At 63.7% G+C, this 57,433-nt stretch carries 47 protein-coding genes (1 of these 47 cut by a window edge); 26 read left to right on the top strand and 21 right to left on the bottom strand.

The window, feature by feature from the left end; translation table 11 throughout:
- Positions 1–1,274 carry the 5' portion of an arginine-ornithine antiporter gene (gene arcD, locus IAE36_RS17385; protein WP_201213670.1) on the bottom strand. 154 nt of this gene lie to the left of the window's left edge, so only the first 1,274 of its 1,428 coding nucleotides appear in the window; the start codon lies at positions 1,272–1,274; the stop codon falls past the left edge of the window.
- Between the two features lie 440 nt (positions 1,275–1,714).
- Here arcD (IAE36_RS17385) and arcD (IAE36_RS17380) point away from each other — a divergent pair, with 440 nt between their 5' ends.
- Positions 1,715–3,142, top strand: coding sequence for an arginine-ornithine antiporter (arcD, locus tag IAE36_RS17380; protein ID WP_201213668.1), 1,428 nt, complete (start codon positions 1,715–1,717; stop codon positions 3,140–3,142).
- Here arcD (IAE36_RS17380) and IAE36_RS17375 read toward each other — a convergent pair.
- From IAE36_RS17375 to gap, 6 genes are all read right to left on the bottom strand, one after another.
- Positions 3,122–3,535: a YbaN family protein gene (locus tag IAE36_RS17375; protein ID WP_201163263.1), complete on the bottom strand. Its 414-nt coding sequence runs from the start codon at positions 3,533–3,535 to the stop codon at positions 3,122–3,124. The genes arcD (IAE36_RS17380) and IAE36_RS17375 overlap by 21 nt on opposite strands.
- 52 nt (positions 3,536–3,587) lie before the next feature.
- Positions 3,588–4,181, bottom strand: coding sequence for a biliverdin-producing heme oxygenase (locus IAE36_RS17370; RefSeq protein ID WP_201213666.1), 594 nt, complete (start codon positions 4,179–4,181; stop codon positions 3,588–3,590).
- 137 nt (positions 4,182–4,318) lie between these two features.
- Positions 4,319–6,910: a TonB-dependent receptor gene (locus IAE36_RS17365; protein ID WP_201213664.1), complete on the bottom strand. Its 2,592-nt coding sequence runs from the start codon at positions 6,908–6,910 to the stop codon at positions 4,319–4,321.
- A 151-nt stretch (positions 6,911–7,061) separates the two neighbouring features.
- Entirely contained in the window at positions 7,062–8,024 is a 963-nt protein-coding gene (locus IAE36_RS17360; RefSeq protein WP_201213662.1) for a FecR family protein, read from the bottom strand.
- 86 nt (positions 8,025–8,110) lie between these two features.
- Positions 8,111–8,623, bottom strand: a complete 513-nt coding sequence (locus IAE36_RS17355; RefSeq protein ID WP_028631482.1) for an RNA polymerase sigma factor — start codon at positions 8,621–8,623, stop codon at positions 8,111–8,113.
- A gap of 113 nt (positions 8,624–8,736) precedes the next feature.
- Positions 8,737–9,738: a type I glyceraldehyde-3-phosphate dehydrogenase gene (gene gap, locus IAE36_RS17350; protein ID WP_201213660.1), complete on the bottom strand. Its 1,002-nt coding sequence runs from the start codon at positions 9,736–9,738 to the stop codon at positions 8,737–8,739.
- A gap of 263 nt (positions 9,739–10,001) precedes the next feature.
- Here gap and edd point away from each other — a divergent pair, with 263 nt between their 5' ends.
- From edd to IAE36_RS17295, 11 genes are all read left to right on the top strand, one after another.
- Positions 10,002–11,828 carry a phosphogluconate dehydratase gene (gene edd, locus IAE36_RS17345; RefSeq protein ID WP_028631480.1) on the top strand — a complete coding sequence of 609 codons (1,827 nt, stop codon included), beginning with the start codon at positions 10,002–10,004 and terminating at the stop codon, positions 11,826–11,828.
- Positions 11,825–12,784: a glucokinase gene (locus tag IAE36_RS17340; RefSeq protein ID WP_060483430.1), complete on the top strand. Its 960-nt coding sequence runs from the start codon at positions 11,825–11,827 to the stop codon at positions 12,782–12,784. Before edd ends, IAE36_RS17340 begins: the two co-directional genes overlap by 4 nt.
- A gap of 1 nt (position 12,785) precedes the next feature.
- Positions 12,786–13,511 carry a two-component system response regulator GltR gene (gene gltR / locus IAE36_RS17335; RefSeq protein WP_201213659.1) on the top strand — a complete coding sequence of 242 codons (726 nt, stop codon included), beginning with the start codon at positions 12,786–12,788 and terminating at the stop codon, positions 13,509–13,511.
- Positions 13,492–14,946 carry an ATP-binding protein gene (locus IAE36_RS17330; RefSeq protein ID WP_201213657.1) on the top strand — a complete coding sequence of 485 codons (1,455 nt, stop codon included), beginning with the start codon at positions 13,492–13,494 and terminating at the stop codon, positions 14,944–14,946. The genes gltR and IAE36_RS17330 overlap by 20 nt, the downstream gene beginning before the upstream one ends.
- A gap of 122 nt (positions 14,947–15,068) precedes the next feature.
- A complete protein-coding gene (locus tag IAE36_RS17325; RefSeq protein WP_201213655.1) occupies positions 15,069–16,319 on the top strand; it encodes a D-mannose isomerase in 1,251 nt (416 codons plus the stop codon).
- Between the two features lie 103 nt (positions 16,320–16,422).
- On the top strand, positions 16,423–17,709 hold the full coding sequence (locus IAE36_RS17320) for an ABC transporter substrate-binding protein (protein ID WP_201213653.1): 1,287 nt from the start codon (positions 16,423–16,425) through the stop codon (positions 17,707–17,709).
- Positions 17,710–17,834: 125 nt separating this feature from the next.
- Positions 17,835–18,743, top strand: a complete 909-nt coding sequence (locus IAE36_RS17315; RefSeq protein ID WP_201213651.1) for a carbohydrate ABC transporter permease — start codon at positions 17,835–17,837, stop codon at positions 18,741–18,743.
- Positions 18,736–19,581: a carbohydrate ABC transporter permease gene (locus IAE36_RS17310; RefSeq protein WP_201213649.1), complete on the top strand. Its 846-nt coding sequence runs from the start codon at positions 18,736–18,738 to the stop codon at positions 19,579–19,581. The genes IAE36_RS17315 and IAE36_RS17310 overlap by 8 nt, the downstream gene beginning before the upstream one ends.
- Before the next feature lie 3 nt (positions 19,582–19,584).
- Complete coding sequence (locus IAE36_RS17305) at positions 19,585–20,739, top strand: ABC transporter ATP-binding protein (RefSeq protein WP_201213647.1); 1,155 nt, start codon at positions 19,585–19,587, stop codon at positions 20,737–20,739.
- Positions 20,740–20,841: 102 nt separating this feature from the next.
- The gene (locus IAE36_RS17300) at positions 20,842–22,134 is read left to right on the top strand and encodes a carbohydrate porin (RefSeq protein ID WP_236403184.1); all 1,293 of its coding nucleotides are present in this window, start codon (positions 20,842–20,844) and stop codon (positions 22,132–22,134) included.
- Between the two features lie 116 nt (positions 22,135–22,250).
- A complete protein-coding gene (locus IAE36_RS17295; RefSeq protein ID WP_201213645.1) occupies positions 22,251–23,105 on the top strand; it encodes a D-hexose-6-phosphate mutarotase in 855 nt (284 codons plus the stop codon).
- On the opposite strand, the gene hexR is transcribed toward IAE36_RS17295, so the two are convergent.
- Positions 23,098–23,961: a DNA-binding transcriptional regulator HexR gene (hexR, locus tag IAE36_RS17290; RefSeq protein WP_169774905.1), complete on the bottom strand. Its 864-nt coding sequence runs from the start codon at positions 23,959–23,961 to the stop codon at positions 23,098–23,100. The two genes, IAE36_RS17295 and hexR, sit on opposite strands and share 8 nt — an antisense overlap.
- 210 nt (positions 23,962–24,171) lie before the next feature.
- Here hexR and zwf point away from each other — a divergent pair, with 210 nt between their 5' ends.
- The 3 genes from zwf to IAE36_RS17275 are packed head-to-tail and all read left to right on the top strand — an operon-like array spanning position 24,172 to position 27,051.
- Entirely contained in the window at positions 24,172–25,641 is a 1,470-nt protein-coding gene (gene zwf / locus IAE36_RS17285) for a glucose-6-phosphate dehydrogenase (protein WP_201163249.1), read from the top strand.
- Positions 25,613–26,353 (top strand): 6-phosphogluconolactonase, encoded by a 741-nt coding sequence (gene pgl / locus IAE36_RS17280; RefSeq protein ID WP_060483438.1) that lies wholly within the window; start codon positions 25,613–25,615, stop codon positions 26,351–26,353. The genes zwf and pgl overlap by 29 nt, the downstream gene beginning before the upstream one ends.
- Before the next feature lie 17 nt (positions 26,354–26,370).
- Positions 26,371–27,051: a bifunctional 4-hydroxy-2-oxoglutarate aldolase/2-dehydro-3-deoxy-phosphogluconate aldolase gene (locus tag IAE36_RS17275; RefSeq protein WP_060483439.1), complete on the top strand. Its 681-nt coding sequence runs from the start codon at positions 26,371–26,373 to the stop codon at positions 27,049–27,051.
- A gap of 153 nt (positions 27,052–27,204) precedes the next feature.
- On the opposite strand, the gene leuA is transcribed toward IAE36_RS17275, so the two are convergent.
- The 5 genes from leuA to IAE36_RS17250 all read right to left on the bottom strand — a co-directional run bounded on the left by leuA (position 27,205) and on the right by IAE36_RS17250 (position 33,193).
- On the bottom strand, positions 27,205–28,878 hold the full coding sequence (gene leuA, locus IAE36_RS17270) for a 2-isopropylmalate synthase (RefSeq protein WP_028631465.1): 1,674 nt from the start codon (positions 28,876–28,878) through the stop codon (positions 27,205–27,207).
- A gap of 340 nt (positions 28,879–29,218) precedes the next feature.
- The gene (locus IAE36_RS17265) at positions 29,219–30,046 is read right to left on the bottom strand and encodes a M23 family metallopeptidase (protein WP_201213643.1); all 828 of its coding nucleotides are present in this window, start codon (positions 30,044–30,046) and stop codon (positions 29,219–29,221) included.
- A 3-nt stretch (positions 30,047–30,049) separates the two neighbouring features.
- Complete coding sequence (gene xseA / locus IAE36_RS17260) at positions 30,050–31,429, bottom strand: exodeoxyribonuclease VII large subunit (protein WP_201213642.1); 1,380 nt, start codon at positions 31,427–31,429, stop codon at positions 30,050–30,052.
- Between the two features lie 79 nt (positions 31,430–31,508).
- A complete protein-coding gene (locus IAE36_RS17255) occupies positions 31,509–32,255 on the bottom strand; it encodes a transglutaminase-like domain-containing protein (protein WP_201213641.1) in 747 nt (248 codons plus the stop codon).
- 50 nt (positions 32,256–32,305) lie between these two features.
- Positions 32,306–33,193 (bottom strand): LysR family transcriptional regulator, encoded by an 888-nt coding sequence (locus tag IAE36_RS17250; RefSeq protein ID WP_201213640.1) that lies wholly within the window; start codon positions 33,191–33,193, stop codon positions 32,306–32,308.
- Positions 33,194–33,307: 114 nt separating this feature from the next.
- Between IAE36_RS17250 and IAE36_RS17245 the strand changes: the two genes are divergently transcribed.
- The 4 genes from IAE36_RS17245 (at position 33,308) to guaA (ending at position 37,993) form a co-directional block, all read left to right on the top strand.
- Positions 33,308–34,063 (top strand): sulfite exporter TauE/SafE family protein, encoded by a 756-nt coding sequence (locus IAE36_RS17245; RefSeq protein WP_201213688.1) that lies wholly within the window; start codon positions 33,308–33,310, stop codon positions 34,061–34,063.
- Positions 34,064–34,114: 51 nt separating this feature from the next.
- Entirely contained in the window at positions 34,115–34,669 is a 555-nt protein-coding gene (locus IAE36_RS17240; RefSeq protein ID WP_028631459.1) for a hypothetical protein, read from the top strand.
- Positions 34,670–34,819: 150 nt separating this feature from the next.
- A complete protein-coding gene (gene guaB / locus IAE36_RS17235; protein WP_028631458.1) occupies positions 34,820–36,289 on the top strand; it encodes an IMP dehydrogenase in 1,470 nt (489 codons plus the stop codon).
- A 126-nt stretch (positions 36,290–36,415) separates the two neighbouring features.
- Entirely contained in the window at positions 36,416–37,993 is a 1,578-nt protein-coding gene (guaA, locus tag IAE36_RS17230; RefSeq protein ID WP_028631457.1) for a glutamine-hydrolyzing GMP synthase, read from the top strand.
- A 157-nt stretch (positions 37,994–38,150) separates the two neighbouring features.
- On the opposite strand, the gene IAE36_RS17225 is transcribed toward guaA, so the two are convergent.
- Positions 38,151–38,615, bottom strand: a complete 465-nt coding sequence (locus IAE36_RS17225; RefSeq protein WP_201213687.1) for a MarR family winged helix-turn-helix transcriptional regulator — start codon at positions 38,613–38,615, stop codon at positions 38,151–38,153.
- Between the two features lie 130 nt (positions 38,616–38,745).
- On the opposite strand from IAE36_RS17225, the gene aceE reads away from it, so the two are divergent.
- A complete protein-coding gene (gene aceE, locus IAE36_RS17220) occupies positions 38,746–41,415 on the top strand; it encodes a pyruvate dehydrogenase (acetyl-transferring), homodimeric type (RefSeq protein ID WP_201213639.1) in 2,670 nt (889 codons plus the stop codon).
- 22 nt (positions 41,416–41,437) lie between these two features.
- Here aceE and IAE36_RS17215 read toward each other — a convergent pair whose 3' ends face one another.
- A complete protein-coding gene (locus IAE36_RS17215; RefSeq protein WP_201213638.1) occupies positions 41,438–42,385 on the bottom strand; it encodes a helix-turn-helix transcriptional regulator in 948 nt (315 codons plus the stop codon).
- Positions 42,386–42,560: 175 nt separating this feature from the next.
- Here IAE36_RS17215 and IAE36_RS17210 point away from each other — a divergent pair, with 175 nt between their 5' ends.
- Positions 42,561–42,995 (top strand): hypothetical protein, encoded by a 435-nt coding sequence (locus IAE36_RS17210; RefSeq protein WP_201213637.1) that lies wholly within the window; start codon positions 42,561–42,563, stop codon positions 42,993–42,995.
- Positions 42,996–43,074: 79 nt separating this feature from the next.
- Here the strand turns inward: IAE36_RS17210 and IAE36_RS17205 are convergent, their stop codons facing one another.
- Both IAE36_RS17205 and IAE36_RS17200 read right to left on the bottom strand, forming a co-directional pair.
- Positions 43,075–43,653, bottom strand: a complete 579-nt coding sequence (locus IAE36_RS17205; RefSeq protein WP_028634821.1) for a cytochrome b — start codon at positions 43,651–43,653, stop codon at positions 43,075–43,077.
- Positions 43,654–43,677: 24 nt separating this feature from the next.
- Positions 43,678–44,277, bottom strand: a complete 600-nt coding sequence (locus IAE36_RS17200) for a TetR/AcrR family transcriptional regulator (protein ID WP_033728168.1) — start codon at positions 44,275–44,277, stop codon at positions 43,678–43,680.
- A gap of 110 nt (positions 44,278–44,387) precedes the next feature.
- Between IAE36_RS17200 and IAE36_RS17195 the strand changes: the two genes are divergently transcribed.
- Complete coding sequence (locus IAE36_RS17195; protein ID WP_201213635.1) at positions 44,388–44,930, top strand: GNAT family N-acetyltransferase; 543 nt, start codon at positions 44,388–44,390, stop codon at positions 44,928–44,930.
- A 38-nt stretch (positions 44,931–44,968) separates the two neighbouring features.
- On the opposite strand, the gene IAE36_RS17190 is transcribed toward IAE36_RS17195, so the two are convergent.
- The 3 genes from IAE36_RS17190 to IAE36_RS17180 all read right to left on the bottom strand — a co-directional run bounded on the left by IAE36_RS17190 (position 44,969) and on the right by IAE36_RS17180 (position 48,987).
- Positions 44,969–47,416 (bottom strand): TonB-dependent siderophore receptor, encoded by a 2,448-nt coding sequence (locus tag IAE36_RS17190; protein WP_028634824.1) that lies wholly within the window; start codon positions 47,414–47,416, stop codon positions 44,969–44,971.
- Between the two features lie 90 nt (positions 47,417–47,506).
- Entirely contained in the window at positions 47,507–48,460 is a 954-nt protein-coding gene (locus IAE36_RS17185) for a FecR domain-containing protein (RefSeq protein WP_328822871.1), read from the bottom strand.
- Complete coding sequence (locus IAE36_RS17180; protein WP_201213633.1) at positions 48,457–48,987, bottom strand: sigma-70 family RNA polymerase sigma factor; 531 nt, start codon at positions 48,985–48,987, stop codon at positions 48,457–48,459. The genes IAE36_RS17185 and IAE36_RS17180 overlap by 4 nt, the downstream gene beginning before the upstream one ends.
- A gap of 206 nt (positions 48,988–49,193) precedes the next feature.
- Between IAE36_RS17180 and IAE36_RS17175 the strand changes: the two genes are divergently transcribed.
- Both IAE36_RS17175 and tadA read left to right on the top strand, forming a co-directional pair.
- Positions 49,194–50,576, top strand: a complete 1,383-nt coding sequence (locus IAE36_RS17175; RefSeq protein WP_201163232.1) for a multicopper oxidase family protein — start codon at positions 49,194–49,196, stop codon at positions 50,574–50,576.
- Complete coding sequence (gene tadA / locus IAE36_RS17170) at positions 50,576–51,055, top strand: tRNA adenosine(34) deaminase TadA (protein WP_201213631.1); 480 nt, start codon at positions 50,576–50,578, stop codon at positions 51,053–51,055. The genes IAE36_RS17175 and tadA overlap by 1 nt, the downstream gene beginning before the upstream one ends.
- 247 nt (positions 51,056–51,302) lie before the next feature.
- Here tadA and mltF read toward each other — a convergent pair whose 3' ends face one another.
- The gene (gene mltF / locus IAE36_RS17165) at positions 51,303–52,760 is read right to left on the bottom strand and encodes a membrane-bound lytic murein transglycosylase MltF (protein ID WP_201213629.1); all 1,458 of its coding nucleotides are present in this window, start codon (positions 52,758–52,760) and stop codon (positions 51,303–51,305) included.
- Positions 52,761–53,048: 288 nt separating this feature from the next.
- Here mltF and purL point away from each other — a divergent pair, with 288 nt between their 5' ends.
- Positions 53,049–56,948, top strand: a complete 3,900-nt coding sequence (purL, locus tag IAE36_RS17160; RefSeq protein ID WP_201213628.1) for a phosphoribosylformylglycinamidine synthase — start codon at positions 53,049–53,051, stop codon at positions 56,946–56,948.
- 3 nt (positions 56,949–56,951) lie between these two features.
- Complete coding sequence (locus IAE36_RS17155; RefSeq protein ID WP_028634831.1) at positions 56,952–57,263, top strand: NGG1p interacting factor 3 protein, NIF3; 312 nt, start codon at positions 56,952–56,954, stop codon at positions 57,261–57,263.
- Positions 57,264–57,433: the final 170 nt, after the last annotated feature.

Below are 57,433 nucleotides of genomic sequence, written 5' to 3'. Positions count from 1 at the left end.
AGGGCCGAAAGCAGCAGGTATTTCACCCCGCCGGCATACAGCAGCCAGATGGCGTAGAGCAGGGCGATGCCACCGATCAGCAGGTCTTTGCGGCGCTCGCGCAGGGCCTCTTGGTAGGTTTCCCCGCGCACGGCCAGCAATACGGCGTAGGCAGCCGACCACAGGTAGGGCACCAGGATCATCGAGGTGGCGAGGTAGATCAGGGACAGGTAGGTGCTGTTGGAGAACAGCGTGATCACCAGAAACACCTGCACCATGGCGTTGGTCAGCCACAGGGCGTTGGCGGGCACCTGGTTGGCATTCTCGCGGCGCAGGAACGCCGGCATGGTGTGGTCCTTGGCGGCAGCGAACATGATCTCGGCGCACAGCAGCACCCACGACAGCAGCGCCCCCAGCAGCGAGATGATCAGCCCGACGCTGATCAGCACTGCGCCCCAGTGGCCAACCACATGCTCCAGCACGGCCGCCATCGACGGGTTCTGCAGGCCGGCCAGCTCGGGTTGGGTCATGATGCCCAGCGACAGCACGTTGACCAGCACCAGGAACAGCAGCACGGTAATGAAGCCGATCACCGTGGCCTTGCCCACATCGGCGCGCCTGGCTGCGCGGGACGAGAAGATGCTGGCGCCCTCGATACCGATGAACACCCACACGGTCACCAGCATCATGTTGCGCACCTGGTTCATCACGCTGCCCAGCTCGGGCGTGCCAGCACCCCAGATGTCGGCGGTGAACACGTCCAGCTTGAATGCGAACAGGCAGATGAGCGCGAACAGCACCAGTGGGACGACCTTGGCCACGGTGGTGACCAGGTTGATGAAGGCGGCTTCCTTGATGCCGCGCAGCACCAGAAAATGCACCGCCCACAGCAGTACGGAGGCGCCGATGATGGCGGCAGGTGTGTTGCCTTCGCCGAAGAGCGGGAAGAAATACCCCAGGGTGCTGAACAGCAGCACGAAGTAGCCGACGTTGCCCAACCAGGCGCTGATCCAGTAGCCCCAGGCCGAGGAAAAGCCCATGTAGTCGCCAAACCCGGCCTTGGCGTAGGCGTACACCCCGCCGTCGAGGTCAGGCTTGCGGTTGGCCAGGGTCTGGAACACGAACGCCAGGGTCAGCATGCCCACGGCAGTGATGGCCCAGCCGATCAGGACGGCGCCAACGCCTGCGCTGGCGGCCATGTTCTGCGGCAGTGAAAAGATGCCGCCCCCAATCATGGAACCGACCACAAGTGCAACTAACGCACCGAGTTTGAGTTTTCCGGAAACATCAGGCATTTAACAACTCCTGCCAGGAGAAAGTTGACATCAGATTAAATCCGACGCCGTGGCCATGCCCTGATGTGGATCAGTGCACGGCAGTGTGAAGTCGCAAAAAAACTTCACGGGGCTCCTGGAGAGTGCCGACTGCTTCGGCTGCAGGCCTTGTGTGCTGGCACCTCCATGTCATTCCAGAGCAGTGGCTCTTGATGGCCTGCGAGGGTTGAAACTAGACGGTTTTGCCGTGAGCGCCAATTTTTTGCTGAAATTAAAAGTTTTAACGGTTTAGTGTGAAGGGGTTGGCAAACGCGAGGTTTTTACAAGCGCGTTGCATAGACAATTGGGTTATTAATGGGGGAGGTCGGCGGCGTGGGAGGCGCGCTACATGCGATGGGTTATATAAACAATAATGTGGTTACCTATGTGTGACAGTGCAGCGATAGGGTGTGGCTTGGAGCATGGGCGAAAACACGCAGAAACTTCCGCTGGGTGCGCTGATCGCGTTGGTGGTGGGCTCCATGATTGGGGGCGGCATCTTTTCATTGCCGCAGAACATGGCAGCGCGAGCCGGCGCCGGCGCGGTGCTGATCGGCTGGGCGATCACTGCGGTGGGTATGCTGGCGCTGGCATTCGTGTTCCAGACCCTGGCCAACCGCAAGCCTGAGCTCGACTCGGGGGTTTATGCCTATGCCAAGGCCGGGTTTGGCGAGTACATGGGCTTTTCGTCGGCCTGGGGGTACTGGATCAGTGCCTGGCTGGGCAATGTCGGCTACTTCGTGCTGTTGTTCAGCACCTTGGGCTTTTACTTCCCGGTGTTCGGCGAAGGCAATACGCCTGCTGCCATCGGCTGCGCGTCGATGCTGCTGTGGGCCGTGCATTTTCTGGTGATGCGCGGCATCAAGGAAGCCGCATTCATCAACCTGGTCACCACCGTGACCAAGGTGGTGCCGCTGGTGCTGTTCGTGGTGATCGCGGCCTGCGCGTTTCGCGCCGATATCTTTACCCGGGATATCTGGGGCCAGGGCAGCCCACAGCTGGGCAGTGTGCTGGAACAGGTGCGCAACATGATGCTGGTGACGGTATTTGTGTTTATCGGCATCGAAGGGGCCAGTGTCTATTCCGGGCGAGCCCAGCGCCGGGCGGACGTGGGCAAAGCCACGGTGGTCGGCTTTGTCGGTGTGCTGGCGTTGTTGGTGCTGGTCAACGTGCTGTCGCTGGGCATCATGGCCCAACCCGAGCTGGCCGGGCTGCAGAACCCCTCGCTGGCTGCGGTACTGGCGCATGTCGTCGGGCCGTGGGGTGCGTTGCTGATCAGCCTTGGCCTGGCGGTTTCACTGTTGGGTGCCTTGCTGTCGTGGGCGCTGTTGTGCGCCGAGATCCTCTATGCCACGGCTCGGGATCACACCATGCCGCGCTTTCTCGCCAGGGCGAACAACAACCAGGTGCCGGTCAATGCCTTGTGGCTGACCAACAGCATGATCCAGGGGTTCTTGCTGATTACGCTGGTGTCTGCTGGCACCTATACCAGCCTCATCTACCTGGCATCGTCGATGATTCTGGTGCCTTACCTGTGGTCGGCGGCCTACGCGGTGTTGCTGGCCATACGCGCAGAGACTTACGCAGGGCAACCCGCTGTGCGCCGCAAGGACCTGACGGTGGCGCTGGTGGCCTTGCTGTATGCCCTGTGGCTGCTGTACGCCGGTGGCCTGAAGTACCTGCTGTTGTCGGCGTTGCTGTATGCGCCAGGTGTCATCCTGTTTGCCAAGGCCAGACACGAACGGGGGCTGGCGCTGTTCAGCCCGTGGGAAAAGCTGATATTCGCAGCCGTGCTGGCAGGCGCAGGCTTGGCCGCGTTCGCGCTGTATTCAGGGCTGCTGAGCCTGTGACGGGGCTGGGCAGGTGTGTTCTGGCCGGGACCAGATCCATAGGTTGCCCAGGGTCATGCCGGCGATGGCCAGGAACACGGGCCAGTGATGCTCGAGAAACACCAGCATCAACCCTGCGCACAGCAACATGCTGACCGTGGCACTGACCTTGGCCCGCCGCTTGATCACCTTGCCGTTACGCCAGTTGTAGAGGATGGGGCCGAACAGGCGGTGGTTTTCCAGCCAGGCTGACAGGCGCGGCGAGCTGCGCGTCGCCGCCCAGGCCGACAACAGGATGAATTCGGTGGTCGGCAGGCCAGGAATGACGATGGCGACCAAGCCCACCCCAAGGCTTACGTAAGCCAGGATTCCATACAGCAGGCGGGCGAGTTTCGAGCGGGCAGGTTGGGTCATGGTCTCACTGCAAAAACGGTTCGGCCACCGGGCAGGTGCCAGGTACAGCGTATCAGACCAACTGGGCGTCCACCGCGTAGGCGTGTTTCAGCAGTTCGGTGAAACGCGCAAAGGCAGCCACTGCGCCGCGCTCTGCCGCCGCATCTTCCTCGGCCCTAAGGTCCAGGCCATCAAGAATGCGGGTGAACTGCTTCCAGCCCTCGGCCCGTCCGCCTAGCGGCTCGCCCAGGTGGCGGGCGCCGAACCTGTCGGAAAGGCCCAGCGCAGCGGCGCGCTTGATCAGAAACGCAGCCCCCAGTTTGGAGCCTTCGGAGACGAAGATCCAGCCCATCGCTTCACCCAGGCTGGGGGCCTGCAGTGGACCACGCAGGGCGGCGGGTGCTTGCGTGCCCAGGTCGGCCAGGTCCAGCAGTGCCTGCTGGGCGCGGCAGCGCTGGGCGAGGTCGGGGACAATGGCGACCAGGTTGGGGTCGTTGTACAAGGGCTGCAGTTCGGCCTGGAACAGGTACTGGGCAACGACGAAGCGGGCAAAGCTTTCGCGGGTGTCGAAGGGGGCGTGGGCCTTGACCAGGGCATCCAGCTCGGCGTGCGGGGCGTGAGTGACCTGGTTCAGGCGCTGGGAGCGCAGGGCTGGGCGGTCGGGCATGGGGCAATCCTTGGATGAGGGGTGTTTGAATACAAGACGAAGCAGTGGGGGCGGGTGCGTAAAAAAAGTGATGACCGGCTGGTGGGGCGCCGCGTGGGCGGCGCATCGCGAGCAACGCTCGCGCCACCGAGGGCCTGTCAGATATCCCAGACGACGTTGATGCCAAAGTTGCGGCCCGGCATGCTCAGGCGGTCGATGTTGGCGGGCTGGGTCACTGCTGCTTCACCCTGGCCGTCATAGCTGCGCACCGAGTCCCACTGCCAGTATTTTTTGTCGGTGAGGTTGTACAGGCCTGCGTTGATGGTGACGTCGTCGGTCACCTTGTAGTACCCGGTCAAATCCAGCACGCCGTAGCCGGGGGTGCGGAACTTCGATGCCGAGCCATCGGGGGCGTAGTAGGTGCTGTCGTCGACGCGGGTCTTGCGCTTGACCAGCGTCCAGCTCAGCAGGCCACCGTAGTGCTGTTGGTCATAGCCCAGGCCGAACACGCCCTTGAGCGGGTTGACAGTGTTCAGCGGCTGGCCGCTGTCATCGTTGCGGCCGTAGGTGTAGGCCAGTGAGCCCTGCGCATACAGGCCTGGCGCAGCGCCAAGCTGATCGAGGTTCAGGCGGCCCTTGACCTCGGCGCCCTTGATGGTGGCGTGCTTGATGTTGTTGGCCTGGAAGGTCTGCTCCAGGTTGCTGCTCTGCACGGCGTCTTCGTCGATGAAGTCGCGGTACTTGTTGTAGAACACCGCCACATCGAAGTGGCCAGCATCGAAATTGCCACGTAGCCCGGTTTCGAAGCTCTTGCTCTTTTCTGGTTCCAGGTTTGGGTTGCCCTCAACCCGGTAACCTTGGTCCAGGTTCTGGAAGCGCCCGTACATGGCCTTGGCGGTTGGCGTACGGAAGCCCTCGGCGTACTGGCCATAGGCGGTGTAGTGGTCGTCGAACGCGTAGGTCAGGCCGAACTTGGGCGAAACCCGGTGCCAGTTGCGGGCAGAATCGTCCTGGGAGGTAGGCGCCGTACCGGTGGCTTCCAACCCGCGCAGAAACCGTTCGGTGAAGCGCGGCTCCATGCGGGTGTAGTCGTAGCGGGCACCGGGCAGGAAGGTCCAGTTGTGCCAGCGGATTTCATCCTGCACGAACAGGCTGTAGGTGTTCACGGTCGGGTCCGGGAAATCGCTGACCAGCGCCTGGCCATCGCGGGCACTGTCCTGGCCGATACCACGGCAGGTGCCGCCGATGTTCACGCAGGTGCCAGTGCCGCTGCGCGACCCGGTGATCTTCTCGTGCTTGAGGGTCGTGCCGTAGGTCAGCAGGTGGTCGGTTTCGCCCAGGCTGAAGGCTTTGTCCAGCTGGGCGTCGAATACCCATTGGCGGTCCTTGTAGGTCGTCTGCCGGTCGCGCAGCACCTGCCGCCCGGAGGCCACGTACAACTCGTCGGTACGTTGGTCGGTCTTGGCGATCTGGTAGTTGAGGCTCCACTTGACCTGGTCGGCGAGCACGCTGTCGAGCGCGAACTGGTGGTTGATGCCAAAGCGCTCGCGGGTGATGGTGTCGTTGCCGGTGCGCATGCGGTAGGAATTCATGGCGCCAAAGCCGGGAATGAACGGGCCCCCCACTGCACTCAGAATGTTCTGGTCACGGTCGTCCTTGTAGCGCTCGTAGGTCAGGCCCAGCCGTGCGTCATCCGCCAGGTTCCAGCCTACCTTCGCCAGTACGTTGGTGGTGCGCGCGTCCATGGGGTTGGCTTCGGTGCGCGACAGGCCGGTGCCGCTATGGTTGCCGTAGCTCTCGGTTTCGTGGCCGTTGCGCTGGCTCAGGTGCAGCAGGGCGTCCACGTCACCCTGGCGCCCAGCGACGGTGGCGGAGGTCAGCCAGCTTTCGTCTGCCGAGCTGTAGCCGGCCTTCAGGCGCGCGCCGGCGGCCTGGCCGGGCTTGATGATGTCTTCCGGGTCCAGCGTGAAGTAGCTCACGGCACCGCCGATGGCATTGCTGCCGTACAGCACCGACGCAGGCCCACGCAGGATCTCCACGCGCTTGACGATTTCTGGGTCTACATAATTACGCTGGGTTTGCGCGTATGGGCCGTAGAAGAAGCTGTCCGGGATCGACACCCCGTCGATCTGGGTGAGAATGCGCTCACCATCGATGCCGCGGATGTTGAAACCGTTGAGGCCGCTGCGCTGCCCGGTGCCGGCCACCGAGACACCCGGTTCGTAGCGCACCAGGTCCTGGATGCTGTTGACGTTGTTGCGGTCCAGTTGCTCGCGGGTATGCACGCTGACCGTACTGGGCACCTGCGCCACGTCCTGGGCGCTGCGGGTAGCACTGACGGTCATCTGCTGCAGGGCGACCACGCTGCCACCGGCCTTGCTTTCAAGTACCACGTTACCGTTGCTGATCTTACGATAGGCGAGGCCCGTGCCCCGCAGCAGGCGGTCCAGTGCTGCTTCTGGTGTCAGGGAGCCTTGCACCCCTGGGGAGGCGACGCCGTCGGCCAGTTGGGCGTTGAAACCCACCTGCCAACCGGTGACCTGGCTGAACGTGTTGATCGCCGATACCAGGGGTTGCTGGTGGATGCTGAAGCGGTAGTCGCCCATGCGCGAGGTGCTGGCGCTGGCAGCTGGCTGGTCCGCCCAGGCCGGCAGGCTACAGGCCCCGCAGGCGAGCAGCGCCAGGGTCAGCAGAGACAGACGCCCCGAACGGTGAGGGCGGGTGGACGGGCAATGGGTACCTGTGGACATCGAAAGCGCTCCCTGACGCGCGGTCTGTAATAGGTGATGACTGCTCTTGTTTTGAACAAGAATCAGTTGCATTGGCTATGACGAGACGGACGAGCCCTTCAGAGTGCGTAAAAATAATTCGCGCACGGCGCCTGCTGCGTTTGAAAAGTGGTCAGTTCAGGATGACCAGCGCGGGGTATTCATGCAGCTGTGCGGAGGTGATATGTGCCAGCGCGCGAAGGGTTTCCAGCGGCTGGTCCAGGCGATAGTTGCCGGTGACCGCAACGTCTTCCAGGCGCGCGTTGCGGTTGATGATCCAGCCTGGGTAATAGCGGCGCACTTCGGCCAGTACCTGGCTGAGTGGGCAGTTCTCGAAGACCAGGCGGCCGTCGACCCAGGCCAGGTCCTTGCGCATGTCCAGGCGCTGGGGTGTACCAAAGCCCTGGGGGCCCACGCTGATGCTGTCGCCCGCGCGCAGGCGGATGCGCTGATCACGTTCGCCCTGCAGGTCGACATCGCCGCGCTGCACCCTGACCAGTGCCTCACCACCCAGGTAGCGCACGGCAAAATCGGTGTCGCGGGCCTGTGCGCGCAACGGCCCCGCCTGCACTTCGAGCGGCTGCGGCGCGCCCTCGGGTACCTGAAAGTACGCTTCGCCCTGCAGCAGGCGGGCAACTTCGCGCCCGCCCTTGCGGTCACTGGCAAAGGCTGAGTTGGTGTTCAGCAGCACCTTGGCCCCACCTTGCAGCTCCACACGCTGGCGTTCACCCACCACAGTGAGGTGATCGGCCTGCAGGCGCACGGGCAGGTTGCCGAACGTGAACAGCCCGGCCACCAGCAAGGCTGCCGTGGCCAGGGGTTTCCAGTGGCTGCGTACGCGGCCACGCCAACTGCGGCGCTGTTGCCGGTGCAGCCGGGTAGCGGCGTGGTGCACCGCTGCGCCGTTCCACAAGGCTTCTGCTGCAATGTAGGCCTCTGCGTTTTCCGGCGCGGCGCTTAGCCAGGCCTCGAACGCCTGGGTGTCGGCGGCGTCGGCGCACTGCAGGCGCACCAGCCAGTCCAGCGCCTCGTCCTGGGCACGTGCACGGGGGCTGGGCCCGGCAGGTGACGGGCGAGGGGCAGGGTGGTCTGTCACGGTGAGTCCTTGCGTGGTTGATTCCGGATGATCAGGGCTCCGGCACGGCGTGGCAAGTGGCTGGGTTTGCTACGGGCCCGCAACGCTCATTCGAGCCGCTCGGCCACACCCAAGCAGATCGCCATGATCAGTTTCAGTTCCTTTTGCACCGTACTGGACGACACCCCCAACTGCTCGGCAATTTCCAGGTAGGTGGCGCCGTGCAGGCGGTTGAGGATGAAGATGCGCTGCTGGCGCTGGCTCAGCTGGTTCAGGCTGACGCTCAGGTGCTTGAGCAACTGTTCGGCGTGGGCGGCGTCTTCGCTGCTGCTGGCCGGGGCGGCAACGTTGTGCAGCACGGCTTCTGGCACATCGTCCACCAGCATGCGTGCCTGCACCCGGCGAGCCCGCAGGTGGTCCAGTGCCAGGTTGCGGGCCGTCTGGAACACGAAAGGCTCGATGTGCTCGATGGGCCGCTCACCCAGCGCGCGGGCCACCCGCAGGTAGGTTTCCTGCAGCAGGTCTTCGGCGGTGCTGCGGTTACCGACCATGCGCTGCAAGGTGCGCAGCAGGGAGAGGCGCTGAACGAGAAAGACGGAGTTGAACCGGGACTGACTCACGGGGAAACCTGGCCGACGAAGGGTTAATGATAATGCTTATCATCACCTTCGAAGGTCAAGCGGGTAAATGTCATGGAAAGGTAAACGCCGTGCCCGCAGACACGGCGCGGCCTCTAGCGCGCCTGGCAAAGGGCCAGGCAGTTGTCCAGCATGCGGTTGGAGAAGCCCCACTCGTTGTCATACCAGGCCAGCACCTTGAGCATGCGCCCATTGGCCCGGGTGTGGTTGGCATCGAAGATGGAAGACAGCGGGTTGTGGTTGAAGTCGCAGGACACCAACGGCAGGGCGTTGTAGCCCAGTACCCTGGAATGTTGGCTGGCTTCGAGGAACAACTGGTTGACCTGCTCGGCAGTGGCTTCGCGCTTGAGGTTGACGGTGAGGTCCACCAGCGACACGTTGATCACCGGCACCCGCACGGCCATGCCGGTCAGCTTGCCTGCCAGTTCCGGCAGCACCAGGCCCACTGCCTCGGCAGCGCCGGTTTTGCTCGGGATCATCGACTGGGTGGCGGAGCGGGCGCGGTACGGGTCGCTGTGGTACATGTCCGTCAGCACCTGGTCGTTGGTATAGGCGTGGATGGTGGTCATCAGGCCCTGCTCGATACCGAACTCGCGGTGCAGCACCTGGGCGATCGGCGCCAGGCAGTTGGTGGTGCACGATGCGTTGGAAATGACCTGGTGCGAGGCGCGCAGCACGTCGTGGTTGACCCCGTACACCACGGTGGCATCCGCGCCTTTGGAGGGGGCCGACACAATCACTTTGCCAGCGCCTGCCGCCAGGTGTGCAGCGGCCTTGGCGCGGTCGGTGAACAGCCCGGTGCACTCGAAGACCACATCGATGGCTTCGGCCTTCCAGGGCAGTTCGGCGGGGTTGCGAATGGCGCTGACTGCAATGCGGTCACCGTTGACCGTAAGGCTTTCGTGGTCAGCCTCTACCGTGGCGTCGAAGGTGCCGTGCACGCTGTCGTACTTGAGCAGGTGGGCGTTCATGGTGCTGTCGCCCAGGTCGTTGATGGCGACCACCTGCAGGTCCTGGCGGTAGCCCTGGGTGTAGAGTGCGCGCAGGACGTTGCGCCCGATGCGGCCGAATCCGTTGATGGCGATGCGAAGGGTCATGGCGATACCTCTGGCAGTCCGAGTGAAACCTGTGGCACAAAGATGCTTCACTGAAACGGTTTTGTTGTTGGAATTACAAGATTATTCACTTGCAGATAGAAAACAAGCCTTTTTAGTGGCAGTATTTTGTTTAAACCTACAACGAGTGGTTTGGCCCTTGGCCTTGCCGATGCCGCGCGACGCTCTACCATGAGCCTAGGCTGCAATCGGCGGGGCGCCGGCGCCTGGTAAACCGCCCTTACAATTAGCCTGGAGTCCAGTACATGCATCCGCGCATCCTTGAGGTCACCCAACGGCTGGTCGAGCGTAGCCGCGCCACCCGCGAACGCTACCTGCAGCTGATTCGTGGCGCCGCCAGCGAGGGCCCGATGCGTGCCAGCCTGCAGTGCGCCAACTTCGCCCATGGGGTGGCCGGGTGCGGCACTGAAGACAAACAGACCCTGCGCCTGATGAACGCGGCCAACGTGGCCATCGTTTCGGCCTACAACGACATGCTCTCGGCCCACCAGCCGTACCTGCACTTCCCCGAGCAGATCAAGCAGGCCCTGCGCGAGGTGGGTTCGGTCGGCCAGTTTGCAGGTGGCGTGCCGGCCATGTGCGACGGCGTCACCCAGGGCGAGCCTGGCATGGAACTGGCCATCGCCAGCCGTGAAGTGATAGCCATGTCCACCGCCGTGGCCCTGTCGCACAACATGTTCGACGCGGCGCTCATGCTGGGTATCTGCGACAAGATCGTGCCGGGGCTGATGATGGGGGCCCTGCGCTTCGGCCACCTGCCCACCGTGTTCGTGCCGGGCGGGCCCATGGTGTCGGGCATTTCCAACAAGCAGAAGGCCGACGTGCGCCAGCGCTACGCCGAGGGCAAGGCCAGCCGTGAGGAACTGCTGGAGTCGGAGATGAAGTCCTATCACAGCCCCGGCACCTGCACCTTCTACGGCACCGCCAATACCAACCAGCTGGTGATGGAAGTGATGGGCCTGCACCTGCCGGGTGCGTCGTTCGTGAACCCCTATACGCCGCTGCGTGACGCGCTCACCGCCGAGGCGGCGCAGCAGGTCACCCGCATGACCAAGGCTAGCGGCAACTTCATGCCGCTGGGCGAAATCGTCGACGAGAAGGCCTTGGTCAACGCCATCGTGGCCCTGCATGCCACCGGGGGCTCCACCAACCATACCCTGCATATTCCCGCCATCGCCCAGGCCGCCGGTATTCAGCTTACCTGGCAGGACATGGCCGACTTGTCCGACGTGGTGCCGACGCTGTCCCACGTCTACCCCAACGGCAAGGCCGACATCAACCACTTCCAGGCCGCTGGTGGCATGGCATTCCTGATCCGCGAACTGCTCGATGCCGGCTTGCTGCACGAAGACGTCAACACGGTGGCTGGCCATGGCTTGCGCCGCTACACCCAGGAACCCTTCCTCGACAACGGCAAGCTGGTATGGCGCGAAGGCCCGCAGCAGAGCCTGGACGAAAGCATCCTGCGCCCGGTCGCCCGGCCATTCTCGGCCGAAGGCGGCCTGCGGGTGATGGAGGGCAACCTGGGCCGCGGGGTGATGAAAGTGTCCGCCGTGGCCCCTGAACACCGCGTGGTCGAGGCGCCAGCGCGAATCTTCCACGATCAGCAATCGCTGGCCGATGCCTTCAAGGCCGGCGAGCTGGAGTGCGATTTCGTTGCCGTGGTGCGCTTCCAGGGCCCACGCTGCAACGGCATGCCCGAGCTGCACAAGCTCACGCCGTTCCTGGGCGTGCTGCAGGACCGCGGCTACAAGGTGGCACTGGTGACCGACGGGCGCATGTCGGGTGCTTCAGGCAAGATCCCGGCCGCCATCCATGTATGCCCTGAGGCTTATGACGGTGGGCCGCTGGCACGGGTGCGCGAGGGTGATAGGGTGCGTGTCGATGGCGCTGAAGGTACGCTACAGGTCATGGTGCCGGCCGATGTGCTGGCCAGCCGCGACCTGCCGCCGGCCCCCCAAGGCAACGACCTGGGGTGCGGGCGTGAGCTGTTCGGCTTCATGCGCATGGCGTTCAGCCCGGCAGAGCAGGGCGCCAGCGCCTTTACCTCTGCCCTGGAGAACCTGAAATGAAGGACCTGCTGGTCGGCGACATCGGCGGCACCAATGCCCGTTTTGCGTTGTGGCGTGACAACCAGTTGCACGAGGTGCGGGTCTTCGCCACCGAGGACTACACCAGCCCGGAGCAGGCCATCGAAACCTACCTGGAAGGCCTGGGTATTCCACGTGGCGGCCTGGCCGCGGCCTGCCTGGCGGTGGCCGGCCCGGTCAATGGCGACGAATTTCGTTTCACCAACAACCACTGGCGCCTGAGCCGCAGCGCGTTCTGCCAACGGCTGCAGGTTGGCCAGCTGCTGCTGATCAACGACTTCACCGCCATGGCCCTGGGCATGACCCGGCTGCGCGACGGCGAGTTTCGCGAGGTGTGCGCGGGCCAGGCAGACCCGTCCCGGCCAGCGCTGGTGATCGGCCCTGGCACGGGCCTGGGCGTGGGTTCGCTGCTGCGCCTGGGCGAGCGGCGCTGGCATGCCTTGCCGGGGGAGGGCGGCCATGTCGACCTGCCGGTGGGCAACGCCCGGGAAGCGGCGATTCACCAGCATATCCACGGGCAGATTGGCCATGTCAGCGCCGAAACCGTGCTTAGTGGTGGTGGCCTGGTGCGCCTGTACCAGGCCATGTGCGCGCTGGATGGCGACACGCCCAAACATCAGACCCCCGCGCACATTACCGATGCCGCATTGGGCGGCGAGCCGCGGGCACGGGCGGTGGTCGAGCAGTTCTGCCGCTTTCTGGGCCGCGTGGCCGGCAACAACGTGCTCACCCTGGGCGCCCGTGGCGGTGTGTATATCGTCGGCGGCGTGGTGCCGCGCTTTGCCGAGCTGTTCCTGCACAGCGGGTTTGCGGCCAGCTTCGCTGACAAGGGCTGCATGAGCGGGTACTTCCCCGGCATTCCGGTGTGGCTGGTGACGGCGGAGTTTTCCGGGTTGCTGGGGGCCGGGGTGAACCTGCAGCAGGCGCTGGACCACTGACATGAGCGCTGCCGGCAAATCCATCCTGATGGTGGACGACGATCAGGAAATCCGTGAACTGCTGCAAACCTACCTCAGCCGCTCGGGCTTCCAGGTCAATGCCCAGGCCGACGGTGCAGGGTTTCGCCACGCCCTGGAAACCACCTCCTGCGACCTGGTCATCCTGGATGTGATGCTGCCCGATGAAGATGGCTTCAGCCTGTGCCGCTGGGTGCGTCAGCACCCGCGCCACGCCCGCGTGCCGATCATCATGCTCACGGCCAGCTCCGACGAAACCGACCGGGTCATCGGCCTGGAACTGGGCGCCGACGATTACCTGGGCAAACCCTTCAGCCCACGTGAACTGCAAGCGCGCATCAAAGCCCTGCTGCGCCGTGCAGAGTTCGGCCAGGCTGCGCCGGGCACCGCCGTGCTGGCGTTCGACGAGTGGCGCCTGGACACCGTCAGCCATCGCCTGTTCCACCGTGACGGTGAAGAGGTGATCTTGTCTGGCGCCGACTTTGCCCTGCTCAAGCTGTTTCTCGACCACCCGCAGCAGATCCTCGACCGCGACACCATCGGCAACGCCACACGGGGCCGCGAGCCCATGCCGCTGGACCGCATCGTCGACATGGCGGTCAGCCGCCTGCGCCAGCGACTGCGCGATACCGACAAACCTCCCCGGCTGATCCGCACGGTGCGCGGTAGCGGCTACCTGCTGGCGGCGCATGTCTGCAATGCGCCCTGAGCGGCGCTGGCGCCTGCTGCCGCGCTCGCTGCTGGGGCGTATGCTGCTGCTGACCTTGCTGGTGGTACTGCTGGCCCAAGGCTTGTCGAGCATCATCTGGGTGGCGCAATTGCGCGCCAGCCAACTGCAAGGCCTGCGTGCCAGTGCCAGCAGCCTGGCCCACTCCATGAGCGCCAGTGTCAGTTACTTCCGCTCGTTGCCGGTGGCCTACCGGCCAATGGTGCTCGACCAGTTGCGCAGCATGGGGGGCACGCGCTTCTTCGTGTCGCTCAACGCCCGCCCGCTGGACATGCCGGTGCTGCCGGTTACGCCGCGCAAGCAGGCGGTGATCGATGTGTTCCAGCAAGTGCTGCACGAACGGCTGGGTTCGCAGATGGAAGTGTCAGTCGAATTCGTCGGGCCGGACGACCTGCGTATTTTCAATAGTGGGCTCAAGCTGGACGAACTGCCGCGTTCCTGGGCCCATTATTCCCTGACCCTGGAGCCGCTCAAGCCGCCCGTGCTGGTCACGCAGATCCGCCTGGGCGAAGGGGAGTGGCTGTACATCGCCTCGTTGCTGCCAGAGCCCTACACCAGCCTTGAGGTGCAGCGCCTGCCGCGCCAGCAGCTCGGCTTCATCGTCCTGACCACGGCGTTGCTGTTGCTGTTCATTGGTTTGCTGGTGCATTGGCAAAGCTGGCCACTCAAGCGCCTGGCCCGTGCGGCGCGTGAGCTGTCGCTGGGGGCGGACGTGCCGCCGGTGGCCGAGGCGGGCGGCATCGAAGTGATCGAAGTCAGCCGGGCATTCAACAGCATGCGCGAGCGCATCAGCCGCTACCTGACCGAACGCAGCCAGCTATTCAGTGCCATTTCCCACGACCTGCGCACCCCCATCACCCGTCTGCGGCTGCGGGTGGAGCTGCTGGAGGACGAGCACCTGCAAGCCAAGTTCAGCCAAGACCTGGACGAACTGGAGCTGCTGGTGAAGGGCGCATTGCAGTGCGTAAAAGACACCGACATCCATGAAAACATCGAGCCGGTGGACCTGAACCAGGTGCTGGAGATTCTCGCCGAGCCCTATCTGCGCGATGGGCGCATCACCCTGGAAGGCAGGGCACTGGCGCCCTACCCAGGCAAGCCGCTGGCGCTGCGCCGCTGTATCGGCAACCTGATCGACAATGCCATCAAGTACGGCGAGCGGGCGCGGCTGCGCATCATCGACGGTGCGGCCGGCTTCGTGCTGCAGGTCGATGACCAAGGCCCTGGCGTGCCGCAGCAGCAGTTGGAGGAAGTGTTCGAGCCCCATGTGCGGCTTGCCGGGCACCAGCAGGGGTACGGGCTGGGCCTGGGTATCGCGCGCAACATCGCCCATAGCCATGGGGGCGAGGTAAGCCTGCTGAACCTGCGAGAGGGTGGCCTGCGCGTAACCTTGTACCTGCCCCGGGGCATGGACTGACCCCCGCGCCGCCGTTGGCGTCGGCATGTCACTGACTGGTGACAAACCTGCCCCCGTTCGTGACACCCCGCCCAGCCCCGCTGGCTAGAATCGCCCCACGACTGGCAAGGATCGAGCTGGCCATGAATAACCACAACACTGCTTCGAACAGCTGGCTGGACGCCCCGGCGCATACTGCCTGGCGCCTGGCCGAAGGCCAACGGCTGCTGGCCTTCGCCAAGGCGGCAAGGCTGCCCGGTGGCTTCGGCAACCTGCAGGCCAGCGGCCAACTGGCGCCGGGTGCCTGCGCAGAAACGCTGACCACCGCGCGTATGACCCACTGTTTTGCCCTGGCCCATTTGCAGGGTATCCCGGGTTGTCTGGCCTATGCCGAACATGGCGTGGCCGCATTGCGCGGCCCGCTGTGGGATGAGCATTACCGCGGCTGGTTCGCCCATGCAGAAGGGCGTGAAGACAGTGGCAAGGACGCTTACCTGCACGCCTTCGTTGCCCTGGCTGCCAGCTCGGCAGTGGTAGCCGGCGTTGCCGGTGCGCAGGCGCTGCTCACATCCGCCATACAGGTCATCGAGCAGCATTTCTGGAATGAAGAAGAGGGCGCCCTTCAGGAAACCTTTTCCCGCGCCTGGCAACTGCCCGAGTCGTACCGAGGGGCCAACAGCAACATGCACGGCACCGAGGCGTTCCTGGCCCTGGCCGACGTCACCGGCAACAGCCTGTGGTTGCAGCGGGCCCTACGCATCGCCGAACGCATCATCCACACCCATGCGGCCGCCAGTGGCTACCGGGTGATCGAACACTTCGACGCCTTCTGGCAGCCGGCCAAGGACTACAACCAGGACCACCCGGCCGACCACTTCCGCCCCTATGGCACCACCCCCGGGCACTCCCTGGAGTGGGCGCGGCTGCTGCTGCACCTGGAGGCCAGCCTGCAGCGCTTTGGCCTGCCGGCGCCGGGTTGGCTGCTGGACAGCGCCCAGGCGCTGTTCGAGGCGGCCTGCCAGCAGGCCTGGCAGGCCGATGGCAGCCCAGGGTTTGCCTACACCCTGGACTGGGCTGGCCAGCCGCTGGTACGGGCCCGCCTGCACTGGGTGCACGCCGAAGCCTGCGCCTGTGCGGCTGCCTTGCTGCAGCGCACCGCAGACCCGCGCTACGAGCTGTGGTACCGCCGCTGCTGGGACTTCATCGCCGAGCATTTCATCGACCTGCAAGGCGGCAGCTGGCACCACGAACTCGACCCGAACAACTGCCCGGCCGGCACCCTCTGGCCTGGCAAGCCCGACCTCTACCACGCCTACCAGGCCTTGCTGCTGCCAGGGCTGCCGCTTGCCCCGAGCCTGGCCACCGCGTTGGCCGGCAATGTAACCAAACGATGACAATCGCGCATCGCTTCGTTACCTGGCGGGGCGCGCACGCTGTTTAGACTCCATGCAACGCAAGCGACCGACTTGCACGGCATAACAACAATAAGGTGTTTCAATGACTTCCTACCTTCGTCTCGCTGCCGCTATCTCGCTGGCCTCGCTAACCCCTCTCGCTGCCCAGGCTGCCGACGCCAAAGGCACTGTCGAAGTGGTGCACTGGTGGACGTCCGGGGGTGAAAAAGCCGCCGTCGATGTGCTCAAGGCCCAGGTCGAAAAAGACGGTTTCACCTGGAAGGATGGCGCCGTTGCCGGTGGCGGTGGTGCCACCGCCATGACCGTGCTGAAAAGCCGTGCCGTAGCGGGCAACCCGCCGGGCGTGGCCCAGATCAAGGGGCCGGACATCCAGGATTGGGCCGCCACCGGGCTGCTGGACAGCGACGTGCTCAAGGACGTTGCCAAGCAAGAGAACTGGGATTCGCTGCTCGACAAAAAAGTCGCCGACACGGTCAAGTACGACGGTGACTACGTGGCCGTGCCGGTGAACATCCACCGCATCAACTGGCTGTGGATCAACCCCGAAGCCTTCAAGAAAGCCGGCATCGACAAGGCGCCCGCTACCCTCGACGAATTCTACGCAGCCGCCGACAAGCTCAAGGCCGCCGGCATCATCCCGCTCGCCCACGGCGGCCAGCCTTGGCAGGACAGCACGGTGTTCGAGACCGTGGTGCTGTCGGTAATGGGGCCGGATGGCTACAAGAAGGCCTTCGTCGACCTGGACAACGCAACCCTCACCGGGCCTGAAATGATCAAGGCGTTGGCCGAACTCAAGAAGCTTGCCACCTACATGGACCCGGACGGCAAAGGCCAGGACTGGAACCTGGAGGCCGCCAAGGTCATCAACGGCAAGGCCGGCATGCAGATCATGGGCGACTGGGCCAAGAGCGAGTGGACCCTGGCGAAGAAAACCGCCGGCAAGGATTACCAGTGCATACCCTTCCCGGGTACCGACAAGGCCTTCCTCTACAACATCGATTCGCTGGTGGTGTTCAAGCAGAAGGACGCCGGCACCGCCGCAGGCCAGCAGGACATCGCGCGCAAGGTCATGGGTGAGGACTTCCAGAAGGTGTTCAGCACCAACAAGGGGTCCATCCCGGTGCGCAACGACATGCTCGCCGACATGGGCAAGTACGGTTTCGATGCTTGCGCCCAGACATCGGCCAAGGACTTCCTGGCCGACGCCAAAAATGGCGGCCTGCAGCCAAGCATGGCGCACAACATGGCCACCACGCTGGCCGTGCAGGGGGCCTTCTTCGATGTGGTGACCAACTACATCAACGACCCCAAGGCCGACCCGGCCGATGCGGCGAAGAAGCTGGCGGCGGCGATCAAAGCGGCCAAGTAACGCCCTAAGGGCCGTATCGCCGGCCAGCCGGCGCCTGCAGGCATGCCTGTGTGGCGCGGGCTGGCTGGCGGCAGGGCCGGGACTGACTTGTACAAGGGGCTGCCCAGGCCCCGGGTAATCACACCATGACTACAGCAACCGCGAAACTGCGGGCATCCCCCCTGGACGCCTTGCAGCGCTGGCTACCTAAACTGGTACTGGCGCCCAGCATGTTCATCGTGCTGGTAGGGTTCTACGGCTACATCCTCTGGACCTTCGTGCTGTCCTTCACCACCTCGACCTTCTTGCCCACTTACAAGTGGGCGGGGCTGGCCCAGTATGCGCGGCTGTTCGACAACGACCGCTGGTGGGTGGCGAGCAAGAACCTGCTGGTGTTCGGTGGCCTGTTCATCGCCATCAGCATGGCCATCGGCGTGTTGCTGGCGGTGCTGCTGGACCAGCGCATCCGCCGCGAAGGCTTCATCCGCACCATTTACCTGTACCCCATGGCACTGTCGATGATCGTCACCGGTACGGCCTGGAAGTGGCTGCTGAACCCGGGCATGGGCCTGGACAAGCTGCTGCGCGACTGGGGCTGGGAAGGGTTTCGCCTGGACTGGCTGATCGACCCTGACCGGGTGGTGTACTGCCTGGTGATTGCTGCGGTGTGGCAGGCCTCCGGGTTCATCATGGCGATGTTCCTGGCGGGTTTGCGCGGCGTCGACCCGTCTATCATCCGTGCGGCGCAGATCGACGGTGCCAGCCTGCCGCGCATTTACTGGAAGGTGGTGCTGCCCAGCCTGCGCCCCGTGTTCTTCAGCGCCGTGATGATCCTGTCGCACATTGCCATCAAGAGCTTCGACCTGGTGGCGGCGATGACCGCAGGCGGCCCGGGCTATTCGTCCGACCTGCCGGCCATGTTCATGTACTCGTTCACCTTCAGCCGTGGGCAGATGGGCATGGGCTCGGCCAGTGCCATTCTGATGCTGGGCGCCGTGCTGGCCATCCTGGTGCCCTACCTGTATTCCGAACTGCGGAGCAAACGCCATGCATAGCGCTGTCGACAAACCGGCCTTGAGCCCGGCGCGGCTGGCCATCCATACCGTGCTGCTGGTGGCGGTACTGCTGTACCTGGTGCCGCTGGTGGTGATGCTGCTGACCAGCTTCAAAACCCCCGAAGACATCGGTACCGGCAACCTGCTGAGCTGGCCGACGGCGATCACCACTGTGGGGTGGGTCAAGGCCTGGGGCACGGTGAGTGGCTACTTCTGGAACTCGATATTGATCACCGTGCCGGCGGTGGCCATTTCCACTGCCATCGGTGCGCTGAACGGCTACGTGCTGTCGATGTGGCGGTTCCGCGGCTCGCAGCTGTTCTTTGGGCTGTTGCTGTTCGGCTGCTTCCTGCCGTTCCAGACCGTACTGCTGCCGGCCTCGTTTACCTTGGGCAAGCTGGGCCTGGCCAGCACCACCACCGGGCTGGTGCTGGTGCACGTGGTCTACGGCCTGGCGTTTACCACACTGTTCTTCCGCAACTTCTACGTGAGCATCCCTGATGCACTGGTGAAGGCCGCACGGCTGGACGGGGCCGGGTTCTTCACCATCTTCCGGCGCATCATCCTGCCCATGTCCACGCCCATCATCATGGTCTGCCTGATCTGGCAGTTCACCCAGATCTGGAACGACTTCCTATTTGGCGTGGTGTTTTCCAGCGGCGACTCGCAACCGATCACCGTGGCCCTGAACAACCTGGTCAACACCAGCACCGGGGCCAAGGAATACAACGTCGACATGGCCGCGGCAATGATCGCCGGGCTGCCGACGCTGCTGGTCTATGTGGTGGCAGGCAAATATTTCGTGCGCGGGCTCACGGCCGGCGCAGTCAAGGGGTAAGTCATGGCAACGCTCGAACTTCGCAATGTGAACAAGACCTACGGCAGCGGCCTGCCTGACACCCTCAAGGACATTCAGCTGGCCATCAAGGACGGGGAGTTTCTGATTCTGGTAGGGCCTTCGGGCTGCGGTAAATCCACGCTGATGAACTGCATCGCTGGCCTTGAGCAGATCACTGGCGGCGCCATTCTGATCGACCAGCAGGACGTCAGCGGCATGAGCCCCAAGGACCGCGACATCGCCATGGTGTTCCAGTCCTATGCGCTGTACCCCACCATGAGCGTGCGGGAAAACATCGAGTTCGGCCTGAAGATCCGCAAGATGCCCCAGGCGGCCATCGACGAAGAGGTGGCGCGGGTGGCCAAGCTGCTGCAGATCGAGCACCTGCTGGCGCGCAAGCCCGCGCAGCTGTCGGGCGGCCAGCAGCAGCGGGTGGCCATGGGCCGTGCGTTGGCGCGCAGGCCGAAGATCTACCTGTTCGATGAGCCGCTGTCCAACCTCGATGCCAAGCTGCGCGTAGAGATGCGCACCGAAATGAAACTGATGCACCAGCGCCTGAAGACCACCACCGTGTATGTCACCCACGACCAGATCGAGGCCATGACCCTGGGTGACAAGGTGGCGGTGATGAAGGACGGCATCATCCAGCAGTTCGGCACCCCGCAGCAGATCTACAACGACCCGGCCAACCAGTTCGTCGCCAGCTTCATCGGCTCGCCGCCCATGAACTTCGTGCCCGTGCGGGTGACGGCGCAGGGCGGCTGCCTGGTGGCCGTGCTGGACAGTGGCCAGGCGCGTTGCGAATTGCCGTTGCCCGGCGCTGCTGCCGAGCTGGAAGGGCGCGAGATCATATTGGGTATCCGCCCCGAGCAGATCGCCTTGGGCGGTGCGCAGGGCAATGGCCTGCCCGGCATCCGCGCCGAGGTGCAGGTTACCGAACCCACCGGCCCCGACCTGCTGGTGTTCGTCACCCTCAACCAGACCAAGGTGTGTTGCCGACTGGCGCCGGATGTGGCGTGCCGGGTGGGTGACACGCTTGCCCTGCAATTCGACCCGGCACGGGTGCTGCTGTTCGACGCTGCAAGCGGCGAACGGCTGCGCCTGGCCAGCACCACCGCAAGCGTAATGGACAACGCGGCTGCCAGTACGGGCCGTTGACTCGTCAACACCATCAAATAAGAAAAAAGAGGACGTAAAGGGATGGAACAGCGCAAACGCACCACCGCCTGGGGCTCACTGGCCCTGTTGGCACCGCTGGCAATGGCCTGCAGCACTGCCGCTCAAGCTGCCGAGGCCTTTTCCAGTGAATCCAAATGGATGACCGGGGACTGGGGTGGCACCCGTACCGAGCTGCTCGACAAGGGCTACGACTTCACCGTCGACTACGTGGGGGAGGTGGCCGGTAACCTGCGCGGCGGCTACAACCACGACAAGACGGCGCGCTACAGCGATCAGTTTGCCCTGGGCGCGCACCTGGACCTGCAAAAGATTCTTGGCTGGCACGATGCCGAGTTCAAGCTGGCGATCACCGAGCGTAGCGGCCGCAACCTGTCCAACGACCGCATCAGCGACCCGCGCGCCGGGCAGTTCAGCTCGGTGCAGGAAGTATGGGGCCGTGGCCAGACCTGGCGCCTGACCCAGATGTGGGTCAAGCAGAAGTACTTCGATGGCGCACTTGACGTGAAATTCGGCCGGTTTGGCGAGGGCGAGGACTTCAACAGCTTCCCGTGCGACTTCCAGAACCTGTCATTCTGCGGCTCGCAGGTGGGTAACTGGGTGGGCGGCATCTGGTACAACTGGCCGGTGAGCCAGTGGGCGCTGCGGGTCAAGTACAACATCACGCCGGAGTTCTTCGTGCAGGTGGGCGCGTACGAGCAGAACCCCTCCAACCTGGAAACCGGCAATGGCTTCAAGCTCAGCGGCAGCGGCACCAAGGGGGCGATCCTGCCGGTGGAAATGGTCTGGTCGCCCAAGGTCAACGGCCTGCCGGGCGAGTACCGCCTGGGTTACTACTACAGCACTGCCGACGCCCAGGACGTTTACAAGGACGTGAACGGCAATGCCCAGGGCATCAGTGGGTCGGGCTTCAAGTCCCATTCCAGCAAGCATGGCTGGTGGGTGGTGGCGCAGCAGCAAGTCACGGCCCAGGCCGGGGACGTCAACCGTGGCCTCAGCCTGTTCGCCAACTTCACCGTGCATGACAAGGCCACCAACGTGGTGGACAACTACCAGCAGGTGGGCATGGTGTACAAAGGCGCGTTCGATGCACGCCCCAAAGACGACATCGGCTTTGGTATCGCGCGTATCCATGTCAACGACGATGTGCGCAAGCGCGCGCAGCAGCTCAACGCGCAAAGCGGCATCGACGATTACGACAACCCGGGCTTCGTGCCACTGCAGCGCACCGAGTACAACGCCGAGCTGTACTACGGTTTCCACGTGACCAACTGGCTGACCGTGCGCCCCAACCTGCAGTACATCAAGAGCCCGGGCGGGGTGGACGAAGTGGATAACGCGCTGGTCGCAGGCCTGAAGATTCAGTCGTCATTCTGAAGCCATTTGTTGTAAATTTACGCCAATCCCTTTTTGGCGCCCGCTACCCACTGCCCAGCAGTGGGTAGCGGGGCAGGCCGAGACAGCGCTACCTCAAACAACAAGAGCCCTGAACCATGCCGGAACATCCGCTTCATCGCTTCTTTGCCTCGCAGCGGCCGCGGCCGACGTTCGAGTGGGAGCGTTACCAGCAGCGTGATGTGCTGGTCATCGATCACCCCCGCTGCCAGGCGGTGTTCAGCCGCCAAGGCGCGCAACTGCTGCACTTCCAACCGGCAGGCGAACGGCCCTGGCTGTGGTGCGCCGAGCAATGGCCACAGGTGGGTGCCATCCGCGGCGGTGTGCCGGTGTGCTGGCCGTGGTATGGCCGCCACCCTAGCGAGGATCTGTGGCCAGCCCATGGCTGGGCGCGTTTGCTGGACTGGAAGCTGATGGACAGCCAGGAGGACGAGCAAGGGGTCAGCCTCAGGTGGCGGCTGGAACTGTGCGATTGGCAGGTGGACCTGCACGCCCGGCTGGGCAGCCGCATGGAGCTAAGCCTGAGCACCGAGCACCAGGACAGCGAGCCTTGCCAGCTGAGCCATGCGCTGCTGGCGTATTGGCGTATCAGTGACGTGTCCGAGATAGCGCTGTCCGGGCTGGAAGACATCGAAGGGTATGACCGGCTCAGCCGTCAGGCCTGCCGCCAGGGTGGCGCCTTGAAGCTCAAGGGCGGCTGCCAGCGGGTGTACCCGGGCATACCCCGGGTGCAATTGCAGGACCCGGCCTGGCAGCGCGAGCTGTGCATCGACACCGGTGACAGCGATGACACGGTGGTCTGGCACCCGGGCAGCCGGCCTTTACTGGGTGTGACGGGCCGCGAGTGCCAGCGCTTCGTGTGCGTCGAAGCGGCCAGCGGCAGTGACGAAGGCCTGAGCCTGGCACCGGGGCAGCGCGCGCACCTGAGCCTGCAGGCGCACCGGCTCAGTTGAGCTCGTCGTCCTCGATGGGGTAGCGGCTGGCGTTGAGGCTTTCCTTGATCTTGCGCAGGTGCGGCTGGAAGTCCACACCACGGCGCAGGGTCATGCCGGTGGCCAGTACGTCGAGTACGGTCAGCTGGATGATGCGCGAGGTCATGGGCATGTAGATGTCGGTGTCCTCGGGCAGCGGAATGTGCAGGCTGAGGCTGCAGGCATTGGCCAGCGGCGAACCGGCAGCAGTCAGGCCCAGTACCGAGGCGCCGTTTTCCCGCGCCAGGCGCGCCACCTCGACCAGTTCGCGGGTACGCCCGGTGTAGGAAATGATCACGAACAGGTCGCCGGTATGCGCCACCGAGGCCAGCATGCGTTGCATCAGCACGTCGGCGTGGGCCGACACGGCCAGGTTGAAGCGGAAGAACTTGTGCTGGGCGTCCAGCGCCACCGGGGCAGAGGCGCCCAGGCCGAAGAAATGGATCTGCCGGGCCTGGATCATCATGTCCACGGCGCGGCTGACTTGCTGCGGGTCGAGCTGCTGGCAGGCGCTGTCGAGCGAAGCGATGGCGCTGGCGAAGATCTTCTGAGTATAGGCCGCCGGGTCATCGTCGGCCTCCACCGCCCGGCTGACATAGGCGGCGCCGCTGGCCAGGCTCTGCGCCAGCTGGAGCTTGAGTTCGGGGTAGCCGCTGACGCCGAACGAACGGCAGAAGCGGTTGACGGTAGGCTCGCTGACCTTGGCCGCCTGGGCCAGTGCAGCGATGCTGAAACGGGTGGCTTGTTGCGGGTTGAGCAGAATGACTTCGGCGACTTTGCGTTCGGCCTTGTTCAGCTCGTCGAGGCGTCCCTGGATCTGTTCCAGGAGGTTTCTCACGCGGTCCATGGGGTGTCCTTGGGTCGGGAAGACAGGCGGCTGTGGGAGCAGCAGGCCTTTTGCACGGTCGTCTATCGTACTGGCGGTGCGGGTTGCGCACCACTTGTCTGTCGTACTTCTGTCTAATGTTGTGGTTTTTACTACATTAGCCCTTGAAAACCGTATGTGAAAGCGGTATTCCTAGTCCAACTTTAGGAAAGAACCAACATCATGGCTGCAATCAGTGTCGAACCTTGCACCTTTGCCCTGTTTGGCGCCTTGGGCGACCTGGCGCTGCGCAAGCTGTTTCCTGCGCTGTACCAACTCGACCGGGCCAACCTGCTGCACCCCCAGACGCGCCTGCTGGCGCTGGCCCGTGAGGCGGGCAGCGCCCAGGACCACCTGAACACCATCGAAGCGCACCTGCGCCAGCACGTGGCGCAAGCGGACCTGGAGCCGGTGGCACTCGCTCGCTTCCTGGCCCGGCTGCATTACCAGCACCTGGATTTTCTTCAGCCCGAGGGTTACCAGGCCCTGGCCGAGCAGGTGCCGGGCGAGCAGCCGTTGATTGCCTACTTTGCCACTGCCGCCGCGGTGTACGGGGCGATCTGCGAAAACCTGGACAACGCAGGCCTCAGTGCGCGCACCCGGGTGGTGCTTGAAAAGCCCATTGGGCACGACCTTGAGTCGTCGCGCCGGGTCAACGACGCCGTGGCGCGGTTCTTCCCGGAAAACCGCGTGTACCGCATCGACCACTACCTGGGCAAGGAAACGGTGCAGAACCTGATTGCCCTGCGCTTTGCCAACAGCCTGTTCGAAACCCAGTGGAACCAGAACTCCATCTCCCACGTGGAAATCACCGTGGCCGAGAAGGTCGGCATCGAAGGCCGCTGGGGGTACTTCGACAAGGCCGGGCAGCTGCGCGACATGATCCAGAACCACCTGCTGCAACTGCTGTGCCTGATCGCCATGGACCCGCCCAGCGAGCTGTCTGCAGACGCCATCCGCGACGAGAAGGTAAAGGTGCTAAAGGCACTGGCCCCGATCACCGGCGATGGGCTGAGCACCCGTGTGGTGCGCGGCCAGTACATTGCCGGCTACAGCGATGGCAAGCCGGTACCCGGTTACCTTGAAGAAGACAACGCCAACGCCCAGAGCGACACCGAAACGTTCGTGGCCTTGCGCGCCGACATCCGCAACTGGCGCTGGTCGGGTGTGCCGTTCTACCTGCGTACCGGCAAGCGCATGCCGCAAAAACTGTCGCAGATCGTCATCCACTTCAAGGAGACGCCCCACTATATCTTTGCCCCGGAACAACGTTTGCAGGTGGGGAACAAGCTGATCATTCGCCTGCAGCCTGACGAAGGTATTTCGTTGCGGGTCATGACCAAGGAGCAGGGGCTGGACAAGGGCATGCAATTGCGCAGCGGCCCGTTGCAGCTGAATTTTTCCGATGCCTGGCGCAGTGCGCGGATTCCGGATGCCTACGAGCGCTTGTTGCTCGAAGTGATGCGTGGCAACCAGAACCTGTTCGTGCGCAAGGATGAGATCGAGCACGCCTGGCAGTGGTGCGACCAGCTGATCGCCGGCTGGCGTAACGCCGGTGACGCCCCCAAGCCTTATGCGGCCGGCAGTTGGGGGCCGATGAGCTCGATTGCATTGATCACACGCGATGGGAGGGCCTGGTATGGCGACATCTGAGGCAATATCTGAACTGCAACTGCCCGCGAGCGCTACAGCGCACGCCCTGGCAGATGCCCGTACCCTGGCTGCCACCCTGGCCGAAGACGTGGCTGCACGCCTGCGCGCCGCCATTGCTGCCAATGGGCATGCCTGCGTGGTGCTGTCGGGTGGGCGCAGCCCGGTGGCTTTCCTGGAACAACTGGCCGGCCAGCCTCTGGACTGGAACAACGTCACGGTCAGCCTGGCCGATGAGCGCTGGGTGCCGGTCGAACATGCGGACAGCAACGCCGGGCTACTGGCCCGGCATCTGTTCAAGGGGGCTGCTGCCAAGGCCCGCTTCCTCGGCCTGTACCAGCAGGCGCCCAACCTCGAGGCGGCCGCCGAGCTGGCCGACCAGGCATTGGCCGAGCTGCCGCCGATCGACGTGTTGGTGCTGGGCATGGGGGATGACGGGCACACCGCCTCGCTATTTCCCGGCAGCCCCAACCTGGCTCTTGGCCTGGACACAACCCACCCGCGTCGCTGTTTGCCAATGCTCGCGCCGGTGGTACCGCACCAGCGGCTGTCCATGACCCGCTCGCTGCTGGCGGGCGCCGCTTTCACTGCGCTGTCCGTGCAAGGGCAGGGCAAACTCGCTACCCTGCGCGCCGCGCTGGCTGGCAACGACCTCGCGCAAATGCCGATTCGCGCCTTTCTACATGCCCCCCTGGACATCTACTGGTGCCCATGAGCCAAGGATCCACAGTCATGACCACCCTTGAACGCCCACAGCCCCTGCTTTCCATGGCCGGGAAAGCCGACCGGGTCGATGCCATCTGCGAAGCGGCGCGCATCCTGCCGGTGATTACCATTGCCCGTGAGCAAGACATCCTGCCACTGGCTGACGCACTGGCAGCAGGTGGCATCCGTACCCTGGAAGTAACGCTACGCTCGCAGCACGGGCTGAAGGCCATTCAGGTGTTGCGTGAGCAGCGCCCAGAGCTGTGCGTGGGCGCAGGTACCGTGCTCGATCGTAAAATGTTTGCCGCGGTCGAGGCTGCCGGTGCCCAGTTCGTGGTGACCCCCGGCATTACCCAGGACATCCTGCTGGCGGGTGTGGAGAGCGAGATACCGCTGCTGCCGGGTATCAGCACACCGTCCGAGATCATGATGGGTTATGCGCTGGGCTATCGCCGCTTCAAGCTGTTCCCGGCAGAGATCAGTGGCGGGGTTGCCGCGATCAAGGCGTTCGGCGGGCCGTTCGGCGATATCCGTTTCTGCCCAACGGGCGGCGTGAACCCGGCCAATGTGCGCAATTACATGGCGCTGCCGAATGTGATGTGCGTGGGGGGCACCTGGATGCTGGACAGCAGCTGGGTCAAGAACGGCGACTGGGCGCGGATCCAGGCCTGCAGCGCTGAGGCGATGGCCCTGGTTGAAGGCAACTGAATTTGTTGTGTGCTTTACGGCTTTTAGGGCGCTTGGTCGGCGCCCTTTTTTTTGGCCTGGGGAAGGTGCGCCGCAGGCGGCGCATCGCAAGCTTTGCTCGCTCCTGCCGGTAAGTGGGGCATCCGGTGGAGCGAGGTGGCTCGCGATGGCTGATCAGGCCGCCTTGGCTTGCTGCTGGCTCAGCGAGCGGTTCAGCGCGCTGAACAGGGCTTTGAAGCTGGCTGTGGTGATGTTTTCATCGATGCCCACACCGTGCACCGGGCGACCACCTGCCACACGCAGCTCGATGTACGCCGCGGCCTTGGCATTGGTGCCCGCGCCAATGGCGTGCTCGTTGTAGTCCATGATTTCCACGGCCACTGGCAGGCCTGCCACCAGGGCTTCCAGGGCGCCATTGCCCTTGCCGCGCCAGTGCAGGGTGGTTTCGCCTTCGCCGGCAACTTCCACTTCCACGGCGCTGTGGCCGTTTTCTTCCTGCAGGCGGTGGCTGACCAAGGCATAAGGCGCGTTGGCCTGGAGGTATTCCTTGTGCAGCAGGCTGTAGATCTGCTGGGCGGTCATTTCCAGGCCCAGACGGTCGGTTTCACCCTGTACCACCTGGCTGAACTCGATTTGCATGCGGCGCGGCAGGCTGATGCCGTATTCCTGTTCGAGCAGGTAGGTGATGCCACCTTTGCCCGACTGGCTGTTCACACGGATGACGGCCTCGTAGCTGCGGCCGATATCGGCCGGGTCGATCGGCAGGTAAGGCACCTCCCACAATGCGCCTTCCTGCTGTTTGGCCAGGCCCTTGCGGATAGCATCCTGGTGCGAGCCGGAGAAGGCGGTGTGTACCAGGTCACCCACATACGGATGGCGCGGGTGAACCGGCAGCTGGTTGCACTCTTCCACGACCTTGCGCACGCCGTCGATGTCGGAGAAGTCCAGCAACGGGTCGATACCCTGGGTGTAGAGGTTGAGGGCCAGGGTGACCAGGTCGACGTTGCCGGTACGCTCGCCGTTGCCGAACAGGCAGCCCTCGGCACGGTCGGCGCCGGCCATCAGCCCCAGTTCGGTGGCGGCGATGCCGGTGCCACGGTCGTTGTGGCAGTGCAGGCTGATGATCACGCTGTCGCGGCGGTTGATGTTGCGGCAGAACCACTCGATCTGGTCGGCGTAGATGTTCGGCGTGGCAACTTCCACGGTGGCCGGCAGGTTGAGGATGAGCTTGTGCTCAGGGGTGGGGTTCCACACCTCGATCACCGCATCGCACACTTCCTTGGCGAATTCCATCTCGGTCGCGCTGAAGGTTTCGGGCGAGTACTGGAAGGTCCAGTGGGTTTCCGGCTGCTGGGCAGCATATTTGACGAACAGTTTGGCCGCGTTCACCGCGATGTCCTTCACGCCCTGCTTGTCCTGGTTGAAGACGATGCGGCGGAAGGCCGGGCAGGTGGCGTTGTACAGGTGAACGATGGCCTTCTTGGCACCGCGCAGCGACTCGAAGGTACGGGCGATGAGGTCTTCACGGGCCTGGGTGAGCACCTGAATGGTGGTGTCATCCGGGATGTGGCCGTCTTCGATCAACGTACGCACGAAGTCGAAATCAGTCTGCGAGGCGGACGGGAACGAGGCTTCGATTTCCTTCACGCCGACTTGCACCAAGGTCTTCCAGAAACGCAGCTTCTTCTCCGCGTCCATCGGCTCGATCAGCGACTGGTTGCCATCACGCAGGTCCGAGCTGCACCAGATGGGCGCGGCAGTGATGGTTTTCGACGGCCAGGTACGGTCAGGCAGGTCGATGGTCGGGAACGCGCGGTATTTCTTCGAAGGGTCTTTGAGCATGGTCATGGAAGCAATCCTTTTGTGTGCGGCCGAGGTCGGGCCTGCCGGGCAATAACGAGGTAAGGGGCGAGGCGACGCGATTCAGCCTGGTAGTCGAGCGCTGACCAGGCAAAGGCTGCGATGTTGTCGGAGCAGAATGAGGGTGCTGAAGGTTTTCATGCCCTCAACCCTAACCAGTGGGGTGGGGGATGGCAAGCGCTTGAAAAAAATTGAGAGGAATGCTTAAAAAAAGCCATTTTGCGAGATTTTATGGCACTAATCCGGCTCAGGATTTTGTATTTTTGCTGGGTATTTTTCGATGGCGCAAATCGAGGGAAGTATGGGCATGCTCGCCGCGCCGTCGATCTCAGGGCTGAAACGCGCCGATGAAAATGGCCGGGTCCACCCGCGCATCGTTCAGGCTGACATTCCAGTGCATGTGCGGCCCGGTCGCACGCCCGGTCGAGCCCACGCGCCCCACCACGTCCCCGCGCCGCAACGGCTGGCCAACCTTCACATCGATCTTGGACATATGGCAGAACATGCTGATGAAGCCCTGCCCATGGTCGACGAACACAGTGCGGCCGTTGAAGAAATAGTCCCCCACCAAGATCACCTTGCCGTTGGCGGGTGTCTTGATGGGCGTGCCGGCTGGTACGGCGAAGTCCAGGCCAGCATGCGGGTTGCGCTCTTCGCCATTGAAGAAGCGGCGCACGCCGAACTTGCTCGACAGCGGCCCATTCACCGGCTTGTCGAGGATCAGGTTGCTGGGCAGGCCAGGGCTGAAGCTGCGGTAGGCCTTGATCTGTTCGGCCAGCTCGCGGTCGATCCGCTTGAGGTCGGCCGGGTTAGGGTTTACCTGGCGGGTGTTCTTGAGGGTGATGCGCTGCTCGGGGTACTGCTTGGTGCCGACGGTGAACGGCAGGTTGCGGCTGCCTTGCTGCAGCACAGCGCTGCCGGGCTTCTGGGTAAGCGGTATGCCCACGATCGCCAGCCAGTTGCCCTGCTCCTTCACCACCAGTACCGGTTTGCCGTCGAAGCGCGCACTGGGGGCGCTGGCGGCCGGGCCGAGGTCGACCACGGCAACGCCACCGGGCACCGGCTTGTCGAGGGTGCGGGTGATGTAGCTGGCCTGGGCGCCGGTCGCCAGCAGCGTGAGGGTAAGGGCAAACAGGGGGGCGAGCAGACGTGGCATGTGTCAGTCCAGTAAAGAGAGGGTGACCGGGGTTAGGTGGTTGTCTTCGACGCGTACGTGCAGCTCGCCTTCGTTGAGACGGGCCGTCAGGCGCTGGCCGTTGTGGGTCTGCTCGGCGCTGCGCACGGCCTGGCCGCGTTCGTCCAGCAGGATGCTGTAGCCGCGTGCCAGGGTGGCCAGCGGGCTGACCACCTGCAGGGTCTGCAGTTGTGCCTGAAAACGCTGCCGGCGGTCTTTGAGCACGTCGCGCATGGCACGTGGCAGGCGCTCGGCCAGGCTGTCCAGGCGCTGGCCGAGCAACTTCAGTGCACGCCCGGGGTGCTGCGCGGCCAGCCGGGTTTCCAGGCGCACCATGCGTTCGCGGCGCTGGTTGAGGGTGTGCGTGAATGCACGGCGCAGGCGCATGTCCAGGTCGTCCAGGCGCTGGGCCTGTTGGCGCAGGCGCTCGCCTGGGTGGCGCAGGCGCCGGGCCAGCGACTCGACGCGCAGGCGGTCATGGGCCAGGCGGTTCTGCATGCGCAACAGCAGGCGCCGTTGCAGGCCATCGAGGCGATGTTGCAGGCCGCTGCTGTCAGGGGCCAGCAATTCGGCGGCAGCCGAGGGGGTCGGGGCGCGTACATCGGCGACAAAGTCACTGATCGAGACGTCCGTTTCGTGGCCTACGGCGCTCACGACAGGGGTGCGGCAGGCGGCCACGGCCCGCGCTACGGCTTCTTCGTTGAAGCACCACAGGTCTTCCAGCGAGCCGCCGCCGCGGGCCAGGATCAACGCATCGAAGCCCTGGCTGTCGGCCAGGCGCAGGGCCCGCACGATCTGCGCGATGGCATCGCGGCCCTGCACGGCAGTGGGGATCAGGTTCAGTTCCACCTGGGGTGCACGCCGGGCGAACACGCTGATGATGTCGCGGATCACCGCACCGGTGGGGGAGGTCACGATGCCGATGCGCTGCGGGTGGGCCGGCAGGGGTTGCTTGCGCTCGGTGCTGAACAGCCCCTCGGCGCCGAGTTTTTCTTTCAGTGCCTCGAAGGCCAGGCGCAACGCGCCGTCACCGGCCGGCTCGACCGTGTCGAGAATGAGCTGGTAGTCACCGCGCCCCTCGAACAACGAAACCTTGCCGCGCACGCGCACTGCCAGGCCATCGCGCAATGCCTGTCGCACCCGCGTGGCGTTTTGCCGGAACAGCGCACAGCGCACCTGGGCGCCGCTGTCCTTGAGGGTAAAGTACATGTGCCCGGAGGCAGGGCGGGCAAGGTTGGAGATTTCACCCTCCACCCACACGCTGCGGAATACGTCTTCCAGCAGCACCCGGGCGCGGCCGTTGAGTTGGCTAACGGTGAGCACTTCCCGGTCAAGGCCGAGGCGTTCGAAAGGGTCTCTGATCATGGGCGGCACTATAAAGGATAGCGGGGCAGGGTGTCGTGCCTGTGTCGTAGTTGCCAGTTGCCGAGTGCTTGCAAGCGGGTCATTGACCGGCGTGGTCGCAGGGCCGCTCACCCTTTGCGCCTGCGCGAATCCGTTGCACGTTAGCGTTCAGCTGCCGGTGGAAAAAGTGCCGGTACAACCAACCTTTGACCCCGCTGAGGTTGGTGTTGTGCTCGCGATAGAACGCATCGGGCGAAGCATATAGCCCCAGTTCGCGGGCAATGCCCTCGCGTTGTATGTAGGTGTCGCGCCCGGTCCATTGAACAGGTGGCTCGGCCAGGGACGGAGTGGCCACCGCATACCCCACGAAAGCATGCCGGCAATCGCTAAACCGGGCCTGCACGGCCTGCAGGTACTGTTGGTCGAGAATCACTCCCTCCAGTACCACCCAGCTGCCATCCAGCAAAACTTCGACCCAGGTGTGCAGGATTTCCTGGGGCGCCAGCCAGTAGACAAATGCTGTCAGCGCCCCTTTTTGCAGGCGCTTGTCGATGGTGAAGCCGCGTAGCCTGCAAGGGATGCCCAGGGCACGCAGCAAGGCCATCAGCAGGGTCGATTTGGTATTGCAGTGACCCAGCCCCTCTTCGAGGGTTACTGACGCAGGTGTGCTGTCGGCACCGGCGTTGTAGCCGAACAGAATCTCGTCGCGGCAAAACTCGTAGACTGCCTGGGCGCCACGCTGCGGCGGCAGCTGTCGCCAGCCGCGGGTTTCAATCAGGCGGCTGATTGCCGGCGCGTCGAAGTCGAGTATCGGCGTGGGCTGCAGATAATGCTGTTGCATGCTCATTGCAAAACCTCCGTGTTTTGCCTAGCGTGGACCCTGTAGCTACTTCAAGGTCAAGCGCCGCCGCCCAGGTGATCCTTGAATTGCCTCACCAGTGCCCCGGCATCCCGACGGTAGGCAACCGCCACCGTACTGACGCAACCGTGGTCGTTCACAGGGATGAACCGCAGTGCAGCGGGGGCGATGTCTTGCATGCACCGCGGCAGCAACGCCACCCCGAACCCGGCCTGAATCAGTTGCAACTGGGTGGTCTTGCGCGAAACCACCTGGGCCGGCCGTGGGAAGAACCCGGCGGCCATGCACAGTTCTGCCGACAGGTAGCTCAACCCGCCGCGCTGGTGATGGGGGATGGAGATGAACGGTTGCTCACGCAGCTCGTTCAGGCCAATGCTTTTTCGGTTGGCCAGGGCGTGGTGGCCCGCCACCGCCAATAACAGCGGCTCATCGAACAGTGGCTCGATGCATACCCCTTCGTGTTGGCGCAGTACCGGCAGCCGCAGCATTCCGATATCCAGGCGCCCGTGGGCCAGCTCTTCTAGCTGGCCTTCAGAGGACAGCTGGGCGATTTCCATGCACACCTCTGGGTTTTCCTGCAGGTAGCCACTTAGGCGTTGCAACAGCAGCCCGGTCAGCGGCACGGTGCTGGAATGGCTGAGCCGCAGGCTGCCACGCAGGCCCTGGCCGACCGCGCGGGCCAGGTCACCCGCTTTTTCCAGGTCTTGCAGCACGTTGCGCGCACGCGGTAGGAACGCCGCGCCAGCGGCCGTCAGGTGAGGCAGGCGGGCGGTGCGCTCGAACAACGGCGTGCCCAGTTGCTGCTCCAGTTCCTTCACCTGGCGGCTGAGGGCTGACTGGGCAATGTACAGGCGTTCGGCAGCGGCGCTGAAGCTGCCGCTTTCGGCGATTTCGACGAAGTAGCGTAATTGGCGGGTAGAGATCATGGGCTATGCCGTTTCGAGATGGCGGGTGGCGATATTGGATATTAGCCGGCATGCCTGTGGTCTGGTTAAGGTAGGTTGAAATGACTAGAAGGTGTGGCCCGGATGCTCGCTGACCTGCTCGCCCAACTGCCGTTCAGCCCGCTCGGCTGGCTGCCCATCCTGCTGGGAGTGGCTGCGGCCTATGTGGTATTCGGCATTGCCGGTTTTGGTACCGCGCTGGTGGCCGGGCCCATTCTGATCAACTTCATGCCGCTGTCCCGGATCATCCCGCTGCTGGTGTTGCTGGACTTCGTGGCAGCCCTGGGCAACCTGCTGCCCTCGCGCCGCGATGTAGTGCGTGGCGAGTTGCTGCGGCTGCTGCCGTTCATGGCCATTGGTTGTACCTTGGGCGTGGTGTTCCTGCTGAAGCTCAAGTCGGACGTGCTGTTGCTGTTGATGGGGCTGTTCGTGACGGGGTATGCGCTGTACGGGTTGGCGGTAAAGGTGCGGCCGGCCACCCTGGCGGGCTGGTGGGCGGCGCCGATGGGTACGGTGGGCGGTTTGTTCGGGGCGCTGTTCGGCAGTGGCGGGTTTCTCTACGCCCTCTACCTGAGCGCGCGGCTGGAGGCCAAGGAGCAGGTGCGTGCCACTCAGAGCGCCTTGATCAGTTGCAGCACGGTGGTACGGCTGTCGCTGTTCATGCTCGCCGGGGTGTATGCCGACAAGGGGTTGCTGATGCTTGCCCTGTGCTTGCTGCCAGTGATGTTCGTTGGTCTGTGGTGCGGGCGCAGGCTCGCCTGTCGCTTGTCGCGCGAAGCGTTCGTTCGGCTGGTCACCTGGCTGGTACTGGCCAGCGGCCTGGCGCTCATCGGCCGGTACCTGAGCACCTGAGCAGGGGGTAGAATAGCCCGACCCTTGCAGCTTCCCAGGCCTGTACCGTTCATGAATACCCAGAGCATCATCGTTCCCCGGCTGTCTACCGTCCCCGTGCACGAGGCACGTGCCCGTGCCATCCTGCGCTGGTTGGTGCGGGAAAAGGTCGTCGAGGAGCAACTGACCACCTGCGGGGTTGCCGGCAACCGCATGGGCCATGCCCTGGCCGAAGGGGCACGCAAGGTGGCCCTTCACCCCGAAAAGCTGCCATTTGGCACGGCGGTGAACGGCCTTGAAGTGATGCTCAAGCGCTGCATCTACACCCCCACCGAGGGGTTTCTTGAAGAAGCCGGTTGCCCCGAATGCCGGCGCGAGGTGGGCGAGCCGCTGTTCGAAAGCCTCGAAGAGTGGATGCCTGGGGTCAGCGACAACTTCACCTGCCCGCTGTGTGGGTTCGAAGATGACATCAATGGCTTCATCTTCCTGCAACCCTGCGCCTTCTCGAACCTGGGCTTCATGTTCAATAACTGGGGCGAGGCCGGCTTCACCCAGGCGTTCCTCGACAACTTCGCCGACTGGCTCGACCAGCCGGTGGCAGTGGTGCAGGTGAACGCCAAGGCGTAAGCCAGTGCCAGTCGGTCAAGGCCTAGGTCCTGTGGCACACACCGTTCTGTAGCCTGCCGCCTGTAACTTGAAGCTTGATTTACATTGAGCGGCGCGCCGTGCATCAGTATAATGGCGCGCTTCCATTTTTCCCGCCCGGGAGCCCCCGCGATGCTGCGTATCAGCCAAGAAGCCCTGACCTTCGACGACATTCTCCTTGTACCTGGCTACTCTGAGGTACTGCCCAATGAAGTCAGTCTCAAGACCCGTTTGACCCGTGGCATCGAGCTGAACATTCCGCTGGTCTCCGCCGCTATGGACACCGTCACCGAAGCGCGCCTGGCCATTGCCATGGCCCAGGAAGGCGGCATCGGCATCATTCACAAGAACATGACCATCGAACAGCAGGCCGGCGAAGTGCGCAAGGTCAAGAAGTTCGAGGCTGGCGTGGTGAAGGACCCGATCACCATCGAAGCCGACGCCACCGTGCGCGACCTGTTCGACCTCACCCGCCTGAACAACATCTCCGGTGTTCCGGTGCTGGAGAACGGTGATCTGGTCGGTATCGTCACCTCCCGCGACGTGCGTTTCGAAACCCGCCTGGACGCCAAGGTCCGCGACGTGATGACGCCCAAAGAGCGGCTGGTCACCGTGCGCGAAGGCGCCAACAAGAACGAAGTGCGCGAGCTGCTGCACAAGCACCGCCTTGAAAAGGTGCTGATTGTCGACGACAAGTTCAGCCTCAAGGGCATGATGACCGTCAAGGACATCGAAAAAGCCAAGGCCTACCCGCTGGCCAGCAAGGACGACCAGGGTCGCCTGCGTGTCGGCGCCGCAGTCGGCACTGGCAAGGACACCGGTGAGCGCGTAGCCGCCCTGGTCGCCGCCGGCGTGGACGTGGTGGTGGTGGACACCGCCCACGGTCATTCCAAGGGCGTGATCGACCGCGTTCGCTGGGTCAAGGAAACCTACCCGCACGTGCAGGTAATCGGCGGCAACATCGCCACTGGCGCTGCTGCCAAGGCCCTGGCCGAAGCGGGCGCCGATGCGGTCAAGGTCGGTATCGGCCCAGGCTCCATCTGCACCACCCGTATCGTTGCCGGTGTCGGCGTGCCGCAGATCAGCGCCATCGCCAACGTTGCCGCTGCGCTGGAAGGCACAGGCGTGCCGCTGATCGCCGACGGTGGTATCCGCTTCTCCGGTGACCTGTCCAAGGCCATCGTTGCTGGTGCGTCCTGCGTGATGATGGGTTCGATGTTTGCCGGTACCGAAGAGGCTCCAGGCGAAGTCGAGCTGTTCCAGGGCCGTTCCTACAAGGCTTACCGCGGCATGGGCTCGCTGGGTGCCATGGCGCAGGCGCAAGGCTCGTCCGACCGCTACTTCCAGGACTCCTCGGCCGGTGCCGAGAAGCTGGTACCGGAAGGCATCGAAGGCCGTGTGCCGTACAAAGGCGCGCTGGCCGCGATCATCCACCAGCTGATGGGCGGCCTGCGTTCGTCCATGGGCTATACCGGCAGCGCGACCATCGAAGAGATGCGCACCAAGCCGGAGTTCGTGCGCATCACCGGTGCCGGCATGGCCGAGTCCCACGTGCACGACGTACAGATCACCAAGGAAGCCCCCAACTACCGCGTCGGCTGATTGCCGCCAGCGGTAAGCCTCGCGCTTCAAGCTCCAAGCGGTGGCTGCGTTCAGCAGCCGCCGCGTGTTCCCCGATCAACTTGCAGCTTGCAGCTTCAAGCTCGCAGCTGAATCAGAGATTCCCCCATGGCCCTCGATATTCACGCCCACCGTATCCTGATCCTCGATTTCGGCTCCCAGTACACCCAGCTGATCGCCCGCCGCGTGCGCGAGATCGGTGTGTACTGCGAACTGCACCCGTTCGACATGGACGATGAAGCGATCCGCGAATTCAACCCGCGCGGCATCATCCTCGCCGGTGGCCCCGAGTCGGTTCACGAAGCCAACAGCCCCCGTGCGCCGCAGGCAGTGTTCGACCTGAACGTACCCGTGCTGGGCATCTGCTACGGCATGCAGACCATGGCCGAACAGATGGGCGGCAAGGTTGCAGGCTCCGAGCTGCGTGAGTTCGGTTACGCCCGTGTCGACGTGGTAGGCAAAAGCCGCCTGCTCGACGGCATCGAAGACCATATCGACGCTGACGGCGTGCTGGGCCTGGACGTGTGGATGAGCCACGGCGACAAGGTCACCCAGATGCCGGCTGACTTCCACGTGCTGGCCAGCACCCCCAGCTGCCCGATCGCCGGCATGTTCGACGACAACCGTGGTTACTACGGCGTGCAGTTCCACCCGGAAGTGACCCACACCAAGCAGGGCGGTCGCATTCTGTCCCGCTTCGTGCAGGACATCTGCGGTTGCGAAGCCCTGTGGACCCCGTCCAACATCGTTGAAGACGCCATTGCCCAGGTGCGTGAGCAGGTGGGTTCGGCCAACGTCCTGCTGGGCCTGTCCGGCGGCGTTGACAGCTCGGTGGTTGCGGCGCTGCTGCACCGCGCCATCGGCGACCAGCTGACCTGCGTGTTCGTCGACAACGGCCTGCTGCGCCTGCACGAAGGCGACCAGGTGATGGCCATGTTCAAGGAGAACATGGGCGTCAAGGTGATCCGCGCCGACGCCGAAAAGCAGTTCCTCGACAACCTGGCCGGCGAAGCCGACCCTGAGAAGAAGCGCAAGATCATCGGCCGCACCTTCATCGACATCTTCGATGCCGAAGCCAGCAAGCTGCCGAATATCCAGTTCCTGGCCCAAGGCACCATCTACCCCGACGTGATCGAGTCGGCTGGCGCCAAGAGCGGCAAGGCCCACGTGATCAAGTCGCACCACAACGTGGGTGGCCTGCCGGAAGAGATGAACCTCAAGCTGGTCGAGCCACTGCGTGAGCTGTTCAAGGACGAAGTGCGCAAGATCGGCCTGGAACTGGGCCTGCCGTACGACATGGTCTACCGCCACCCATTCCCAGGCCCGGGCCTGGGCGTGCGCATCCTCGGCGAAGTGAAGAAGGAATACGCCGACATCCTGCGCCGTGCGGACCATATCTTCATCGAAGAGCTGCGCAAGGCTGACTGGTACCACAAAACCAGCCAGGCCTTCGTGGTGTTCCAGCCGGTGAAGTCGGTGGGCGTGGTAGGCGATGGCCGTCGTTACGCCTGGGTCGTCGCGCTGCGCGCCGTCGAAACCGTAGACTTCATGACCGCCCGTTGGGCACACCTGCCGTACGAACTGCTGGAAACCGTCAGCGGCCGTATCATCAACGAAATCGAAGGTATTTCGCGGGTGACCTACGACGTGTCGAGCAAGCCGCCTGCGACGATTGAGTGGGAATGATCCTGCGTCCGGCACTGCCCGGCACGATCTAGCAAAAAATGCCCTGAAGCCCGCGTAATTGCGGGCTTTTGTTTTTTTGGGGCTGACTCAGCAAAACAGCAACAGGAAGGTCGCCAAGTGAAGTGGGCACTGCAAGTGTGAGCGAGGCGCTGTCGCGCTACCGCTTGGCCTGACCGGGTGTTGGCGACAGGCGAGCGTTACGGCTCGCCTGCTCCAATGCACTGGCGAAGACGCGCTGTTGTTCCTCGTCGAATGCCACCAGAAACAGCTCTTCGACGGAGTGCTTGTACACCGCCCACATCCGTTTGCGCAGGTCCCGGCCGCTGTCTGTGATACGGGCAATTGCACCGCGTCCGTCCTCGGCCGCTTTCTCCCGGGCCACGTAGCCTTCCTTCTCCAGGCGGTCGACCAGGCGGGTCAGGTTGTAGCGTTCGATGGCCATGACGTCGGCCAGTTCGTGCATGCGCCTCGCGCCCGCTTGGCCGCTTTCGATTCCCCACAAGGCGTCGTACCACGCGTAGGGCGGCAGCCCCTGTTCGGCCAGGCGCCGCTCGATTTCCCGGATGAGGCAGCGGTGCGCACGGATGAAGCTGTACCAGAGGTCTGGCGTCGGGATGGTCATGGGTTCTTCCAGGTCAGGGCTGTTCATTGCAGTTGCAATCATACAGACATTGACGATAGATTTAATTGCAAGTGCAACTAATGGTTGGTTGAACAACGACCAGCTGATGCCACATCAAGGAGAGTGACCAATGGCGCAGGGCTATCCGCTTCGCGATGAAGACCCTCAAGAAACCCGCGAATGGATCGATTCGATTGCATCGGTCGTCGAGGTCGAGGGGCGCCCACGCGCGCACTTCCTGATCGACCAGCTGCTCGACTTCGACGTTTCCGTGCACGGCGACTTCCACGGGCGGGTGACCACCCCGTATGTCAACAGCATCCCCCCCGAGCGCGAGCTGCCTTACCCGGGTGACCTGGATGTCGAGAAACGCCTGAACGCCTACATCCGCTGGAACGCGCTAACCATGGTGCTGCGCGCCGGCAAGCATTCCGGCGTTGGTGGCCATATCGCCACCTATGCCTCGGCGGCGGTGCTGTATGACGTGGGGTTCGATCACTTCTTCCGTGGCCGCAGCGACACCTTTGCGGGCGATATGGTCTACATCCAGGGCCACTCGGCACCCGGCATCTATGGCCGCGCCTATACCGAAGGGCGCCTGAGTGAAGAACAACTGGACAACTTCCGCCGCGAAACCGACCGTGATGGTGTGTCTTCCTACCCGCACCCGCGCCTGATGCCGGACTTCTGGCAGTTCCCGACGGTATCCATGGGCCTGGGCCCGATCACTGCGGCGTACCAGGCGCGCTTCATGCGCTACCTCGAAAGCCGTGGGCTGAAGGAACATCAGGGCCGCAAGGTCTGGGCGTTCCTCGGCGATGGCGAGATGGACCAGCCCGAGTCGCTGGCCGCCATCTCGCTGGCCGGCCGCGAGAAGCTCGACAACATCATCTTCGTGGTCAACTGCAACCTGCAACGCCTGGATGGCCCGGTGCGCGGCAACGGCAAAGTGATCCAGGAGTTCGAGAGCCTGTACCGCGCTGCTGGCTGGAACGTCATCAAGGTGATCTGGGGCAGTGGCTGGGACGCACTGCTGGCCAAGGACAAAACCGGCTTGCTGCGCCAGCGCATGATGGAATGCGTGGATGGCGAGTATCAGACCTACAAGTCGCAGAACGGCGCCTACGTACGTGAGCACTTCTTTGGCAAGTACCCTGAGCTGCTGGAGCTGGTCAGCGACCTGAGCGATGAGCAGATCTGGAAGCTGTCGCGCGGTGGCCACGACCCGGTCAAGGTCTACAACGCCTATGCCTCGGCCACCCGTCACAAAGGCAGGCCCACGGTGATCCTGGCCAAAACGGTCAAAGGGTTCGGTATGGGGGAGGCGGGTGAAGGGCAGAACATCAACCACCAGTTGAAGAAGATGGGCGCCGATGCGGTTAAGGCATTCAGCCACCGCTTTGGCCTGGAACTGACTGACGACCAACTGGGTGAGCTGCCTTACCTGCGCCCAGCGGATGACAGCGTAGAGGCCCGCTACCTCAAAGGCCGCCGCGACAGCCTGGGTGGCCAGGTGCCGGCGCGTCACGCTCAGGTGGAGCCGCTGCAAATCCCGCCGTTGTCCACGCTCGACGCTCAGCTCAAGGGCACGGGCGAGCGCTCCATTTCCACCACCATGGCCTTTGTGCGTATCCTCAGCACCTTGTTGAAGGACCCCAACATCGGCAAGCTTGTGGTGCCCATCGTGCCGGACGAGTCACGTACCTTCGGCATGGAAAACCTGTTCCGCCAGATCGGCATCCACTCCCATGTGGGCCAGCTCTACACCCCACAGGATGCTGGCACGCTGTCGTACTACAAAGAGAGCGTAGACGGCCAGATCATGCAGGAGGGCCTTAACGAGTCGGGCGCCACGTCCTCGTGGATTGCCGCCAGTACCTCTTATGCCAACCACGGCGTCATGACGCTGCCGTTCTACATTTTCTACTCGATGTTCGGCTTCCAGCGTGTTGGCGACCTGCTGTGGGCCGCAGGCGATGCGCGCGCCCGTGGTTTCCTGCTGGGCGCTACGTCGGGGCGCACCACGCTGATGGGCGAAGGCTTGCAGCACGACGACGGCCACAGCCATGTGATGTCGGCTACCGTGCCTTGCTGCGTGTCGTACGACCCCACCTACGCCTACGAGCTGGCAGTGATCGTGCACGACGGCATGCGCCGCATGTACGTCGAGCAGGAAGACATCTACTACTACATCACCGTACTCAACGAGAACTACCCGCACCCCGACCTGCCGCAGGGTAGCGAGGCGGGTATCCTCAAGGGCCTGTACCGGCTGCCCATCGAGCACGCCAGCAACGAAAAGCGCCATGTCCAGCTGATGGGCAGCGGCTCGATCCTGCCCGAGGTCATCGCGGCGGCCGATATTCTGGCACGTGATTACGGGGTCAGCAGCGAGATCTGGAGCGCGACCAGCCTCACCGAGGTCCGGCGCGATGCCCAGCAGGCCGAGCGCTGGAACCTGTTGCACCCGCTGGATGAGCCCAAAGTGCCTTACCTGACCGAAGTGCTGGAAGGCCACCCTGGCCCGGTGGTGGTGGCTACGGATTACATGAAGATCCATGCCGATCAAATCCGGCCGTGGGTGGGCAACCGTCGTTTCGTGGCGCTGGGCACCGACGGCTTCGGTCAGTCCGACACCCGCGAGGCGTTACGTCGGCATTTTGAGGTGGACCGGCAGTTTGTGGTGCTGGCAGCGCTGAAGGCGTTGGCGGACGACGGCGTGCTTGGCCGCGATGTGGTAGCCAAGGCGCTGGCGGACATGGAAATCGACGTGGACAAGGTCGACCCCATTACCGTGTGAAGCTGTCGCGGCGAGCAAGGCCTTATTCGGAACCCGGGGTGTGCCCGAAATAGGCCTTGTACGCATGGCAGAAATTGGCCGGGTTGGCATAGCCGACATGGTAGGCAATCTGCGAGATCTGCCACTTGCGCTCCAGCACGAGCAGCCGTGCGAGCTCCAGGCGCTGCCGCCGTACATGCTGCAGGATGGAATACCCGAACTGCTGGTTGAACGTACGGCGCAGGGTGGTTTCGCTCACGTTCAACTGGCGGGCAAGCTGGGCGACGGTTGGCGGGGCAGTAGGGCTGCTGTCGAGCAAACGGCGTGTTTCCAGTGCCAGGTCACTGCGGCTGCGATCTTCGTGCAGCGTGGGTTTTGGGGCCAGGCCAGACAGATGGCTGGCCAACTCCACAACGATCCCCAGGCTGAGGCTTTCATAGTGCAAGCGCCTCAAGCTGCCGTGGTAGGGCGAGCGGTAGAGCTGTTGGAACAGACGGCTCAAGGAAGGGCTTTGGGGCAGTTGGTTGAACTGCATGCCGTCGCCCATCAGCGCCAGCAGCGGCTTGAACTGCTCATCGTCCTGGGCCAGCTCGCGCAGCGCATCGCCGGCAATACGCACACCCGCCATGCGCGCATGGCTGTGAGCCGGCAACTGGTCTTGAGCTTCCAGGCTTTCGCTCAAGCCCAGCACATGCAAACGGCCGGCATCGTACTGGTTCAGGGTGCCATCTACCTTGTGCTGCCATACCCCGTCGAACACCTGCACGATGCACAGGCTTTCGGGTAGCACCTTGTCGATGCGCAGCGGTTCTGCAAAATGCAGATGGCAATCGAAGTACTGCAAACCCTCCCGCACCGTCTGCGCCCGATAGTGCCCTGTGGCGCTGCCCATTACCTGCGCTGCACGCGTATCCAGCACGCCAGCCTGGGCCAGCGAGCCGGGGCTGTCGAAACTGAAGGTGGTGTCCAGGTAAGGTGTCAGCGATTGCATGGGGGCAGTGGTTCTCGTTAAGGGTTGCGTAGAGCAGAAATGGGGCCGCGCGCGCATTTTCGGCAATGGCCGTTGTGATCAGCCGGCTGATTGTTGTGAGGGTCGGGCAGGTGACTTGGCAGCGTGCATATTGAGGCTTTCAATACGCGTTTGTTGCACATCAGGAAACAAAATCATGACCGGCTATCTTAAATGGCCAGCTTTGCTGGCTGCTTGCTTCAGCTTGTGGTTCAGCCAGGCTCAGGCCGAGGAACGCCCTGAAGTGGCAAAGCATGTTGTCGCTTACCTGGGCACTGAAGGTGCCAAGGTATGGACGCTGCGTATTGGCGACCGCGCCGCCAACGAGGCGCTGGTGCAGGTAGAAGGCATCGACCACGACTGGGATATGCGCATTCAGAAAATGCACGTTGAAAAGACCAGCAAGGACACGCGCTACTGGACCACCGTTGACGGCAAGAAATTCGTCGCGCTGATCGTGCAGGGCACATGGGGCGGCGAGCTGTACCTGCCCGGCGAAGCGCATCCGCGCCCGGTGGGCTATTCGGAAGGCCTGTCACAGCAGGGTAATGCCGAAGCCTTCCTCACCGATTACCTGGCTGCCAAGAAATAAGTAATCTTTGCAGGGGTAATGCCTGCTTCGAAAGCCTGCATCCTGCTCGCGAAGAGGCAACCCCTGTACCGCTTGTGGCTCAGTGACCCGGCAGCATACGCACCAGTACATCGTCACGCCGTACCCGATGGTGGAACACCGCCGCCACTATGTGCAGCCCGACCACCCCCCACGCCACCCATTTGCCGATGAAGTGGTGAATATCGTCGATGGGAACTTCGAACGCTTCATAGCTCACCCCATACGTGGCACTGATCCACGCAAACGCGGCTGTCTCGTTGAAGCCTGTCACGCTGAACACGCCGTAGTCCGTAGGCGCCCCTGTGCCCAGGTAGCCGGTCAGCGGCATGACGATCAGCAACCCGTAGAGCCCCCAATGGGCTACCTGCGCCAGCCGGTGCTCGAGCTTCGAGCCAGGGGGGCTGTGTGGCTGTACCTGCAGCAGGCGCCACAGCAGCCGCGGCAGCACCAGGAAACCTACCAGCAAACCCAGCGCCCAATGCACGTTCAGCACGGGCCAGGACTCTGGCGAGGTGTCGTCCATGAACCAGATGACGTAATAAACCACGATGTAGGCGGCGATGAACGCGGCGGCGGTGGTCCAGTGAAAGAACTTGGCGAGGGCGCCAAAACGGGTGGCGGTGTTGCGCCATTGCATTGTGTTTCTCCTGGCAGGGTGGCGTCAGCGGGTAAGCAGGTTGCCCAACAGGCGATCCAGGCTGTCGAGGGCCTCGCCCAGGCGTGTTTCGATTTCGGCGTCCGGCTCGGCGATCCAGAATGACGCTTCGGTGACCGCGCCATAGATCATCCGCGCAGTCACCCCGGTGTGCAGTGGCGCCACGCTGCCCTCGGCGACCAGCCCGTCCAGCGCCTGCTGCAAAGCGGCAACGCCGACCGAGCGCGCAGCGGGGGGCACATCGCCAAACACCGCGCGAGCATCTTGCAGGATGATCCGGCGTATTTCCGGCTCCAGCGCCAGCTCCAGGTACGTGCGGCAGCGGCGGCGGAAACCCTCCCAGGGCGTAGGGGCCGCGTCGGAGACAGCTTGCAGGCGTTCGCCCACTTCCGCCTCGATTTGCTCGATGACCGCGATCAGCAGCCCCTCTTTGTTGCCGAAATGGTGGTACAGCGCCCCACGGGTCAGGCACACCTGCGCCGTGAAGTCGTCCATTGAGGTATTGGCGAAACCTTGGCTGGCAAACACCTGCCGCGCGATCGCCACCAGCTTGGCACGGGTTTCCTCGATCATGCTGGAGCGGGTGCGCCGTTGTGGCTGGGTCATGGGCTTTCCTGAACAAATCGCATACGCCGCGTACGTTAATTTGCATACGCGGCGCATGTCAATATAATCGTCAGCTCACCCAGTGCGCCGTTGAGCGCCAGGAGACGCAGATGGAAGTCATTGCAACCGAGCGGCTGATCTTGAGGCCATTCGCCAAGGAAGATGCGGCTGATCTTTTCGAGTATCTGCATCAACCCGTCTCCAGCTGCTTCTTGTCGCTCGCCCTCGCGAACCTGCAGGCGGCCGAGTGCGAAGCGCTGGACCGGGCATCCGGCAGCAAGTACCTGGCGGTATGCTTGCGTACCTCCGGCAAGCTGATTGGCGATCTGTTCGCTGAAGCCGAGGACGATACGTTCTCGGTGGGCTGGAACTTCAACCCAGCCTTCGGCGGCCAAGGCTATGCCTATGAGGCCGCTGCCCAGTTGTTCGCCCACCTGTTCGAGCAGCGTGCGGCGCGCCGGCTGTACGCCTATGTGGAAGACACCAACAGGTCATCCGAGCGTCTGTGCGAGAAGCTCGGCATGCGCCGCGAAGGCGTCTTCAAAGAGTTCGTGACGTTCATGAACGACCAGAACGGGCTGCCGATCTACGAAAACACCCAGCAGTACGCCTTGCTGCACCACGAATGGGCAGCGGCGCGCACAGGGCGTTAAGGGCCTGTAGCGCGCTTTGCATGGGCGCGCTGCAACCGTTAGAAGCGCCCGCTGAGCGTCACCATGTAACGTCGGGGTTCGCCGTAGAAGTTGGCGTAATCCGAGTAGCCCACCGTGGAGTAGTAGCGTTTGTCGAACAGGTTCTCCACGTTGACAGCGACATCCCAGTGCTTGTCGATTTTATAGTTGGCGAACGCGTTCCACAGCGTGTAACCGGCCTGGCTGAAACTGTAGTCTTGGCCTTGGCTCAGGTTGCCGTCGCTGCCGCGCACCAATGCAGTGCCCTCGACGTAAGTCGCGCTCTGGGTGGTTACGCCACCGCCCAGCTTGAGCGCCGACCACTGCCCGGGTAGCTGGTAGGTAGCAAACAGCTTGGCCAGGTGCCTGGGCGTCAGCGAGGTGTAGCTCAGCGCGCTGCTGCTTTTTTCCAGGTGGTTGTAGGTGTAGCCGAACGTCGCTTGCAGGCGCTCCAGCACCTGGCCACTGATTTCGAAATCAATGCCTTTGCTGGTGACCTCGCCTTCACGCACATAGCAGCAACTGGCCCCGGTATTGGGGTCGCTGGCGGCGCCGCTGTTCGGGTCGCGTACCGCTTCGCCTTCGCGCTTGATGGCGTACAGCGCCACGTAGGTGTTGACCTGGCCGTCCCACAGGGCGCCTTTAAGGCCCAGTTCATGACTGCGGCCGGTGATCGGGTCCAGCGCTCCGCTGCCTGGCAATGGGCCGGCCAGGCGATCGGCCTGGGACTTGTAGATTTCACTGATGCTGCCATAGGCGGTCCACTCGGGCGTGAGCGCATAGGTGAGGCCGGTGTAGGGCACCAGCACATTACGGTCTTCGTAGCGGGTGGGGATGAATTCGTTCGATTCTCGGGTGGTGTACGCGTAGGTATCAAGGTAGTGGGTGAGGCTGGCGCCGATGAATACGTGCAGCGGTTCAGCCAGTTGCACGCGCAGGTTGGTATAGAAGCCGTCACTGCGCCGGTGCAGTTTGTTGCTGCCGTCATAGAACCCTTGGCCCTTGAGGCTCGGATAATCGTGCGGGTTGAAGCTGAAGATGTTGGCAACACTGACAGGGTCAGACGACCACAAGGGCGTACGGCTTTCGTAGTCATGCCACATCCAGCCAGCGACCAGGCTGTGTTCCAGGCCCAATGCGCTGAACGTGCCGCGCAGGGACACGTCCACCGACCGTTCATGCGCCTTGGCGTTCTGGCCGCCCCAGGTGGCCGCACTGCCCGACCCGGTCGACGGCTCTATGGCGCCGTTGAAGTTGTAGTAGTCCCGCAGCGAGCGGGTACGGCTGTAGAGCGTATCCAGGTTCAGGCTCCAGTCTTCGCCCAGTTGTTGCTTCAGGTTGGCGAAGTAGGTGTCGTTGCGTTGCAGCAGGTAATCGTGAGCGCCTGCCAGGAACGTGCTGCGTGGCAGTTTCAGGTCGGCACCGGTGCTGTAGCGGGGCAGGCCATAGGCCTGGTCGCTGTCGCGATAACGGCTGTGGGTCAGGCCCAGCAGCAGGTTGGTGCTGTCGGTCAGGTCTGCCTCCAGCACGCCGTAGAACAGGTCGTGGTTGGCGCCGGCATCGTCCATGAACGACTGCTTGTTCTGGCTGACGACCACGGCCCGACCCCGCAGTTTGCCGTCAAAAGCCAAAGGGCCGCCGGCATCCAGTTCACTGCGGTAGTCATCCCAACGGCCAGCCGAAGTGGTGAAGTTGACCTGGGGGGTGAAGGTCGGGCGTTTGCGCACGAAGTTGACGGTGCCGCCCGGCTCGCCGGCACCGGCGAACAGGCCGTCTGCCCCGCGCAGCACTTCAAGGTGGTCAAAGATGGCGGTGTCGGCATTCTTCCACACGCCATCGACCATGGAGGCGCCGCCATCAATGCGGAAGTTGGTCACCTCGAAACCTCGTGACAGGTAGCGGGTGGAGGTCAGGCTGCCCTCATAGAGGCTGATGCCCGTGGTCTGCGCCATTGCCTGGGTCACGGTGGTGAGCTTCTGGTCCTCCAGACGCTGGTGGCTGATCACGCTGACGGTTTGCGGGGTGTCCTTGATCGCCTGGGGCGCTTTGCCCACCGAAACCGAGCCGGTGGTATACGAGCCGGAGCCTTCGGTAACGTCCCCCAGGCCGTCGGCGTTGACGGTGCTGGGCGCCAGTTCCAGGGCGTCGCCCTGTTGGGCGCTGACCAGGCTGTAGCGGCCGTCACGCTCGCGGATAGCTTGCAGGCCGGTGCCACGCAGCAGCTGCGCCAGGGCCTGGTCCAACGAGTACTGCCCGCTGAGGCCTGGGGTGCGCTTGCCGGCGGCAAGGCGCGTGTCGAACGACAGCACCACGCCGGCCTGGGCGGCAAGCTGCGTCAGCGCTGCATCCAGTTCACCCTGTGCTACTTGGTACTGCTGCAGCGGCGCAGCCAGTATGCTGGCAGGGCCGGCGAGCAACAGAGCAAGCAGCAGGTGAGTGCGCGAACGGGGCAGAGGCTTGGGCGTCATGGTGTTCTCTCAAGGGATCCGGGCCAGCCCGTGCTGGCATCACCTGTAAGTCGAACGAGCCAAGGCAATGTGTTCAGGTAACGGAGCAATTCAGGCGCGGACCACCGTCACCCAGTAGCGCGTGCGCGCTTGCACACGTACGGGCAGGGCGCTGGTGATGGCGCGCAGGGCCTGCTCGGTGTCGTCCAGCCTGAAAGTGCCGCTCACGCGCAGGCCGGCCACGTCCGGCCCACAGTGCAGCCAGCCCGAGCGATAGCGGGAAAGCTCGGCCAACAGCTGGTCCAGCCGTAGCCCGTTGGCAATGATCAGGCCCTGATCCCAGGCATCGCTGCCGGCCGGCAGGGCGAGCAGCGGGCTGAAGCGCTCACGGTCGAATTCGCAGCGCTGCTGCTGGCTGGCAAGCAATGACTGGCCGCTGGGCAGGGTGACCCGTGCCTGCTGCTGATGCACGTTCAGGCGGGTGCTGGTCTCCAGCACCCGCAGCGAGAAGCGGCAGGCCTGGGTGTCTACGCGCCCGTGGGTGGTTTGCGCCTGGCACTGCTGGCCGAGGGGCACCTGCACCATGATCTCCCCCTGGCGCAGCTTCAGGCGGGTGCCCGTTGGCGTGTCGCTCACATCCAACGCGGTGTCTGTGTTCAGGCGCACGGTGGTGCCGTTGCCAAGGTTCAGCTTGAGTTGCTCGCCCACACCGCTGCGGTAGTCGGCCAGCCAAGGCAGGGTCGTGCGTTGCTGATAGCCGCCCAGGCTTAGCGCAGTACCACCCAGCAGCACCATGCCTGCCTTGATCACCCGCCGCCTGCTGGCACGTCGATGCTCGGCACTGACGTCCAGCACGCGGCGGGCCACGGGCAGGGCCTGCCCGGTCATGCGGCCCTGCAGGCGCTCAGCCTGCTGCCAGGCCCAAGCGTTGTCCGGGCTTGCATCGTGCCACTGCTGCCAGGCGTGGCAATCGCTTTGTCGGGCCTCGCCGCTGTTGAGCTGGCACAGCCATTCGGCAGCCTGGCGCAACGCGGCCAACTGCCCGGGGCCCAGCGCAGGGTTCACAGCCCGTGGCTCAGGCTGTAGAGCATGCAGTGTTCAGCGGCCTTGGTGATGTAGCGCCGTACGCTCATCTCCGAGATGCCCAGTGTCGTCGCAATGTGCTTGTAGGGCATGCCCTCCACCTGGGACAGCAGAAATGCCTGACGCACCGCTTCTCCCAGGGCGGCAAGCATGGCATCCAGTTCATACAGCGTTTCCAGCAACGCCAAGTGCTGTTCGGGGGGCATTTGCAACGCTTCGGGCTGTTCGGCCATCACTTGGAGCCAGGCTTTTTCCAGGTGGGCGCGGCGCAGCCGATCAATCATCAGCCGCCGGGCAATGGTAGCCAGGTAACCTTTGGGCTCGCGCACGGCGCTCAACTTGGCTGCCGCATCCGCTGCCGTGAGCACCCGGATGAACACGTCCTGGACCAGGTCGGCGGCCAGGTGCCGGCAGTTCACACGCGGGCGCAGCCAGCCGTGCAACCATTGGCTCTGGGCCCGGTAAAGGTGGGAAACCTGGGTGTTGAGGGAGGCGTCCTGCATGCTCATGGCGTCGGGTTGTCGATTGAGGTGTAAATGGGAATTGTTCGTATATTAAGCGCGGCATTTTCCGTATTGCAACCCGCTTTGCGGGACGCGTTGGGCGCTGCGGCAACACTTCACTTAATCTTTCGCAAATGCAGGTGTATCGTATTCGCCCTTGATCGTCAGCCATGCTGGCAGCTTGATAGCGCCTAACACGAGGTTCCCGCTGCATGTCCTTCACCCGTCGACAAATGCTCAAAGGCCTGACCGGCCTGGTTGTGGTTGGCCTGGGCGCCGGTGGCGCTGCACGGTACTGGCTGGGCAAGGTCGAGGACGATAACGCGGGCCACGACTACGAGCTGATTGCGGCGCCGCTGGAGGTGGAGCTGGTGGCCGGGCACAAGACTGAGGCCTGGGCCTTTGGCCCCAGCGCCCCGGGTACCGAATTGCGGGTGCGTCAGGGCACCTGGCTGCGGGTACGCTTCATCAACCACCTGCCGATCGAAACCACCATCCACTGGCATGGCATCCGCCTGCCGCTGGAAATGGACGGCGTGCCCTACGTATCGCAGTTGCCAGTCAAACCGGGGGAGTATTTCGACTACAAGTTCCGCGTGCCAGACGCCGGCAGCTATTGGTACCACCCTCACGTCAGCAGCTCCGAAGAGCTTGGCCGTGGCCTGGTTGGGCCGCTGATTGTCGAGGAGCGCGAGCCCACGGGCTTCCAGCACGAGCGCACCCTCAGCCTGAAAACCTGGCATGTGGACGAGCAGGGCGCCTGGATGCCCTTCAGCGTCCCGCGCGAAGCTGCGCGCAACGGCACCGCCGGGCGGCTGATCACCATCAACGGCCAGGCCGATGCCGTCACCGAGTTGCCGGCCGGGCAAGTGGTGCGGGTACGGCTGCTGAACCTGGACAACACCTGGACCTACCGGCTCAACCTCAAGGGCAACTGCGAGGCGCGGGTGTATGCGCTGGATGGCAACCCCATTACGCCGCGGCCACTGGAGGATGAGTACTGGCTTGGCCCGGGCATGCGCATCTGCCTGGCCATTCGCATTCCCCAGGCGGGTGAAGAGATCTCGCTGCGCGACGGTTTTGTACGTTTGGGTACCTTGCGTTCGGTGGCCAGCAACGACACCCCCGGTGACTGGCCGGCAGCATTGCCCGCCAACCCGATCGCCGAGCCGGACCTGGAGAATGCCGAAAAGCTGAACTTCAATTTCGAATGGGCGGGCAAGGTGTCGGTAGGCACCGACCAGGGCAAGCCCCCCAGCCTGTGGCAGATCAACGGCCAGGCCTGGGATATCACCGACAAGACCTGCGCCGACCGCCCGATCGCTACGCTCAAACAGGGCAAGAGCTACATCTTCGAGCTGAAGAACATGACCCAGTACCAGCACCCCATTCACCTGCATGGCATGAGCTTCAAGGTGATCGGGTCGAATCGCCACGACATCAAGGAGCCCTGGTTTACCGACACCTACCTGCTGGGCCGCAACGAGCGTGCTCAGGTGGCGCTGGTGGCCGATAACCCTGGCACCTGGATGTTCCACTGCCATGTCATCGACCACATGGAAACCGGCCTGATGGCCGCGATCGCGGTGGTTTGATGCGCCCGCAGATCATCGACCGCAGCCGTGACCAGGACTTCATGCGCATGGCCCTGGCCCTGGCCGCCGAGGGTGCGCAACTGGGTGAGGTGCCGGTGGGGGCGGTGCTGGTGCAACATGGCCAGGTGATTGGCCAAGGCTTCAACCGGCCGATCACCGACAGCGACCCCAGCGCGCACGCCGAAATGGTGGCCATCCGTGCGGCCGCGCACGCGGTCAGCAATTACCGTCTGCCGGGCAGCACGCTTTACGTGACGCTTGAGCCCTGCAGCATGTGTGCGGGGCTGATTGTGCATTCGCGGGTGGCGCGGGTGGTATACGGGGCGCTGGAGCCAAAGGCGGGTATCGTGCAAAGCCAGGGCCAGTTCTTCAACCAAGGCTTTCTCAACCGTCGCGTGATGTTCGAGGGTGGGGTACTGGCCGAGGAATGCGGGCAGATCTTGAGCGAGTTCTTCAGGGCTCGCCGCGTCAAGGGCTGAGCGGCTCTGGCCCTGATCTCGGCAAGCCACCGATCTCTCAAGCACACCACGCCACCTGTGGGAGCGGGTTTACCCGCGAAGCAGGCACCGCGGTGCATGGCACCGGCTTCGCCGGTGTTCGCGGGTAAACCCGCTCCCACAGTGATTGCGCTAACTTTGAGATTATCGTGGAAGACAGTTGCTCCACAGGGCCCTGCTAAATCCATGAGCCTTGTGCGTTGGCTTGCAGGCGACAGGGCCCGCGAGCTTACATCCGCGGAGCCTGCTCCGCAGGCTTGTCCTTGTTCACCCCGGGTACATGCAGGTTGCCTTCGGCCACCTGGCCTTCCAGCTGGGGCTGGGTCACCCAGGTCAGGATGTCGTAGTACCGCCGAATGTTGGCGACGAAGTGCACCGGCTCGCCGCCGCGGGCGTACCCGTATTTGGTCTGGCGATACCACTGCTTTTGCGCGAGCCGTGGCAGCATCTTTTTCACATCCAGCCATTTGTTGGGGTTGAGCTTTTCACGCTTGGCCAGGGTGCGTGCATCTTCAAGGTGCCCGGTGCCGACGTTGTAGGCTGCCAGCGCGAACCAGGTGCGGTCCGGTTCCTGAATGCTGTCGTCCAGCTCGGCCTTGATCTTCATGAAGTACTTGGCGCCGCCCTGGATGCTTTGCCTGGGGTCCAGTCGGTTGGACACGCCCATGGCCTGGGCCGTGCGCTGGGTCAGCATCATCAGGCCGCGCACGCCGGTCTTGGAGGTGACTTCCGGCTGCCACATGGATTCCTGGTAGCCAATGGCTGCCAGCAGGCGCCAGTCCACCTGCTCGACCTTGGCGTAGCTTTTGAAGTGCTTTTCATATTTGGGCAGGCGCTGCTGCAGGTGCTGGGCGAAGGTGTAGGCGCCCACATAGCCCAGCACGTCGACGTGCCCGTAGTAGCGGTCTTTCAGGCGCTGCAGGGTACCGTTTTTCTGCGCTTTGTCGAGGAATGCATTCACCTCGTTGAGCAGGCTGTTGTCTTCGCCAGGTGCCACGGCCCAACGCTGGTCGCGGGTGTCGCCCAGGTCGAAGGCCACGCGCACGTTGGGGAAGTACACCTGGTTCATGGCCAGTTCGTTGGAGTCCACCAGGGTCAGGTCGATCTGGCCTTCGTCCACCATGCGCAGCAGGTCGACCACCTCGACGGCATCGGATTCCTCGTATTGCAGGCCGGGGTACTGCTTTTTCAATTCGGCCAGCTGGTCGGCATGGCTGCTGCCCTTGAGCACGAGGATCTTCTTGCCCACCAGGCCCTGGGCATCGGTAGGGCGTGGGCGGCCGTTGCGGTAGATGACCTGGGGGGTCACCTCGAGGTAGGGGTGGGAGAACCGGGCCTGGGCCTTGCGCCGCTCGCTGGTGACCAGCCCCGCCGCCGCCAGGACTGGCCCGGACGGTTTGCCCAGGTCGTCGAACAGTTCGTCCAGGTTGTCTGCGGTTTCGATTTCCAGCTTCACGCCCAGATCGTCGGCGAAATGCTTGACCAGCTCGTACTCGAAGCCGGTTTCGCCGTTGCGATCCTGGAAGTAGGTGGCCGGGCTGTTGCGGGTGACCACGCGCAGCACGCCGTCCTCCTTCACGCGCTCGAGGGTGCTGGGTTTTTCAACGCAGGCACCGAGCAGCAGAAAGAGACCGGTTGCGAAAAGCCATTTGGCGCAACGCTGGCGCAAAGCAGTGTGGGCGAACATAGGTTGCAGTATACGCAAAGGACTGGCTGCGCCATATCTCGACAACTACCAGGGAGTCTGATAGCGGCTTTTGAGCGGCAAGCGGCAAGCGGCAAGCTGCAAGAAAAAGCGGATGCGGCACGGTTCGCTCTTTCTTGCAGCTTGCAGCTTGCAGCTTGCCGCTGCTTTTCTGACCCGAAAGTCCGGTTCGGCCACTTGGCAGGCATGGCGCAGAGCGGGTGCCGAAGCCATCGAATTAGGCTAGAATGCACGGCCTCCAAGTACACCCCTTCTGAGGCTGTCCCGACGATGTTGATCCTGCGCGGCGCTCCTGCCCTTTCTGCCTTTCGCCACGGTAAATTACTCGAGCAACTGAGCCAGAAAGTCCCCGCTGTTACTGGTTTGTATGCCGAATTCGCCCACTTCGCCGATGTCGACGGCGAGCTGACCGCCGACCAGCAGCAGGTGCTGGGCCGTCTGCTCAAGTACGGCCCCAGCGTACCGGTACAGGAACCCACCGGTCGTCTGTTCCTGATCGTGCCGCGCCTGGGTACCATCTCGCCTTGGGCCAGCAAGGCCAGCGACATCGCCCATAACTGCGGCCTGCAGTCGATCCAGCGCCTGGAGCGCGGCATCGCCTATTACGTTGCTGGCAACCTCAGCGAGGCCGACGCTGGCCGCGTCGCTGCCGAGTTGCACGACCGCATGACCCAGCGCGTGCTCGGCCAGCTGGAGCAGGCCGCCGACATGTTCAGCCATGCCCAGCCCAAGCCGATGACCTCGGTAGACATCCTGGCCGGTGGCCGTGATGCGCTGGCCAAGGCCAACATCGACCTGGGCCTGGCCTTGGCCGAAGACGAGATCGACTACCTGGTCAATGCGTTCCAGGGCCTCAAGCGCAACCCGAACGACATCGAACTGATGATGTTCGCCCAGGCCAACTCCGAGCACTGCCGCCACAAGATCTTCAACGCCAGTTGGGACATCGACGGCCAGGCCCAGGAAAAAAGCCTGTTCGGCATGATCAAGAACACCTACCAGATGCACAGCGAAGGCGTGCTGTCGGCCTACAAGGACAACGCCTCGGTCATCGTCGGTAACGTCGCCGGGCGTTTCTTCCCCAACCCTGAAACCCGCCAGTACGGTGCGGTGCAGGAGCCGGTGCACATCCTGATGAAGGTGGAAACCCACAACCACCCGACCGCCATCGCCCCGTTCTCGGGTGCCTCGACAGGTTCCGGCGGTGAAATCCGCGACGAAGGTGCCACCGGCCGTGGTGCCAAGCCCAAGGCTGGCCTCACCGGCTTCACCGTGTCCAACCTGCGCATCCCCGGCTTCGAGCAGCCATGGGAGCAGGCCTATGGCAAACCCGAGCGCATCGTCGACGCCCTCGACATCATGATCGAAGGCCCGCTCGGCGGCGCTGCGTTCAACAACGAATTCGGTCGCCCGGCCCTGACCGGTTACTTCCGCACCTTCGAGCAAGCCATCAACACCCCCCACGGTGAAGAAGTGCGCGGCTACCACAAGCCGATCATGCTCGCAGGCGGCATGGGCAACATCCGTGAAGACCATGTGCAGAAGGGCGAAATCACCGTTGGCGCCAAGCTGATCGTGCTCGGCGGCCCAGCCATGCTCATCGGCCTGGGCGGCGGGGCTGCTTCGTCCGTGGCTACCGGTGCCAGCTCGGCTGACCTGGACTTCGCCTCGGTACAGCGCGAAAACCCGGAAATGGAGCGCCGCTGCCAGGAGGTCATCGACCGCTGCTGGCAGCTGGGCGACAGCAACCCCATCGCCTTCATTCACGACGTGGGCGCGGGCGGCATTTCCAACGCCTTCCCCGAACTGGTCAACGACGGTGGCCGCGGTGGCCGCTTCGAACTGCGCAACGTGCCTAACGACGAGCCGGGCATGGCCCCGCACGAAATCTGGAGCAACGAATCGCAGGAGCGTTACGTGCTTGCCGTCAGCGCTGGCGACTTCGAGCGGTTCCAGGCCATTTGCGAGCGCGAGCGTTGCCCGTTCGCGGTGGTCGGTGAAGCGACTGAAGAGCCACACCTGACCGTAAGCGACAGCCACTTCGGCAATACCCCGGTGGACATGCCGCTGGACGTATTGCTGGGCAAGCCGCCGCGCATGCACCGCTCGGTCACCCGCGAAGCCGAGCTGGGCGATGACTTCGACCCGAGCGAGCTGGACCTTGACAGCGCCGTTCAGCGCGTGCTCAACCACCCGGCCGTGGCCAGCAAGAGCTTCCTGATCACCATCGGTGACCGCACCATCACCGGCTTGGTCGCCCGCGACCAGATGGTCGGCCCCTGGCAGGTGCCGGTGGCTGACTGCGCAGTGACCGCCACCAGCTTCGACGTCTACACCGGTGAGGCCATGGCCATGGGCGAGCGCACCCCGCTGGCCCTGCTGGATGCCCCGGCGTCCGGTCGCATGGCCATTGGCGAGACCCTGACCAACCTGGCCGCCTCGCGCATCGACAAGCTGTCCGACATCAAGCTGTCGGCCAACTGGATGTCCGCTGCGGGCCACCCGGGTGAGGATGCCCGCCTGTACGACACCGTCAAGGCCGTCGGCATGGAGCTGTGCCCGGAACTGGGCATCACCATCCCGGTCGGTAAAGACTCGATGTCGATGAAGACCAAGTGGAGCGAAGAGGGCGTCGAGAAAAGCGTTACCTCGCCGCTGTCGCTGATCATCACCGGCTTCGCTCCGGTCACCGATATCCGCAAGACCCTCACCCCGCAACTGCGTATGGACAAGGGCGAGACCGACCTGATTCTGGTCGACCTGGGCCGTGGCAAGAACCGCATGGGCGCCTCGATCCTGGCCCAGACCTACGGCAAGATCGCAGCCCAGGCACCCGACGTCGACGACGCAGAAGACCTCAAGGCGTTCTTCGCGGTGATCCAGGGCCTGAACGAAGACGGCCACCTGCTGGCCTACCACGACCGCTCCGACGGCGGCCTGATGACCACCGTGCTGGAAATGGCCTTTGCCGGCCACTGTGGCCTGGATTTGCAACTCGATCCGCTGACCGACAGCAAGGCCGATGTGGCCGCCATCCTCTTCAACGAAGAGCTGGGTGCGGTGATCCAGGTTCGCCAGGACGCCACCCCGGACGTTCTGGCCCAGTTCAGCGCCGCCGGCCTGGGCGAGCAGTGCGTGGCCGTGATCGGCAAGCCGGTCAACAACGCCGAGGTGTCCATCAGCCTGAACGGCGAAGTGCTGTTCGACGACGACCGCCGCATGCTGCAGCGTCAGTGGGCCGAAACCAGCTACCAGGTGCAGCGCCTGCGCGACAACGCCGATTGCGCCGACCAGGAATTCGACCTGCTGCTGGAAGAAGACAACCCTGGCCTGTCGGTGAAGCTGGGCTTCGACGTCAACGATGACGTGGCTGCCCCCTATATCAAGAAAGGCATTCGCCCACAGGTGGCCATCCTGCGTGAGCAGGGCGTCAACGGCCAGGTCGAGATGGCTGCTGCCTTCGACCGCGCAGGTTTCGCCGCCATCGACGTGCACATGAGCGATATCCTGGCTGGTCGTGTCGACTTCGAAGCCTTCAAGGGCCTGGTCGCCTGCGGTGGTTTCTCCTACGGTGACGTGCTGGGTGCAGGTGAGGGCTGGGCCAAGTCGGCGCTGTTCAACAGCCGCGCCCGCGATGCTTTCCAGGCCTTCTTCGAGCGCAGCGACAGCTTCGCCCTGGGCGTGTGCAACGGTTGCCAGATGATGTCCAACCTGCACGAGCTGATCCCGGGCACCGAGTACTGGCCGCACTTCGTGCGCAACCGGTCCGAACAGTTCGAGGCGCGGGTGGCCATGGTCGAGGTGCAGAAGTCCAACTCGATCTTCTTGCAGGGCATGGCCGGTTCGCGCATGCCAATTGCCATCGCCCACGGTGAAGGCCATGCCGAGTTCGCCAGCGAAGAGGCATTGGTGGAAGCGGATGTTTCCGGTTGCGTGGCACTGCGCTACGTCGACAACCACGGCAAGGTCACGGAAGCCTACCCGGCTAACCCGAACGGCTCGCCGCGCGGTATCACCGGCCTTACCAGCCGCGATGGCCGTGTGACCATCATGATGCCGCACCCGGAGCGTATGTTCCGTGCCGTGCAGAACTCCTGGCGCCCGGATGAGTGGCAGGAAGACGCGGCACTGATGCGCATGTTCCGCAATGCTCGGGTGTGGGTGAACTAAGGCGTGTACAAGCTCGCCTTCTTTGTCCCTGCCAGCCATGTGGAGGTGGTCAAGGCTGCTGTGTTCGCTGCTGGTGGCGGGCGTATCGGTGGTTATGACCACTGCGCTTGGCAGGCCTTGGGCCAGGGGCAGTTTCGCCCGTTGGACGGCAGCCAGCCGTACCTTGGGCAGGCTGGCCAGGTCGAGGTGGTGGAGGAGTGGAAGGTGGAGCTTGTGGTTGCTGACGGCCTGATTGCTCAGGTCGTCGCTGCGCTCAAGGGGAGCCATCCTTATGAGACGCCGGCTTATGAGGTATGGCGCCTTGCCGAATTCTAGTGTTCGAATTGGACGTTTGTTTATCTACTAAGCGTGTTTGCTCGGTATATGAGCACACTCTGGCTAGGCTTGAAGCTTGAAGCTTTGCGTGGGTATTGAGAATGGGCTTAGTCCATTTACGATGGAGACGCTTAATCACCTTTTCGCCCTTACGGCGAGTCACTTTTTGT

Source organism: Pseudomonas sp. S36 (assembly GCF_016647875.1).
In the GTDB taxonomy this organism is placed as follows: Bacteria; Pseudomonadota; Gammaproteobacteria; order Pseudomonadales; family Pseudomonadaceae; genus Aquipseudomonas; species Aquipseudomonas parafulva.
This window is presented reverse-complemented; position numbering and strand designations above follow the sequence as displayed.

Coding starts and splice junctions, on each gene's coding strand:
- arcD (WP_201213668.1), top strand. CDS start 1,715: ATGGGCGAAAACACGCAGAAACTTCCGCTGGGTGCGCTGATCGCGTTG.
- IAE36_RS17375 (WP_201163263.1), bottom strand. CDS start 3,535: ATGACCCAACCTGCCCGCTCGAAACTCGCCCGCCTGCTGTATGGAATC.
- IAE36_RS17370 (WP_201213666.1), bottom strand. CDS start 4,181: ATGCCCGACCGCCCAGCCCTGCGCTCCCAGCGCCTGAACCAGGTCACT.
- IAE36_RS17365 (WP_201213664.1), bottom strand. CDS start 6,910: ATGTCCACAGGTACCCATTGCCCGTCCACCCGCCCTCACCGTTCGGGG.
- gap (WP_201213660.1), bottom strand. CDS start 9,738: ATGACCCTTCGCATCGCCATCAACGGATTCGGCCGCATCGGGCGCAAC.
- edd (WP_028631480.1), top strand. CDS start 10,002: ATGCATCCGCGCATCCTTGAGGTCACCCAACGGCTGGTCGAGCGTAGC.
- IAE36_RS17340 (WP_060483430.1), top strand. CDS start 11,825: ATGAAGGACCTGCTGGTCGGCGACATCGGCGGCACCAATGCCCGTTTT.
- gltR (WP_201213659.1), top strand. CDS start 12,786: ATGAGCGCTGCCGGCAAATCCATCCTGATGGTGGACGACGATCAGGAA.
- IAE36_RS17330 (WP_201213657.1), top strand. CDS start 13,492: ATGTCTGCAATGCGCCCTGAGCGGCGCTGGCGCCTGCTGCCGCGCTCG.
- IAE36_RS17325 (WP_201213655.1), top strand. CDS start 15,069: ATGAATAACCACAACACTGCTTCGAACAGCTGGCTGGACGCCCCGGCG.
- IAE36_RS17320 (WP_201213653.1), top strand. CDS start 16,423: ATGACTTCCTACCTTCGTCTCGCTGCCGCTATCTCGCTGGCCTCGCTA.
- IAE36_RS17315 (WP_201213651.1), top strand. CDS start 17,835: ATGACTACAGCAACCGCGAAACTGCGGGCATCCCCCCTGGACGCCTTG.
- IAE36_RS17310 (WP_201213649.1), top strand. CDS start 18,736: ATGCATAGCGCTGTCGACAAACCGGCCTTGAGCCCGGCGCGGCTGGCC.
- IAE36_RS17305 (WP_201213647.1), top strand. CDS start 19,585: ATGGCAACGCTCGAACTTCGCAATGTGAACAAGACCTACGGCAGCGGC.
- IAE36_RS17300 (WP_236403184.1), top strand. CDS start 20,842: ATGGCCTGCAGCACTGCCGCTCAAGCTGCCGAGGCCTTTTCCAGTGAA.
- IAE36_RS17295 (WP_201213645.1), top strand. CDS start 22,251: ATGCCGGAACATCCGCTTCATCGCTTCTTTGCCTCGCAGCGGCCGCGG.
- zwf (WP_201163249.1), top strand. CDS start 24,172: ATGGCTGCAATCAGTGTCGAACCTTGCACCTTTGCCCTGTTTGGCGCC.
- pgl (WP_060483438.1), top strand. CDS start 25,613: ATGGGAGGGCCTGGTATGGCGACATCTGAGGCAATATCTGAACTGCAA.
- IAE36_RS17275 (WP_060483439.1), top strand. CDS start 26,371: ATGACCACCCTTGAACGCCCACAGCCCCTGCTTTCCATGGCCGGGAAA.
- leuA (WP_028631465.1), bottom strand. CDS start 28,878: ATGACCATGCTCAAAGACCCTTCGAAGAAATACCGCGCGTTCCCGACC.
- IAE36_RS17265 (WP_201213643.1), bottom strand. CDS start 30,046: ATGCCACGTCTGCTCGCCCCCCTGTTTGCCCTTACCCTCACGCTGCTG.
- xseA (WP_201213642.1), bottom strand. CDS start 31,429: ATGATCAGAGACCCTTTCGAACGCCTCGGCCTTGACCGGGAAGTGCTC.
- IAE36_RS17255 (WP_201213641.1), bottom strand. CDS start 32,255: ATGAGCATGCAACAGCATTATCTGCAGCCCACGCCGATACTCGACTTC.
- IAE36_RS17250 (WP_201213640.1), bottom strand. CDS start 33,193: ATGATCTCTACCCGCCAATTACGCTACTTCGTCGAAATCGCCGAAAGC.
- IAE36_RS17240 (WP_028631459.1), top strand. CDS start 34,115: ATGAATACCCAGAGCATCATCGTTCCCCGGCTGTCTACCGTCCCCGTG.
- guaB (WP_028631458.1), top strand. CDS start 34,820: ATGCTGCGTATCAGCCAAGAAGCCCTGACCTTCGACGACATTCTCCTT.
- guaA (WP_028631457.1), top strand. CDS start 36,416: ATGGCCCTCGATATTCACGCCCACCGTATCCTGATCCTCGATTTCGGC.
- IAE36_RS17225 (WP_201213687.1), bottom strand. CDS start 38,615: ATGACCATCCCGACGCCAGACCTCTGGTACAGCTTCATCCGTGCGCAC.
- aceE (WP_201213639.1), top strand. CDS start 38,746: ATGGCGCAGGGCTATCCGCTTCGCGATGAAGACCCTCAAGAAACCCGC.
- IAE36_RS17215 (WP_201213638.1), bottom strand. CDS start 42,385: ATGCAATCGCTGACACCTTACCTGGACACCACCTTCAGTTTCGACAGC.
- IAE36_RS17210 (WP_201213637.1), top strand. CDS start 42,561: ATGACCGGCTATCTTAAATGGCCAGCTTTGCTGGCTGCTTGCTTCAGC.
- IAE36_RS17205 (WP_028634821.1), bottom strand. CDS start 43,653: ATGCAATGGCGCAACACCGCCACCCGTTTTGGCGCCCTCGCCAAGTTC.
- IAE36_RS17200 (WP_033728168.1), bottom strand. CDS start 44,277: ATGACCCAGCCACAACGGCGCACCCGCTCCAGCATGATCGAGGAAACC.
- IAE36_RS17195 (WP_201213635.1), top strand. CDS start 44,388: ATGGAAGTCATTGCAACCGAGCGGCTGATCTTGAGGCCATTCGCCAAG.
- IAE36_RS17190 (WP_028634824.1), bottom strand. CDS start 47,416: ATGACGCCCAAGCCTCTGCCCCGTTCGCGCACTCACCTGCTGCTTGCT.
- IAE36_RS17180 (WP_201213633.1), bottom strand. CDS start 48,987: ATGAGCATGCAGGACGCCTCCCTCAACACCCAGGTTTCCCACCTTTAC.
- IAE36_RS17175 (WP_201163232.1), top strand. CDS start 49,194: ATGTCCTTCACCCGTCGACAAATGCTCAAAGGCCTGACCGGCCTGGTT.
- tadA (WP_201213631.1), top strand. CDS start 50,576: ATGCGCCCGCAGATCATCGACCGCAGCCGTGACCAGGACTTCATGCGC.
- mltF (WP_201213629.1), bottom strand. CDS start 52,760: ATGTTCGCCCACACTGCTTTGCGCCAGCGTTGCGCCAAATGGCTTTTC.
- purL (WP_201213628.1), top strand. CDS start 53,049: ATGTTGATCCTGCGCGGCGCTCCTGCCCTTTCTGCCTTTCGCCACGGT.